Source organism: Westiellopsis prolifica IICB1 (assembly GCF_004323185.1).
Lineage (GTDB): Bacteria > Cyanobacteriota > Cyanobacteriia > Cyanobacteriales > Nostocaceae > Pelatocladus > Pelatocladus prolificus_A.
In genome coordinates, this window is sequence record NZ_NAPS01000001.1 from 269,878 (window position 1) to 327,548 (window position 57,671).

Annotated in this window: 48 protein-coding genes, 1 tRNA gene and 5 pseudogenes; 29 read left to right on the forward strand and 25 right to left on the reverse strand. The window is 39.5% G+C overall.

Annotation, left to right across the window (positions count from 1 at the left end; translation table 11 throughout):
* The first annotated feature begins 156 nt into the window (after positions 1 to 156).
* Positions 157 to 384, forward strand: a complete 228-nt coding sequence (locus B4U84_RS01170) for a hypothetical protein (protein ID WP_017312419.1) — start codon at positions 157 to 159, stop codon at positions 382 to 384.
* Positions 385 to 394: 10 nt separating this feature from the next.
* Here B4U84_RS01170 and B4U84_RS01175 read toward each other — a convergent pair whose 3' ends face one another.
* Positions 395 to 1,759, reverse strand: coding sequence for a GTP-binding protein (locus B4U84_RS01175; protein WP_131118645.1), 1,365 nt, complete (start codon positions 1,757 to 1,759; stop codon positions 395 to 397).
* Between the two features lie 410 nt (positions 1,760 to 2,169).
* Here B4U84_RS01175 and B4U84_RS01180 point away from each other — a divergent pair, with 410 nt between their 5' ends.
* Positions 2,170 to 2,946, forward strand: coding sequence for a PDC sensor domain-containing protein (locus B4U84_RS01180; RefSeq protein ID WP_242677511.1), 777 nt, complete (start codon positions 2,170 to 2,172; stop codon positions 2,944 to 2,946).
* A gap of 72 nt (positions 2,947 to 3,018) precedes the next feature.
* Positions 3,019 to 3,165, forward strand: a pseudogene (locus B4U84_RS01185) (IS630-like element ISAcma27 family transposase); the annotation flags it as partial.
* Between the two features lie 37 nt (positions 3,166 to 3,202).
* Here the strand turns inward: B4U84_RS01185 and B4U84_RS01190 are convergent.
* Positions 3,203 to 4,254, reverse strand: a protein-coding gene (locus tag B4U84_RS01190; protein ID WP_165490309.1) for an IS630 family transposase whose coding sequence is annotated in 2 segments (ribosomal slippage) — positions 3,203 to 3,859 and positions 3,862 to 4,254 — 1,050 coding nt in all. Because the reading frame shifts where the segments join, the coding sequence is not laid out codon by codon here.
* A 66-nt stretch (positions 4,255 to 4,320) separates the two neighbouring features.
* Here B4U84_RS01190 and B4U84_RS01195 point away from each other — a divergent pair.
* Positions 4,321 to 5,781, forward strand: a pseudogene (locus tag B4U84_RS01195) (sensor histidine kinase); the annotation flags it as partial.
* Between the two features lie 180 nt (positions 5,782 to 5,961).
* Here B4U84_RS01195 and B4U84_RS01200 read toward each other — a convergent pair.
* Together B4U84_RS01200 and B4U84_RS01205 are read right to left on the reverse strand one after the other, a co-directional pair.
* Positions 5,962 to 7,317: a DNA cytosine methyltransferase gene (locus B4U84_RS01200; protein WP_131115094.1), complete on the reverse strand. Its 1,356-nt coding sequence runs from the start codon at positions 7,315 to 7,317 to the stop codon at positions 5,962 to 5,964.
* A 225-nt stretch (positions 7,318 to 7,542) separates the two neighbouring features.
* Complete coding sequence (locus B4U84_RS01205) at positions 7,543 to 8,616, reverse strand: metal ABC transporter substrate-binding protein (RefSeq protein WP_131115096.1); 1,074 nt, start codon at positions 8,614 to 8,616, stop codon at positions 7,543 to 7,545.
* A 76-nt stretch (positions 8,617 to 8,692) separates the two neighbouring features.
* Here B4U84_RS01205 and B4U84_RS01210 point away from each other — a divergent pair, with 76 nt between their 5' ends.
* Both B4U84_RS01210 and B4U84_RS01215 read left to right on the forward strand, forming a co-directional pair.
* The gene (locus B4U84_RS01210; RefSeq protein WP_131115098.1) at positions 8,693 to 9,511 is read left to right on the forward strand and encodes a metal ABC transporter ATP-binding protein; all 819 of its coding nucleotides are present in this window, start codon (positions 8,693 to 8,695) and stop codon (positions 9,509 to 9,511) included.
* A 70-nt stretch (positions 9,512 to 9,581) separates the two neighbouring features.
* Positions 9,582 to 10,430, forward strand: coding sequence for a metal ABC transporter permease (locus B4U84_RS01215; protein ID WP_017312412.1), 849 nt, complete (start codon positions 9,582 to 9,584; stop codon positions 10,428 to 10,430).
* Between the two features lie 119 nt (positions 10,431 to 10,549).
* Here the strand turns inward: B4U84_RS01215 and rbp (B4U84_RS01220) are convergent, their stop codons facing one another.
* The 3 genes from rbp (B4U84_RS01220) to bchI form a co-directional block, all read right to left on the reverse strand.
* Positions 10,550 to 10,846 carry an RNA-binding regulator gene (gene rbp, locus B4U84_RS01220; protein ID WP_016859852.1) on the reverse strand — a complete coding sequence of 99 codons (297 nt, stop codon included), beginning with the start codon at positions 10,844 to 10,846 and terminating at the stop codon, positions 10,550 to 10,552.
* Between the two features lie 271 nt (positions 10,847 to 11,117).
* Positions 11,118 to 11,417, reverse strand: coding sequence for a hypothetical protein (locus B4U84_RS01225; protein ID WP_017312411.1), 300 nt, complete (start codon positions 11,415 to 11,417; stop codon positions 11,118 to 11,120).
* Between the two features lie 90 nt (positions 11,418 to 11,507).
* Positions 11,508 to 12,617 (reverse strand): magnesium chelatase ATPase subunit I, encoded by a 1,110-nt coding sequence (gene bchI, locus B4U84_RS01230; RefSeq protein WP_017312410.1) that lies wholly within the window; start codon positions 12,615 to 12,617, stop codon positions 11,508 to 11,510.
* A gap of 257 nt (positions 12,618 to 12,874) precedes the next feature.
* Between bchI and B4U84_RS01240 the strand changes: the two genes are divergently transcribed.
* Positions 12,875 to 13,339 carry a hypothetical protein gene (locus tag B4U84_RS01240; protein WP_131115102.1) on the forward strand — a complete coding sequence of 155 codons (465 nt, stop codon included), beginning with the start codon at positions 12,875 to 12,877 and terminating at the stop codon, positions 13,337 to 13,339.
* A gap of 51 nt (positions 13,340 to 13,390) precedes the next feature.
* Here B4U84_RS01240 and B4U84_RS01245 read toward each other — a convergent pair whose 3' ends face one another.
* Positions 13,391 to 13,789 (reverse strand): nuclear transport factor 2 family protein, encoded by a 399-nt coding sequence (locus B4U84_RS01245; RefSeq protein WP_131115104.1) that lies wholly within the window; start codon positions 13,787 to 13,789, stop codon positions 13,391 to 13,393.
* Between the two features lie 255 nt (positions 13,790 to 14,044).
* Here B4U84_RS01245 and B4U84_RS01250 point away from each other — a divergent pair, with 255 nt between their 5' ends.
* From B4U84_RS01250 to B4U84_RS01260, 3 genes are all read left to right on the forward strand, one after another.
* The gene (locus tag B4U84_RS01250; protein WP_131115106.1) at positions 14,045 to 14,359 is read left to right on the forward strand and encodes an antibiotic biosynthesis monooxygenase family protein; all 315 of its coding nucleotides are present in this window, start codon (positions 14,045 to 14,047) and stop codon (positions 14,357 to 14,359) included.
* Positions 14,360 to 14,865: 506 nt separating this feature from the next.
* Entirely contained in the window at positions 14,866 to 15,147 is a 282-nt protein-coding gene (locus B4U84_RS01255; RefSeq protein ID WP_044450292.1) for a hypothetical protein, read from the forward strand.
* Between the two features lie 38 nt (positions 15,148 to 15,185).
* A complete protein-coding gene (locus tag B4U84_RS01260; RefSeq protein ID WP_044450293.1) occupies positions 15,186 to 15,578 on the forward strand; it encodes a hypothetical protein in 393 nt (130 codons plus the stop codon).
* A gap of 120 nt (positions 15,579 to 15,698) precedes the next feature.
* Here the strand turns inward: B4U84_RS01260 and B4U84_RS01265 are convergent, their stop codons facing one another.
* On the reverse strand, positions 15,699 to 16,538 hold the full coding sequence (locus B4U84_RS01265) for a M48 family metallopeptidase (protein WP_207390887.1): 840 nt from the start codon (positions 16,536 to 16,538) through the stop codon (positions 15,699 to 15,701).
* Between the two features lie 100 nt (positions 16,539 to 16,638).
* Here B4U84_RS01265 and B4U84_RS32055 point away from each other — a divergent pair.
* Positions 16,639 to 16,899 (forward strand): annotated as a pseudogene (locus B4U84_RS32055) (IS982 family transposase); the annotation flags it as partial.
* A 312-nt stretch (positions 16,900 to 17,211) separates the two neighbouring features.
* Here B4U84_RS32055 and B4U84_RS01275 read toward each other — a convergent pair.
* Positions 17,212 to 17,475, reverse strand: coding sequence for a hypothetical protein (locus B4U84_RS01275; RefSeq protein ID WP_044450294.1), 264 nt, complete (start codon positions 17,473 to 17,475; stop codon positions 17,212 to 17,214).
* Between the two features lie 840 nt (positions 17,476 to 18,315).
* Here B4U84_RS01275 and apcA point away from each other — a divergent pair.
* On the forward strand, positions 18,316 to 18,801 hold the full coding sequence (gene apcA / locus B4U84_RS01280) for an allophycocyanin subunit alpha (protein ID WP_044450295.1): 486 nt from the start codon (positions 18,316 to 18,318) through the stop codon (positions 18,799 to 18,801).
* A gap of 157 nt (positions 18,802 to 18,958) precedes the next feature.
* A pseudogene (locus B4U84_RS01285) lies at positions 18,959 to 19,081 on the forward strand (IS630 family transposase); the annotation flags it as partial.
* 523 nt (positions 19,082 to 19,604) lie between these two features.
* Here the strand turns inward: B4U84_RS01285 and B4U84_RS01290 are convergent.
* Both B4U84_RS01290 and rbp (B4U84_RS01295) read right to left on the reverse strand, forming a co-directional pair.
* The gene (locus B4U84_RS01290; protein ID WP_044450297.1) at positions 19,605 to 19,910 is read right to left on the reverse strand and encodes a P-II family nitrogen regulator; all 306 of its coding nucleotides are present in this window, start codon (positions 19,908 to 19,910) and stop codon (positions 19,605 to 19,607) included.
* Positions 19,911 to 20,071: 161 nt separating this feature from the next.
* Positions 20,072 to 20,368 carry an RNA-binding regulator gene (rbp, locus tag B4U84_RS01295; protein ID WP_044450298.1) on the reverse strand — a complete coding sequence of 99 codons (297 nt, stop codon included), beginning with the start codon at positions 20,366 to 20,368 and terminating at the stop codon, positions 20,072 to 20,074.
* 761 nt (positions 20,369 to 21,129) lie between these two features.
* Between rbp (B4U84_RS01295) and B4U84_RS01300 the strand changes: the two genes are divergently transcribed.
* The gene (locus B4U84_RS01300) at positions 21,130 to 22,710 is read left to right on the forward strand and encodes a B12-binding domain-containing radical SAM protein (RefSeq protein WP_044450299.1); all 1,581 of its coding nucleotides are present in this window, start codon (positions 21,130 to 21,132) and stop codon (positions 22,708 to 22,710) included.
* A 186-nt stretch (positions 22,711 to 22,896) separates the two neighbouring features.
* Here the strand turns inward: B4U84_RS01300 and B4U84_RS01305 are convergent, their stop codons facing one another.
* On the reverse strand, positions 22,897 to 24,582 hold the full coding sequence (locus B4U84_RS01305) for an NAD(P)H-quinone oxidoreductase subunit 4 (protein ID WP_131118649.1): 1,686 nt from the start codon (positions 24,580 to 24,582) through the stop codon (positions 22,897 to 22,899).
* 303 nt (positions 24,583 to 24,885) lie between these two features.
* On the opposite strand from B4U84_RS01305, the gene mnmG reads away from it, so the two are divergent.
* Positions 24,886 to 26,823, forward strand: coding sequence for a tRNA uridine-5-carboxymethylaminomethyl(34) synthesis enzyme MnmG (mnmG, locus tag B4U84_RS01310; RefSeq protein ID WP_131115108.1), 1,938 nt, complete (start codon positions 24,886 to 24,888; stop codon positions 26,821 to 26,823).
* Between the two features lie 225 nt (positions 26,824 to 27,048).
* Positions 27,049 to 28,329, forward strand: a complete 1,281-nt coding sequence (locus tag B4U84_RS01315) for a hypothetical protein (RefSeq protein WP_131115110.1) — start codon at positions 27,049 to 27,051, stop codon at positions 28,327 to 28,329.
* Positions 28,330 to 28,448: 119 nt separating this feature from the next.
* Here the strand turns inward: B4U84_RS01315 and B4U84_RS01320 are convergent.
* From B4U84_RS01320 to B4U84_RS01350, 7 genes and pseudogenes are all read right to left on the reverse strand, one after another.
* Positions 28,449 to 28,658: pseudogene (locus B4U84_RS01320) on the reverse strand (cryptochrome/photolyase family protein); the annotation flags it as partial.
* A gap of 140 nt (positions 28,659 to 28,798) precedes the next feature.
* A complete protein-coding gene (locus B4U84_RS01325) occupies positions 28,799 to 29,143 on the reverse strand; it encodes a hypothetical protein (protein ID WP_131115113.1) in 345 nt (114 codons plus the stop codon).
* Positions 29,144 to 29,185: 42 nt separating this feature from the next.
* A complete protein-coding gene (locus tag B4U84_RS01330; RefSeq protein WP_131115115.1) occupies positions 29,186 to 29,572 on the reverse strand; it encodes a nuclear transport factor 2 family protein in 387 nt (128 codons plus the stop codon).
* Between the two features lie 149 nt (positions 29,573 to 29,721).
* Positions 29,722 to 31,614: a hybrid sensor histidine kinase/response regulator gene (locus B4U84_RS01335; RefSeq protein ID WP_131115117.1), complete on the reverse strand. Its 1,893-nt coding sequence runs from the start codon at positions 31,612 to 31,614 to the stop codon at positions 29,722 to 29,724.
* Positions 31,615 to 31,629: 15 nt separating this feature from the next.
* A complete protein-coding gene (locus B4U84_RS01340) occupies positions 31,630 to 32,076 on the reverse strand; it encodes a response regulator (protein WP_026082071.1) in 447 nt (148 codons plus the stop codon).
* 174 nt (positions 32,077 to 32,250) lie between these two features.
* On the reverse strand, positions 32,251 to 35,169 hold the full coding sequence (locus B4U84_RS01345; protein WP_131115119.1) for a PAS domain-containing protein: 2,919 nt from the start codon (positions 35,167 to 35,169) through the stop codon (positions 32,251 to 32,253).
* Between the two features lie 277 nt (positions 35,170 to 35,446).
* Positions 35,447 to 38,260 (reverse strand): hybrid sensor histidine kinase/response regulator, encoded by a 2,814-nt coding sequence (locus tag B4U84_RS01350; protein WP_017312395.1) that lies wholly within the window; start codon positions 38,258 to 38,260, stop codon positions 35,447 to 35,449.
* Between the two features lie 591 nt (positions 38,261 to 38,851).
* Here B4U84_RS01350 and B4U84_RS01355 point away from each other — a divergent pair.
* The 5 genes from B4U84_RS01355 to B4U84_RS01375 all read left to right on the forward strand — a co-directional run bounded on the left by B4U84_RS01355 (position 38,852) and on the right by B4U84_RS01375 (position 42,441).
* Positions 38,852 to 39,328, forward strand: coding sequence for a molybdenum cofactor biosynthesis protein MoaE (locus B4U84_RS01355; protein WP_131115121.1), 477 nt, complete (start codon positions 38,852 to 38,854; stop codon positions 39,326 to 39,328).
* A gap of 1,724 nt (positions 39,329 to 41,052) precedes the next feature.
* Entirely contained in the window at positions 41,053 to 41,289 is a 237-nt protein-coding gene (locus tag B4U84_RS01360) for a DNA-directed RNA polymerase subunit omega (protein WP_016861589.1), read from the forward strand.
* 39 nt (positions 41,290 to 41,328) lie between these two features.
* On the forward strand, positions 41,329 to 41,835 hold the full coding sequence (locus B4U84_RS01365) for a hypothetical protein (RefSeq protein ID WP_131115123.1): 507 nt from the start codon (positions 41,329 to 41,331) through the stop codon (positions 41,833 to 41,835).
* 83 nt (positions 41,836 to 41,918) lie between these two features.
* Positions 41,919 to 42,284: a DUF1818 family protein gene (locus B4U84_RS01370; protein WP_017312399.1), complete on the forward strand. Its 366-nt coding sequence runs from the start codon at positions 41,919 to 41,921 to the stop codon at positions 42,282 to 42,284.
* 83 nt (positions 42,285 to 42,367) lie between these two features.
* A tRNA-Pro gene (locus tag B4U84_RS01375) sits at positions 42,368 to 42,441 on the forward strand.
* A 79-nt stretch (positions 42,442 to 42,520) separates the two neighbouring features.
* Here B4U84_RS01375 and B4U84_RS01380 read toward each other — a convergent pair.
* The gene (locus B4U84_RS01380) at positions 42,521 to 42,727 is read right to left on the reverse strand and encodes a recombinase family protein (protein WP_131115125.1); all 207 of its coding nucleotides are present in this window, start codon (positions 42,725 to 42,727) and stop codon (positions 42,521 to 42,523) included.
* A 556-nt stretch (positions 42,728 to 43,283) separates the two neighbouring features.
* On the opposite strand from B4U84_RS01380, the gene B4U84_RS01390 reads away from it, so the two are divergent.
* From B4U84_RS01390 to B4U84_RS01405, 4 genes are all read left to right on the forward strand, one after another.
* Entirely contained in the window at positions 43,284 to 45,542 is a 2,259-nt protein-coding gene (locus tag B4U84_RS01390) for a heavy metal translocating P-type ATPase (RefSeq protein WP_131115129.1), read from the forward strand.
* Between the two features lie 145 nt (positions 45,543 to 45,687).
* Entirely contained in the window at positions 45,688 to 46,257 is a 570-nt protein-coding gene (locus tag B4U84_RS01395) for a cupredoxin domain-containing protein (protein ID WP_131115131.1), read from the forward strand.
* Between the two features lie 249 nt (positions 46,258 to 46,506).
* Positions 46,507 to 47,937: a radical SAM protein gene (locus B4U84_RS01400; protein ID WP_131115133.1), complete on the forward strand. Its 1,431-nt coding sequence runs from the start codon at positions 46,507 to 46,509 to the stop codon at positions 47,935 to 47,937.
* Positions 47,938 to 47,946: 9 nt separating this feature from the next.
* Positions 47,947 to 48,273: a hypothetical protein gene (locus B4U84_RS01405; RefSeq protein WP_131115135.1), complete on the forward strand. Its 327-nt coding sequence runs from the start codon at positions 47,947 to 47,949 to the stop codon at positions 48,271 to 48,273.
* Between the two features lie 273 nt (positions 48,274 to 48,546).
* Here B4U84_RS01405 and B4U84_RS01410 read toward each other — a convergent pair whose 3' ends face one another.
* Complete coding sequence (locus tag B4U84_RS01410) at positions 48,547 to 50,826, reverse strand: RelA/SpoT family protein (RefSeq protein WP_131118651.1); 2,280 nt, start codon at positions 50,824 to 50,826, stop codon at positions 48,547 to 48,549.
* Positions 50,827 to 51,144: 318 nt separating this feature from the next.
* Between B4U84_RS01410 and patD the strand changes: the two genes are divergently transcribed.
* A complete protein-coding gene (gene patD / locus B4U84_RS01415) occupies positions 51,145 to 51,486 on the forward strand; it encodes a heterocyst frequency control protein PatD (RefSeq protein WP_017312382.1) in 342 nt (113 codons plus the stop codon).
* A gap of 65 nt (positions 51,487 to 51,551) precedes the next feature.
* Here the strand turns inward: patD and B4U84_RS01420 are convergent, their stop codons facing one another.
* The gene (locus B4U84_RS01420) at positions 51,552 to 52,637 is read right to left on the reverse strand and encodes a DMT family transporter (RefSeq protein WP_017312381.1); all 1,086 of its coding nucleotides are present in this window, start codon (positions 52,635 to 52,637) and stop codon (positions 51,552 to 51,554) included.
* Between the two features lie 289 nt (positions 52,638 to 52,926).
* Between B4U84_RS01420 and B4U84_RS01425 the strand changes: the two genes are divergently transcribed.
* On the forward strand, positions 52,927 to 53,424 hold the full coding sequence (locus B4U84_RS01425) for a hypothetical protein (RefSeq protein WP_131115137.1): 498 nt from the start codon (positions 52,927 to 52,929) through the stop codon (positions 53,422 to 53,424).
* 362 nt (positions 53,425 to 53,786) lie between these two features.
* Positions 53,787 to 54,962 carry a glycosyltransferase gene (locus B4U84_RS01430; protein WP_131115139.1) on the forward strand — a complete coding sequence of 392 codons (1,176 nt, stop codon included), beginning with the start codon at positions 53,787 to 53,789 and terminating at the stop codon, positions 54,960 to 54,962.
* Between the two features lie 121 nt (positions 54,963 to 55,083).
* On the opposite strand, the gene B4U84_RS01435 is transcribed toward B4U84_RS01430, so the two are convergent.
* A complete protein-coding gene (locus tag B4U84_RS01435; protein WP_044450319.1) occupies positions 55,084 to 55,866 on the reverse strand; it encodes an HAD family hydrolase in 783 nt (260 codons plus the stop codon).
* Positions 55,867 to 56,305: 439 nt separating this feature from the next.
* Between B4U84_RS01435 and infC the strand changes: the two genes are divergently transcribed.
* Positions 56,306 to 56,773 (forward strand): translation initiation factor IF-3, encoded by a 468-nt coding sequence (infC, locus tag B4U84_RS01440; RefSeq protein ID WP_278248333.1) that lies wholly within the window; start codon positions 56,306 to 56,308, stop codon positions 56,771 to 56,773.
* Between the two features lie 146 nt (positions 56,774 to 56,919).
* Here infC and B4U84_RS31410 read toward each other — a convergent pair whose 3' ends face one another.
* Positions 56,920 to 57,651 (reverse strand): hypothetical protein, encoded by a 732-nt coding sequence (locus B4U84_RS31410; RefSeq protein WP_242677512.1) that lies wholly within the window; start codon positions 57,649 to 57,651, stop codon positions 56,920 to 56,922.
* Positions 57,652 to 57,671 lie beyond the last annotated feature (20 nt).

Consider the following 57,671-nt stretch of genomic DNA (forward strand, 5'->3'; position numbering starts at 1 on the left):
CCCGATCCCCAATCCCCGTTCCCCGTTCCCCGTTCTCTGACTTTATAAAGAAAAGCTAAAGTTCATGATTGAATCTATCTAAAGTAAGAAGTGGTTGCTTCATAAATTTTAGAAATTATATACAAAGCTTAAAAATCTTAGTTACTAAATTTCAAAATGTACTCTAAGGACAAAGAAGAGTTTTTTCATACAGAACTCGTTAAGTATGGTGTCGATTATCAAAGAGCCGCTAAAGTTGCCCAGATTTTAGCCTCTGGAACACCAGATGAACTTTTGAGTGAAAAAGAAATACAACTCGCCGAGGAGGTTTGTAAACAATGGTTAAGAGAACACCAACGTTACAAGCGTTTGATCTCAAATTTCAGAGGATCTAAGGGCTTTTAATGCTTGAATTTCACTTGCCTGTTATACCTAAATTCTGTTCCAATTCCTGTCGCAAACGATACAAAATTGTATTTGACTCCACCTCAGCTAAAATTTCTGTGATCACGGTGCTAGCGCCTAATTGTCCCCAGGTACAGCCTTGTTCGAGGTACACTTGGGCTGCTTTACCGACTGCGTAGGCTCCATAACCTGCGATTCCAGCTTGAGCGATCGCACTCCCGGCAAAGGCTGTAATATTACTAGGGTTGTCACCACTAGCAATTGCTGCCGTACTTTTATTTAACCCTAAAATAAAACTGCTACCTAATTCTCCTAATAACAAACCACCAGAACTGAATAAAATTGTTTTTAATAGTCTCCCGGCTTCATAGCCTGTCATCGGTAAACCATACAATCGTGCCAAAGAACGAATCAAGGCTAAGTCGGCGACAGTTCCACCTAAAATATCTAGAAAGGCGATAGGATTTAACCCGACAGCCACGGCTTTATATTTGGTAAATTGCCAAATTAAGTTTTCTGCTTCTTGTTGACGTACATCTACAGTTTTGGATGCGATCGCTTCTTCTGCATCCCGTGCTTGGATGAGTGCGTTTAAAGCAATGAGCGATCGCCCTTCCCGGTTAAGAATTTTCAGAAGAGTTTGTTTGAGTTCGTCTATTTGTGGGGGTGGTGTCTCCCATTCGTAAGTTACATTACCATCTGGCCATTCAACCCGTACTTCTAAGGGTGTTGGTTCCGCTGCAATCATGACAATTTCATCGGGTTGTAAAGGTTTGGTTTGGGTATTTCCTGCGCCCAATTGTTGCAAATTTTTGTAAATTGTTTCTCGGTCTGTATCTGGATATAAATCTATTTTATTGAACACGAGAATCAAGGGCTTTTGTGACTGTCGCAATTCGCACAAAGCTTGGTATTCAGTCCGGGTAATATCACCAGCAACCACAAACAAAATTAAATCTGCTTGACGTGCCACATCTTTTGCCATTTGCGATCGCGTTTCTCCCGCAATTTCATCTAGTCCTGGCGTATCAATTAATTCTATTTGGGCTTTATCACCAAGATTCCAACGTACAGAACGGGGATACTGAGTTACACCATGTAAAGGGCCAGTTTGGAGAATTTTCTGTCCTAACAAAGCATTTAACACCGCCGACTTACCACGACTTACCAAACCAAAAGCGGCAATTACAATCACATTATGGTCTAGTTTGTTGAGAGTAGCGGTTAAAACCTCTAATTCTGTTTTTACCAAACCAGCTAATTTTGGATTTGCTGATACTTGTCCGGGTTTGCGGAAATTGCTATACCAAGACAGCGCTTGTCTGAGACTCGCACGAGCGCGGTTGAGATGAGTTTCTTGTGTATTTTTTGGCACTTGCTGGGGTTGGATATCGGGGACAAAGGGAACAAAGAGGACAAGGGAAGGGAGACAAGTGCAGGTTTTTAATAAAGCAATGAGTGATGAGTGTAAAACTAATGGAGTAATCATCATTTCATAAATTCCTACACCCTTACACCCTTATATAGCAATCCTATATGATTTGTGAAAATCGCAAAGTCCAGATCCCCAACTTGTTTAAGAAGTCGGGGATCTTGTCTGGAGCGAATGATTTAGGAATGCTCTGAAATCATTGCTTATTTTAAAAAAACTTTCACGAATTGCCAATAAACAAAAAATCATCAAATCAATAAGTTTAGATTTGTCTCAAGATTAATTTGAATCACGAATATGGGAACAATAACTTCAGTCGAATGTTTGGGTGATGTTACTCAATTCATATAAATATGAAATTTTCTGATTCCAAGGGTTTTGTAAAAGTTCCTTTACAGCTATTATTAATAGTTCCCTTCGTAGTTCAAATTTCTACCTCTGTTGGTTTAGTCGGATATTTATCCTTTAAAAATGGGCAAAAAGCAGTCAACGAACTTGCTGATCAGGTAATGAACAAAACCAACAGCTTAGTAAATCAGCATCTGAATAGCTATTTAGCAATTCCTCATCAGATTAATCAAATGAATGTGGATGCTGTAGAGACGGGATTACTGGATTTACGAGATTTTGAACGTGTGGGAAAATATTTTTGGAAACAGATGCAGGTCTATAAAAATTTAGGCTACAACAGCTACAGTCTAGCCACAGGTCAAGGAGCTGGATCTGCTAATTATCCGGGGAGTAAATATACCGCAATAGAATTATATCCTACTGCTATCAACGGAATAGCTAAGGTTTATTCCTACGCTACAGATGCTCAAGGAAACCGGACAAAGCTAATAAATACATATGATTACAATACTTTTGCAGAACCTTGGGGTATTAAGACGGGAAAAGCTGGTAAACCGATTTGGACTGGTGTCAATGCTTGGGATGGCGATGTTAGTTACATAGCTGCTACTGCTGGCTATCCTATTTATGATAAAAATGGTAAATTATTTGCTGTTTTTGGGGTAGATTTATTGCTATCGAATATTAGTGATTTTCTCCGCCAAATTCATGTTAGTCAAAATGGCAGTGTTTTTATTATTGAGCGTAATGGGTTATTAGTTGCTAATTCTAGTAAGTAGGTGGGCATGAAAAAACCAAACTATGTTAAGGTATGTAAATACGGAAAATGCATCTACCGAGGTGACTAAGTTATGGGCGCTCGTTTAAGAGTATTTTTAACTCGTGAGCAAGATAACACCTTGTTAAAACTGAGAACTGCGGATGTACCGCAGAAAGTTAAAGACCGAGCAGAGGTAATCAGACTAAACGCTCACGGCTGGTATGTAGAAAAAATAAGTAGGTGGGCGTGAAAATTTATAAGTATGTAACGAAAAATTAACCATTCCTATTGGAAAATTTAATACGTGTGGTACTGTAGTTGCCCTTTTCCCCCCTTGCTTCGACTCCATTGATGACAGCATAGGCAAGGTCTAATTCATCATCAAACATTTGTCCTGATATTTCGTCTTTTTTGAGGTGTTGCCACTCTAATTCAATTGGATTCATCTCGGAACAATACTTGGGTAAAAAGAAGATATACAAACCAAGGTTTTCCCACTTTGACCATAACTGCTGGACTTTCTGGGATCTATGTATAGGACTGTTATCTTGCACTATGACTCGGATACGCCCACTTTTTGATGCTTCTTGGGCTTCTTGCTCCATCATTTGGATGTAAACTTTGCTATCAACGCCTCCAATAATCAGRCCGTAAACAAAACTGATTAAGGGTTGAAAGAACCCGATAATGCTTAACCTTCGACCACGACGCTTACTTTGCTCTAAGCGTTTTTGCTTACCTCGAAAGTAATATGTATAACTAGGTTCGCTCCACGTACAAAATCCAGATTCATCAAGGTATTTCAGGTCTATTTCTCCCGTAGCAGCAGCCAGTTCTAACATCTCTAAGTCTGCTTGTTTACAAACTCGCGCTATTGGGTCTTGTTTTCCTTTGTGACTTTTCCTAGTTCGTTTCCAGTTGACCCCCTTTTTTTGAGTACCCGTCTTAATCTGTCAGGACTCAGTTTGATTTTGCGATCGCTTGACAATTTTTCAGCAAGTTGACGACTGTTATATGTACGTGGTTCTTTTTTAAGGCACTCTTCCAAAAAGATTATGTCTTCTTCGGACCACTTCAGTTTTCCCCCTCGACCTGCTAATTCCCAAAGCCCTTCCAGACCTAGTTTTTGCCATTTATGCAAAACTTCTCTCACGGTCTGTGAAGTCCAGTTAAAGTGAGCAGCTATTTTTTCTACATACCAGCCGTGAGCGTTTAGTCTGATTACCTCTGCTCGGTCTTTAACTTTCTGCGGTACATCCGCAGTTCTCAGTTTTAACAAGGTGTTATCTTGCTCACGAGTTAAAAATACTCTTAAACGAGCGCCCATAACTTAGTCACCTCGGTAGATGCATTTTCCGTATTTACATACCTTAACATAGTTTGGTTTTTTCATGCCCACCTACTTACTCAAAAACCCTATGCGATAATTAATGGTAAAACTAAACGATTGGCTGCATCTGATAGTAGTGATCCTCTGATTCAAGCTACTGCTAAGTATTTACAGCCAAAGCTGGGATACTTGCAACAAATTAAAGAAAAGCAGCAGTTAATGTTTGATTTCAAAGGCGATCGCCAATATGTTAAAGTTACTCCCTGGCGCGATCAGTTTGGTTTAGACTGGCTTGTGGTCGTCACTGTCCCCGAAGCTGATTTTATGGGGCAAATCAACGCCAACACTCGCACTACAATAGCTCTGTGCTTACTGACTTTGATAGCAGCTTCGGTAATTGGGATTTATACATCTCGTTGGATTACCCGACCCATTTTACAGCTGAGTCAGGCAAGTCAGGCAATTGCTGATCAAAAATTAGATCGCCCGGTTGAAGTCAAAGGAATTTATGAGTTGGAGATTCTGGCGCAATCTTTCAATCATATGGCTAGACAGTTACAAGAATCTTTTACAGCTTTAGAAAAAACAAACACTGAACTAGAACAACGAGTAGAAACACGCACGACTGAGTTGCAAAAAACCATTGCGGAACTGCATTATACACAAGCACAGATGGTGCAGAGTGAAAAAATGTCAGCCCTTGGTGAAATGGTGGCAGGAGTCGCCCACGAAATCAACAATCCAGTTAACTTTATTCACGGTAATCTCACTTATGTTGAGGATTACACTCAGGATTTATTGCGTTTGGTGCAACTTTATCAAAAATATTTACCTGAACCACCTCTCGAAATTCAAGAAGAACTTGTTGAAATTGATTTTGATTTCTTGGATAAGGATTTAATCAAGGTAATCGAATCAATGCAAATAGGAACAAACCGCATTCGTGAAATTGTGCTGTCATTGCGAAATTTTTCGCGCTTAGATGAAGCAGAGGTGAAAAAAGTTGATATTCATGAAGGTATCGATAGCACATTGGTAATTTTGAATCACCGTCTCAAGGCTAAATCAGATCGTCCTGAAATCCAAGTTATTAAAGAGTATGGAAATTTACCTTTAGTAGAGTGTTATGCAGGTCAGTTAAATCAAGTGTTTATGAATATTCTCAGTAATGCAATTGATGCATTGGAAGAACGCGATCGTACACTAGAGGAAATTAAAGCTCAACCAAGCACAATTTATATATCGACGTCTGCTGAAAATCAGACTGTAACTATTAGTATTAAAGATAACGGGATGGGTATTAATGAAACAGTACGTTCCAAGTTATTTAATCCATTTTTTACTACTAAACCTGTAGGTAAAGGAACAGGTTTAGGTTTAGCCATTAGCTACCAAGTTATTACCGAAAAACATGGTGGTAAGCTTTTGTGTAATTCTCAACCAGGACAGGGAGCAGAATTTTTGATTGAACTTCCCACACTGCAACTATCTGCTCATTCACCAAATTGCACAAGTTTAGTTTAAGTAAGTCGGCACAAATATAGAGACTGTTATTTGTCATTTGTCATTTGTCATTTGTAATATAGTTATATTTATGAGCGCCGATTTACTTAAATATATAATTCAATTTGCTTAGTAATTTTTGTATTTTTGTCAATCTGCTTGCGAAACTTGCTCTGCGGGTAGTAGTTTATAGTGCTTTTCTTATATTACTCTAACTTCACCTTCTTCTAGTGTCAGTTCATATATTGCTATTAAATCATTGTTCATTTTTTCTTTATTAATTTGTCTAATTCTGGGTTCTATTACACATGGATCAACATTATAATGTTTGGATGCTTCAGACATATCATACATTAGCAATTGAATATTCCCCAATTCATGTTTAATCAGAGGTTTAGTTAAATGTACATTAAGCAATTTGATAATTTCTGATGCTACTGCTTTAGCCAATAACGGAGGGACCGAATTTCCTATTTGTCTAAATCCATGCCATTTAGTAACATGAAATCTAAACCAATCAGGATAAGAATGTAAACGTGCTGCTTCACGTACAGTAATACATCTTGGCGTAAATGGGTGAATTGGTCTAGGAGAAGTAAAAGCTCCTCTATTACTAGGAGTTCCGGCTCTAAGTGTATTAGATATACCTTCAGGATCAAGTTTATGAAAGCGACTTATGGGTTCTATTTTACCATGTTGAGTAGACTCAAATCTTTTAATAGATTCTGAATTGTGTTTTGTTCTTAAACTAGAGGTAAGAATTCTAGAGTCATATTTACGTTCGTATGAATAGTTATTATCTGGAGAGTAAAGGCTGCGAAGTTGTCTACCATAATCACTAGGCTTACCAAAATCCGCAACTATCCAATCTCTTGTGTATAATTCTTGATATTTTTCCACTTCTGGTAGGTCTTTTAGTGCATCCCAAACTGTAGGAACTTGTGGAAGTTGATTCTCAAAACTTGATTTATTTTGTCTTCTATGTTTAGTAATTGGAAGTGGGTACTTTGGCAAATTTAAATCATCACGACAACCTAATAAAAATAATCTTTCTCTGTTTTGAGGTACTCCATAGTTAGCAGCATTCAATACTTGATATTTTTGATTGATTTTGTAATTTTTTATCTCAAATTCTCTGATGATTTTGAAGATAAAATCTTTGTGTTTTCCTATAGTCATTCCTTTAACATTTTCCAAAACAAAATATTTGGGCTGTAGCTCCAAAACTAATCTAATGAAATGAAATACCAGAGAATTGCGAGGATCGTCAATAAAACGTTTGCCTATCAATGAAAATCCTTGACATGGTGGTCCCCCAAAAATAACATCAATTTCTCTATTGCCAATGGGTGAATTTTTTCTAATTTCTTCTCCTGTAATATCGACTACATTTTTACAAAAAATACTCCAAAAAGGAAAATTAAATTCGTGCGTAGCACAATGAATTGGATCAATTTCCACAGACGCAAGCACATCAAAACCTGCTTGTTCAAATCCTAATGACATTCCACCAACACCAGCAAATAAATCGATAGCAATAGGTCTACAATTTATCATTTTGCTTCATGATTTAGTTAATTATTTTTCAATCATTAAATTATACTAGATGAATTATAAACTACTGATTGTTCATATGAATTAAACATGAAAAAATCGATTATTGAATTTTTAGAAATCTATTTTTCTGTGTAAGTTGAGTAAGGTAAAATTATTGAATTAAGTTCGTAGTAAGGACTTTAGTCCTCAAGAAAGGACTAAAGTCCTTACTACGAACCTTTGGTCTTACTTATCAGCGGAAAATGGCGTATACTTGCCTCCCAATGCTTCTACAATAGTCCGTGTATTTGCTGCCATCATTTTGCTATAGGTATCACCCTCACTTCCAGCTGCACCTATAGAATCAGAATACAGTTGACGCGGCGCTAATTTGACTCCTGCTTCTTGTGCTACTGTTTGTATTAAATTTGGGTTAATTGTCGTTTCCGCAAAAATTGCCGATACACCAATTTTTTTGATTGATTCTACTAGTTGTTTAACAGTTTGGGCGCTTGGCTGTTCTTCGGTGCTAATACCGATCAGTGTACCGACAATCGGTATTTGATAAGCACGCCCGTAATACTGAAAAGCATCGTGAGTGGTTACAAGTTTGCGTTTATTTGGGGGGATAGTTTGAATTTGTTGGGTAATCCAGCGATCTAACTGTTGTAATTCTGTAGTTAGTTGCTGTGCATTCTCGGTAAATTCAGCTTTGTCTGCGGGTGATAACTCAATTAAGCTATCTCGAATTATATTCACCATTGCGATCGCATTTTTTACATTACCCCAAACATGCGGATCTGGTACTACTTCACCCTTACCTTTATCTAACTGTAAGGGTTTCGCGACTTCTCCCACCGCTAACTTCCGCGCTTTTGTTCCAGCAGCATTCATTAACTTAATCAATCCAGGTTCTAAATTATACCCGTTATACAAAATCAAGTCTGCTTCTTCTAAAAATTTACTATCTTGTGGTCTAGGTTCGTATACATGCGGATCTGTACCCGGTTGAAGAATTCCCGTTAATTGAATTTCATCTCCTCCAACCTCCTCAGCCAAATCAGCAATAATTGTGCTAGTTGCGACAACTTGCGGTTTGTCATCCGTCTGTGAGTTGGAATTTGATGGCGCACAGGCGAATAAAGCAAGCGGTAAAAGTATTGCTAAACAAGCATTTTGGTAGATACGTCTCCAGGGTGAAAAAGCAGAGACTAGGAAAACCAAAGGATAAAAATAGCTTCCGTATCTCCCGTGTATCCCATATCCTCCTTCTACTTCTAATCCTCTGTCCGAAGTATTAAGTTTACTTATATTAAACATTATTCCTAGCTATAGATGTTTTCATTTTCTTCTCATTTTTATAGTAAGCTGAAGCAAGAACTATAAAAACACAATTATGGAAATGCTATTTTTGCACCCAAGCCAATCCCAAAGGAAAACGGTGGAAATGTCTAGCGCAGAGATACAAACTATTGAAAATAATCCTAGTGATGCCATTACTATTGCTGATTTAAGCGTGTATTATCGAGCAGTGGAAGCTCTCACAGATATAAATTGCACTATCAAACCGGGACAACTCACAGGTATTTTTGGCCCCAATGGTGCTGGTAAAAGTACGCTGATGAAGGCGATGTTGGGGTTGGTTCCTAGTAACGGCAAAATACTGTATAAAGGTAAACCTTTAATGCAGCAACTAGATCAAGTAGCCTACGTACCCCAGCGTAGTCAAATTGATTGGACTTATCCCGCTACTGTTTGGGATGTGGTGATGATGGGAAGGGTGAAAAAAACAGGCTGGTTACGTGGTTTTAGTACGGTAAGTCGTCAAGTAGCAAAAGCTGCGTTAGAGCGAGTTGGTATGAGTGAATACCGTTATCGACCCATCGGACAGCTTTCTGGTGGACAACAACAACGAGTATTTTTAGCACGGGCCTTAACACAGGAAGCAGAAATTTTTTGTTTTGACGAACCTTTTGTAGGGATAGATCAAAAAACTCAGTCAGTAATTTTTGAAGTCTTCAGCGAACTTACCAAAGCTGGAAAAATAGTTGTTGTTGTCAATCATGATTTGGGTGAGTCAATCTCTCATTTTGATGAATTGATTTTATTAAACCGTGAATTAATTGCTACAGGTTCTCGACAACAGGTATTAACAGAAGAAAACTTATCCCGCGCCTACAGTGGTAATGTAATCTTTTGGAAAGAGGCAGCATAATTAATCATTGGTCACTAGTCATTGGTCATTGGGATGACAAAGGACAAATGACAAAAAACAAAGGACAAGTATGTTAGAAGCGTTGATTGAGCCTTTACAATATGGCTTTATGCAGCGATCGCTTGTAATAGCCATTTTGGTAGGGATGTTGTGTGCGGTTGTCGGTAGCTACTTGATGGTGCAACGATTAGCTTTGCTGGGTGATGCAATTAGTCACTCGGTTTTACCAGGACTGGCGATCGCTTTTTTGTTGGGCGCTAACATTTTTATTGGAGCGTTCATTGCTGGTGTTGTGAGTACAATGTGCATCGCTTTGATCAGGACGCGATCGCCAATCAAAGAAGACGCTGCAATGGGGATAGTATTTTCGGCTTTTTTTGCGCTTGGTGTGACGTTAATTACTGTGATTCAAAAAGAAAATAAAATTGACCTCAATCATTTTCTTTTTGGTAATATTCTGGGCGTGACTACGCAGGATGTCAGAGATACTGCGCTCATAGCCGCTATAGTGTTTATAGTCGTTTTTTTACTGTACAAAGAACTGTTATTTTATACTTTTGATCCTTTAGGCGCACAAGCAGCAGGTTTACCAGTCAATCGTCTCAACTTTGGACTGATGCTGTTGATTGCGTTAACAATAGTCGCTAGTATGAAAGCCGTTGGTGTCATCTTAGTTTTATCATTATTAATTACACCAGGCGCTACTGCCTATTTATTAGTTCAACGTCTCCACGAAGTCATGATTTTAGGGGCAGTAATTGGGGTAATTTCTAGTATTAGTGGTATGTATTTAAGTTACTTTTATAACTTGCCTTCTGGCCCTGCGATTGTTTTAGTAGTGTCAGGATTATTTGTATTGGCGTTGCTATTGAGTCCTAATCATGGTGTTTTTAGTCAGAGACAGAAGCTGAAAAATTAAGAATGAGAATTGAGAAAGCAAAAAAATCCCACACTTTTAAGTGTGGGATTGAAAAACTTTTCTAGTACATTTGCACGGGATAACTTCAGATTAATCCCAAATGTTGTATAGATTTAGGATTAGTAGCGGTTACGGAAGTTGTTTCCTCTGTTACCACCATAGGAACCCCTGTTTTCTTTGGGTTTGGCTTTATTCACTTTGAGGTCGCGTCCCATCCACTCAGCACCATCAAGAGCTTCAATGGCGGCGGATTCTTCAGCTTCTGTACCCATTTCTACGAAACCAAAGCCACGCAAGCGGCCTGTGTCACGGTCGGTTGGTAGCTGAACTCGCTTAACAGTACCATATTCTGCAAAGACAGCGTTGAGACTATCTTCAGTAACATCGTAGGAAAGATTGCCTACATAAATTGACATAAATTTTCTCCAAAACCAGACATAAATGTGTAGAGATGAGCGATTTCGGAGAAAAGTCTGTCAATACCAAAAGGAAAAAACCCATCAATACTAAGAACAAACACGGTCGCCGAATGAACTCTCACCCTACCAGCATGACATAGCAACCTAAATATCGGCAGCGAAGTTTGAAAAACTGTTATAAAAAGTTATGTTAGCAATTGATAACTAAGCATAAGTTTAATTTTTATTTTTTAACTAAATTAAATTTAAGATAACATAATATTATAATTCATAACATGTTAATTAAGTCAGCAAAACCATAAAAACTAACTACTAGTAATAGTAATGCTGTCAATTGGGTAACTCGCGTTTGAGGAGAGGGAGCGATCGCTTCTCGGACTAAAATAGAAATTGATGCACCAACCACAAAACTTAAACCCAATACCATATAAGGTACTTCTCTTGGTACAACACTAGAAATAGCCAACATCGTAATTGCTAACATCAACATTAACAATTCCACAAACCGCGGTGGATTGTATTGGCTAGATAAAATTAAAGTGTTTAACCAAAAGCGCCAGCTTCTCATCACAAATCAACCATCATTGACATTTTTGCTGTTTGTTGTTGGTTGGTCTTTATTTGTGACAACCAACAACAAACAACCAGTAACAATAAACTAACGAACACCTGTTTTCAATTGACTAGTGCCATTTGTTTGTGCGATGTCTTCTGATAGTTCTACACCAAAGACACGTGCAAAGGCTTTTTCCACCTTGTAACCAGAATCAATTGACTCTAGAGGATCTTTTCTAAGTCTGTGACGTAAACACAGGACAATCACACGACGGATATCATCAACAGTCACTTCGGTACGCCCTTCAAAAGCTGTTAAAGCTTTGGCGGCGCGGTTGGTAACAATATCACCTCGTAAACCATCGACATCAAGCTCAGAACATACTTCGGAAATTTTCACCCGCAGATCATAGTCAAGATTAACTGAGGGTAAAAGCTCTTGGGCATTAATAATGCGTTGTTGCAGTTCCTGTTGCTGAGATTGATACTTTTCCACAAAAACAGGAGGATTTTGGTCAAATTCTGACCTTTGCTCCACAATTTGCACCCGCAAAGCTGGCTCTTTGACAGTGTGAATTTCAGCGTGCATTCCGAAGCGGTCGAGTAACTGGGGACGTAGTTCACCTTCTTCTGGATTCCCAGAACCAACCAGAACAAAACGGGCTGGGTGACGGATAGAAATACCTTCCCGTTCTACTGTATTCCAACCACTCGCAGCAGAGTCCAGCAGTACATCTACCAGGTGATCATCCAGCAAGTTTACCTCATCCACATAGAGAATACCCCGGTTGGCTTTTGCCAAAAGTCCTGGTTCAAAGGCTTTTACACCTTCTGAGAGGGCTTTCTCAATATCGATAGTGCCGCAAACACGATCTTCCGTAGCGCCCAGTGGTAAATCAACCATTTGGACTTTTTTATGATCAACGGGAATCTCACCGCCAGTTTCCAGTTTTTGGCGGATTTCATCGCTCATCAAATCAGGATCGCTGGGGTGACTATTGAAGGGATCATTCGCAACTACGGGAATTTCTGGCAGTAAGTCAGCCAGCGCCCGAATAGTTGTGGATTTGCCTGTACCGCGATCGCCCATAATCATCACACCACCAATTTTCGGGTCAATCACGTTCAATATCAGAGCCAGTTTCATTTCTTCCTGGCCTACAATTGCCGTAAACGGAAATACCACACGACGCGCAACAGCTGTTGGACTCACTAAACTACCTTTATCAATATTTTATATTTATTACCGCTTTTTATTGTGCCATAGATGGAGAGTCGGGAGACAAGGGAAGGGAGACAAGGGAGACAAGGGAGACAAGGGAAGGGAGAATTATTTAACAAGTCTCTTTCCGATCCCCAATCCCCAATCCCCGATCCCCAATCCCCGATCCCCGATCCCCGATCCCCAACAATCAACAACTTAGTTTGATGTTAGGATCTTTTTGTTACTGCTGTGAATCCTCGCTGTTGATGAATAAATTACTGGATGAAGCGCTGTCTATTGATATTGCTGCTCGCATCAAAAGTAAAGCTAAGAAACCGTTTGATAATGCTTACAAAGCTGCCTTAGCGACTGAAGGATCTGTTTATGTGCAAGGATTTTTAGCTACCAAGGGTAAACCTTACCAACCTATGGAATATGCTTGGATTGAGTTGAGCGATCGCATTATTGATCCCACCTTACCCCATCTCCATAAAAATGTAGAAGAACTTTGGTATTTTCCGGCACAGTCATTAACACTAAAAAAACTCAAAGCAATTCTTGAAGAATCTCAAGAAGATTATCCAGAAGACGACCCATTACCAGTGTATGGCGATGCACCATATGAGTATTACGGCGATGTGATGTTGGGTGGCAAAAATTACTTACAAGCTTTTCAAGCCGCAGAAGCGAAATGTAGAGAAGTAAATAAGTCAATTGTTGAGAATAACTAGCTAACCGATAACTGTACAGACGCGATGTTCCTCGCGTCTCTAACTGATAATTTAATTTGACTTACCATCACTACCAAAATACTCCCGGTAGCTACAAATTTTGTCGCCACGTATATCAAAGGAAACGGCTACCCGATTTTTGTATGGTTCTCCCAATAACATCCCCTCATCTCGAAATTCAAACACAACCGTTGTTTCACTGCTAGTAACGCGGTCTAATGAAGTTAGTTTGAGTCCAGGATGAAAAGCCTGTGTGACGTATTGAAAAAACTCTTGCGCTCGTTCTTTACCCACATTCAACCCGTGAAATTTTCCCATTGGGAACCAAAAAGTAAAGTCTTCAGTGAGCATATCTAAAAACTGGTTCCAATCACCAGTTTCTAAACCATGTTGAAAGTATACAAATGCTTGACGACCAACTTTTAGAGTATTTTCTGACTCTTGTGTCATAATCATCACCAATCAAATTTAATTATTTGCGATCGCCAAGCAAAAAGAAAATATTAATCACCTGATTAATTTCTACCACAAAAACCCTGCGTTTCTTTGCGTTTCATCTGCGCCCCTCTGCGTTGAACGTAAAGCTACTCTAATTGAGGTTTATGTTATGACTCAATGATACAAGTGTAATTTAAAACATACCCAGCCTCTTTATATGAGATTGTTAGTTACAGAGCGATCGCTGTTGAGTTAGTATTTGACAACATGATATTAGAAGTTGCAATTGTTGATATTAAACCTGGTTTGGCTACTGAATTTGAAACTACTTTCAAAATAGCTTCAACCATAATTGCTTCTATGTCAGGATATATTTCTCATGAACTGCAACGTTGCATAGAAAGTCCCAACCGCTATATTCTACTGGTACGCTGGCAAAAATTGGAAGATCACACCGTTGGCTTTCGACAATCACCAGAGTACCAACAGTGGCGTTCTTTACTGCATCACTTTTATCAGCCGTTTCCCACAGTCGAACATTATGAAGTTGTTTTGCACAACTTCAGTACTACACCACACTAATTTTGATAAGTAAGTCGGCGGGAAAAATTCAATGTATATGAAGAAATATAAATTAGCTGTAGGGTGCGTTGTCGCACAGCGCAACGCACCTTGAATTCTTGACCGTGCGTTATGCCGTAGGCTAACGCACCCTACATTTAAACTTCTTAACATAGCTAAGTAAGTCGGTAGGAATAAACCTAACCATGTTACGAAAAGTAAACAGCACTAAAATCCTTACTAATAGCCAATGACAAGTGACTAATTAATGACGACCCCAACGAGTAGAGACGAGCCATGGCACGTCTCTACATTTGTGCCGACTTACTTATAAATATTAGCGCCAACTTACTTAGGTTCGTAGTGAGGACTAAAGTCCTCACTACGAACTCCTTTAGTCTGTCGAAATCTTTGTGGCGGAGATCATCAAAATCAGAGAATAACCAAATATTTTTCTGGAATTTATAAAAAGTACTGTGTAGTAACTTTTTGTTCACTCCCACTAAATTTGAGGAAGAAAAACTTAAATGTCGAGTAAACGTTTTTTACGTAAGCTTTTGGTAGTTATACGTAAGTTTTTAGTAGTTAAAGAGAAACCAGAAAAATCTTCAAAACCAAAAAATAATAAATCAGGCAACCCACCTCCAGTAGGACAAAAAGATAAAGTTCAAATCATAAAACTATTATTCACTGTATTACCATTTATTTCATTAATACTAGGCTTTATTTTAATTATAAATTTTGATCAATCCAAAACTCAGAGAAAATGTGTATTTCTGTGTCCTAATAACACTAATCAAACTCCGTAGTTCATTGTTTATATTTCATAATTAAAAGGAAAAACATAATGTACGGTTTTCAACTATACTTTGTAACATTTATATTAGCTATCCTCGTTGTTGTCGATGGAATATTATCAGCTACAGGATTAGTTAATATATTGCAAGCAAATAATTTATTTACATATATTTTAGCTGTAGGAATGGGAATATTTATAACTGGCATGTCATTAATGCATAAAATGTTAGATTATAAACCAATTGGTTTAAAAATGTTAATTTATTTAGGAATAATGTTAGATGCATTGACAACAATTATAGCAACACATAATTTAGTAGGTAGTTCAACAAATTCTGAATTAAGTAATTTAATAAGTGGTGTAGTTGGAATCACAGGCGGGATAGTTCTTACCTCAACTACTATATATACAGGTGATTTTATTGATGACTATTGGAACTAAAATTGAATTAGAAAAGGTGCGGTTTCATCTGTTGTACTGACGTATGCTTCATGTACATGAAATGAACTCGGCACCCTTCATACCATGAGATTTTATCAAGCGATCGCAACCCTTCACAACCTAACGATTATCAGCTATTTTCCTTTCTAAAACAGAAATGCGTTCCCGTGGGTTTGGGTGAGTACTTAAAAACGCTGGTGCAGAAGAACGATTCACCAATTTCTTTAAGAAAGCAGGCATAGCATTCGGATCATAACCAGCCCGTTGCAAATACTGTAATCCCTTAGCATCAGCATTAAACTCAGCCTCACGACTATTAGGCAAGTCTACAGCCAGCTGATAAGCCGCAGCAGTCAATTTACTTCCATTTAAACCAGCAAGTGAAGCTGCACCTTGAGCTAGTTGTGTTTGCCTGAGTTTGTTAATCAAGTCATCATTACAAATGTGAGCAATTTCGTGTGCTATCACCGACGCCAATTGGTCTTCATTATCCGCAGCATTAATCAAGCCACTATGGACATAAACATAGCCGCCTGTGGTAGCAAAAGCATTAATACTTGGATCTTGAACTACATAAAATTTAAAAGGAGTTTGAGAACAGTTACTGGAACGCACTAATTTTTGACCAATTCTGGTAATATTTGCATTCGTACCAACTCTGTAATTACTGCGTACCTGCTGATGTATATTGCTGCCTAATTTAACCTTGTCCTTAGTTGATAAATTAGAAAGTTGAAAATATTGAATTCCTGGAACAATTAAATCTTGAAATGGAAGCGCTTCCGCAGGTTTAGGAGCAGATAAACCTACACTCGCAGCAGTTCCCAATCCCAAGATTAAAGAAAGGCCTTTATTTAACTTCTTAGGCAAACGAGAAAGATCTTCCTTCCTTTGTGTTCTTTGCGTACTTCGTGGTAGCCTGTGGCAAGCCGCTTGCGCGTCTACTTTAAAAAAAATCATTTCTCCAACTCAAATGAATAAAATGACTGCTATGTCATTCTTCTACTATTTATATAATAACTAATTAAAATCGTTGAAAATCCTCTACCTTGGGGTTGAAATTTTTGTATGTGCTATTATTGATGACTTATTAAAAGCGATCGCTCATAAAGAAGATATTCGTCGATAAATGAGTGATGCAAAAATTATTACAGCAGCTTTGACAGCAGCGATATTCTTTAGTGGTAATCATACCAAGGCTTGTGAATATATAACAGACCATAAGCTAGTGACAAAGATGCTATAAAATTCACACTTTAACCGACGATTACATAATATTTCAACGTTAATAAATGATTTATTTCATCAAATAGGAGCGATCGCATTCAATAGTAATTTTATATTTAATAATCCGCAAATTGGATTACTACTGGCTAGTGTTAAAGCATCCAGTAACGTAAAGTGACATAAAATTGTCTCCAAAATCAAATTGTGCAGAGATTTAAATTTTGGAGACAAGTCTGTCAATCACAAAAAGCAAAAACCTGTTAATACTAAAAAAAATTGTGTCTGATTTTATTATCATCTTCAACCTTAACACGAAATTCAGTCTCTCTACAGAATATTTTTCTAAAGGCTTATTTGCAGTGTTAAGCAATCTTTCGCCCATTTTATCTGAATCTCGGCTGAATGCCTATCTTAATTCAACGTCTTGCTCAAAAACTAAAATAAAATCATTTACGGTTTTTTTGTATTGAAAACCATAATCCAATAAAGCTTGCTTTAAAGTTTGCAAGTCAGATTGTTGTAATTGAATTTTATTGGTTGCTATCTCAATAGCTTTTTGATTGACAGTAAAACTGAAACAATCTTTAAATTGCTTATAATCCCAGTTTAATTTTCTAGCTGCATTTAACTCTATGGCAGCTAATGTATCATCAAATTTGCTTGCATTCATAAATTATTCTCTCCAATCATCTTACCTATATTTTAACAGTCATAATATCCAACAAACCAAATATAAATATTAATTAAGAGTCAATAAACAAGAAAAATATTTTATATTTTTCCAAAGATAAATCTTTCGGTAAATGTTGAACAAAGAGTCATATAGTAGTAATTTATAGTTAATAAATCGATGCAGTTGCTTTAACAGGGGTGGGAGTAACTTAGAACTGCTGGGCTGGGTGTTGTTTTTTAGTCTCATGCAATGCAATTATATATACAACCAAAACAATATTAATATAAAATATTTAGGGAAATATAACTGCTATAATAACAATAAAATAACTGCGATAACGCTACACATTAGTAAGGCAGCTAATATGGCTGCTAATGAAGTCTTGAGATTATATGCAAATAGAGAAATAAATTTTAGTTAGGCAGATTTGCTCAGAATCAGCCTAACTAAAATAAATCGAAGGAATGATGTAAAAAATCTGTAGCATAACTAACCAATGAATTCTTTTTTATACTCGTTAGTCTCAAAGAATTACAGAAACTTAAAGTTTAATTAGTACATTTAAGTAGGTTGGCACAAATGTACCAGACGTGCCATGGCACGTCTGGTACTCGTTAGGATCGTCATTGTGTTTTACTCTTACGGGTAGGCGCGTAAGCGACTTCTGCAAGTAGCCGCTTGCGCGTCTATGTCATTAGTAAGCGTTTGGGCGATTTTATATTTCTTAACATAGTTATGTTTATTTCCGCTTACTTACTTATTTCATTCCACTAGTTAAGCAACCCCTGTAATTCCGATAGAACAAACATAATTTCATTTTTTTGAAGGAGTCTGTTAATGAGTCTGATCATAAAGTCGATTCTGAATGCGGACAGCGAAGCTCGCTATCTCAGCCCTGGTGAGCTAGAGCCAATTAAAAGCTTTGTCAAAAGTAGTGAGCGTCGTCTGCGCCTTGTTCAAGTTTTAAACGAAAACCGAGAGCGCATTGTTAAGCAATCTGGAAACCAGCTGTTTCAAAAACGCCCAGATGTTGTTTCCCCTGGTGGTAATGCTTATGGACAAGAAATGACTGCAACTTGTCTACGAGACATAGATTACTATTTACGTTTGATCACTTACAGTATAGTAGTTGGTGATTCCACTCCAATTCAAGAAATTGGGGTCATTGGTGCTCGCGAAATGTACAAGTCTCTTGGCACTCCGATTGAAGCCGTTGCTGAAAGTATTCGTGCGATGAAGAATATCAGCGTCTCAATGATGTCAGGAGAAGACGCTAGTGAAATTGGTACTTACTTCGACTACTTAATAGCTGGACTCCTGTAGAGCATTGTAGCTACTTTACTGACTACTAATATTGGAGAGTAATAATGTCGAAGAAAAAAAATGGCAATAGAGAAGTCAAAAAACCAAAAAAAGATCCTCATAAAAAAAAGGAGAAAAAAGACCCGAACAGACATGACACTATAGGTCAATAACTGGGAGAATATTAGAGCGAAAAAAGTACGTTTACCTCTAGGCAAAGTATAGCCTGGAGGACAAACAGAATCCTGAAAAACGTAAGGCGTTTAAAGAAAAGTTATCAGAATATTTAAGAATAACTAAAAACTGCTAGCTAAAAACAGCACAGTTTGACACTCCCTTGCCTAAAGGCGAAGGGATTCTTGGTACTCTTCGAGAAGGCTTCGCCTACAACGAGTCCACTTAGATTAGATCCCTTGCGGTATCGTTCCCCAGAGGTGGTTCTCTCCCCAAGCTTTAACTTTCGGTCTGCCCGACCGTAGTTGAATATTCCAAAATTTGTTTGATTTAAATTCTGTTCGCGTTAGCGTCTCGTTAGAGAATCGTCTAGTCCCCATGAAGATTTTACCTATTCCTGGGAAGGAACTAGAACTATGGAATAGAACGCCATATCTTCAATTGTCAAGGTGCAGATTGCCGTTAGGCAGCTAGGTTTTTATACAGGTTGATTACCGTTCCTGTTAAGCTTAACTGTACTACAAATTGACTCAGGCGTAAAACGCCTTGCGGCAGCTTTCAACACGCAGCCTGAAGTACGAAATACGGCGCTGTGCGCCTGTTCGGGGCGGGTTTTCAGCTAGCCTTTCTTATAAAAAATAAATTATTAATCAATAGAAAGCTTCTATGTTGTGTCGAAAAGCGATTAAGGCGTGCTTCCCCTGTTCCTGTTTTAGCGCACAAAGGATCGCATCAGATGCTTCTAATGATACTATTGTTTTAATTTCGATATTAGTGTTGTAGCCTGCTAAGTCTGCCAAGCGTCTTCCGTGACCGCCTTCACCCTGCACTTGGCTAATGGTGTAGCCGCTTACATTATGGCTTTTTAGGAGCTTAACAATACGGTCTTTAAGCACCGTTTCACCAATGATGGTGATTAAAACAGCAGGTTCTAGGGGAGTGAGTGAGTCTGACATAGAGAACTCCAGAGATTAGGTTTTGGTTCAGAAAGCTTAAATTTTCGTTGCCCAGTCCAGATTCTGTATTAAAAAGGCTCAAGCATTTGTGCTTAAGCCAGTAGTGAATAGAATTAATGTGCTATATTAATCAGCTATGTTTACAGCTAAATCAATAAAGCTTAGTAGCGGTTACGTCCGCCGTAGCTTCGCTGACCACCAAATGAACCTCTATCTTCTTTAGGTTTAGCCTTATTCACTTTAAGGTCACGTCCCATCCACTCAGCACCATCAAGTGCTTCAATTGCAGCTGTTTCTTCTGCATCTGTACCCATTTCCACAAAGCCAAAACCGCGTACACGACCTGTTTCACGGTCAGTAGGTAGCTGAACCCGCTTTACAGAACCATATTCTGCAAAAACTGCATTCAAACTATCCTCTGTAACATCATAGGAAAGATTGCCTACATAAACTGACATAAATTGTCTCCGAAATCATAAGGGTGTGGAGATTTAAGTTTCGGAGAAAAGTCTGTAAATACCAAAAGGAAAAAGCCCGTCAATACTAAAAACAAACGCGGTCGCCGAATTAACTTCTCGCTTATTTAAGATAACATAGCAAGCCAATTATTACGGGATAGTTGCAACAACTGTTATATAAAGTTATGTAAACTATTTATAGCTAAGTATGAATGATAACGAAAATCCAAAGTGCGATTCGTTGATGACCACCCACATTCCGCGCTTCGTTTTGTAATATAATTGTATTGCACGATTTGGGCTAATAATGTAGTTAAATAGCGATCGCCAAAAATCTAAAAAAACAGTACTAATACTTAATGCTAATAAGCGTTTCTGTAAAATTTATTGAAGTATTTATGTATGACATTTTGAAGTGCGGAATGTGGGTTCTTTTAATTAAATCAGAAATAAAATTTTAGGCTGTAGTCTTATTACTTTAGATAGAGAGAATTAAAGTTTTCTTAGTTTTAATATTTAAATGTGTTTGCTAATGCGGTTAATGAAGATATGACAAATCTTCAGAGAGATGTGTTGCAATTATAACAGCCCAACTATAAAAAATTAATGATTTTTGTGTCTGTATCATTGCTATATATCCAACTTGTAGTGCAGATATTAATGGGCGTTAATTTTTTTTGAGCAGCATTTGAATTCCCGAACTGAGCGCGTTGGCTATTGATGGGTGTTCGAGATACCAGAAATTTTGCAACAAGGATTTTATGAAAGCATTATTGCTCTACCCTCAGTTTCCGCAGTCTTTTTGGTCTTATGATCGCTTCATGGAAATCGCCGGACTCAAAGCCGTCTTGCCGCCACTAGGAATTATTACAGTTGCAGCACTGCTACCCAAGGACTGGCAAATTAAATTTTGTGATCGCAACGTCAATCTGGAAACAGAAGCTGATTGGGAGTGGTGTGACCTTGTAATCCTTTCCGCAATGCTAGTGCAGAAACCAGATTTTCATGCCCTAATTAAAAAAGCGGTGCGCTTAGGCAAAAAAGTGGCAGTCGGCGGCCCTTACCCAACATCAATCCCACAAGATGTCTTGAACTCTGGAGCGCATTATTTAATTTTGGATGAGGGGGAGTTGACAGTTCCTCAGTTTCTGGAAGCCCTCAACCAAGGTAAGGAACAAGGAATCTTTCGCTCCCTAGAAAAACCTGATGTTACCCAAAGCCCGATGCCCCGTTTTGACTTGCTGCAACGGGATGCTTACTTGATGATGGCTATTCAGTTTTCTCGCGGTTGCCCCTTCAACTGCGAGTTTTGCGATATTATTACACTCTACGGCCGCAAACCACGTACAAAAGAGCCTCAGCAAACTATAGCTGAGTTACAAACTCTTTATGATTTAGGCTGGCGAGGGTCACTGTTCATAGTTGACGACAACTTTATTGGCAATCAGCGTAATGTCAAACGCCTCCTAAGAGAGTTAATTCCTTGGATGAAGCAGCACGACTATCCTTTCAGCTTCATCACTGAAGCTTCTGTGAATTTGGCCGAAGATAAAGAACTGTTGCAATTAATGAATGAAGCAGGTTTTTATGCAGTTTTTCTCGGCATAGAAACTCCTGATCAAGACAGCCTACAAGTAACACAAAAACTGCAAAATACTCGTAATCCTCTCGTGGAAGCCTGTCGCAAGATTAATGAAGCAGGAATGCTCATCTATGCAGGGTTTATCCTTGGTTTTGATGGAGAACGTCCAGGAGCAGGAGAACGAATCCAAGCTTTTGTAGCACAAACCAGTATTCCTCAACCGATGTTGGGCATCCTTCAAGCTTTGCCTAATACTGCTTTATGGAGCCGTCTGCAAAAAGAGCAGCGTTTATTAGAAAGTAAGGGTATTGGTGGCACTGAAGTGGGAGACCAGAATACCTTAATGAATTTCATCCCCACCCGCTCCATTCATGAAATCGCTAGAGAGTATGTAGAAGGTTTGTGGATGTTATATGAACCGAGTAACTATCTCAAGCGCTGTTTTCAGCAATGTCTGAGTATTGGTTCGCTAGAGCAGCGAAAGCAAACCATGCAATTTTCTCCAGGTAAGGGCTTGCGGCTCGTTGCTCAATTAATCTGGCATCAGGGCTTACGGCGACCTGAAATTCGCTGGCAGTTTTGGCGACAACTATGGGCAATTCTGTTGACAAAACCTCAAGTTCTCAATATGTATTTAGGGCTATGTGCTGCGGGGGAACATTTTTGGGAGTACCGCGCTTTAGCTAGAGAACGGATTACTCAACAATTAGGCTATGACTCACTAACAGAGCCTGTGCTGTTGACAGAAGAAGCTCTTTGAGCTTCCTAAGTTGTTTTCTCGCAGGATATATACTTCTTGATTTTGATGAATTGTTTTTAATCCCCAATCCCCGTTCCCTATTCCCGTTCAAAAAAATAATGGAAGAGGTAATCAAACCCCTTCCATATTTTGGAATATTTTCCCTGTTCTCGGTAAATATTAACTATTAAGGCGATCGCAAGGTTATTATTTATCAATTCCTGAAACCAACGCTATATTAGATTGTGTGGATTTAGGAAATAACAAGTCCTTGGCAAATATTTGAGGATTGGTTTGAGAGATTTGGACGTAAGATTGGCGTACCTGGGCATTGACTGCGACAGTCTTTACATCATACATTTCAGTAGCCAGTTTTGGATAAACACCAATACCGATGGTTAGCAGCAAAAAGCAAACAGCGATAAATATTTCCCGTGGTTTAGCATCGCTAAATTTTGCTTCAGTAGGTAGGACGCAGTTGGTTCCAAAACAAACTGCTTCATCATTGTCTTGGTTTTGCAAGCTTGCATCCGTAATTTCACAGGTAGGAGCGGCATCAGAACCGTAGAATACTTCTCGTAGCATTGAGAGGAGGTATATTGGTGTGAGGATGATTCCGACTGCTGCTAAGAAAACCATGACGGTACAGAAAGTCGAACTGTAAATGTCGCTAGTGGTTACGCCAACAAAAACTGCAAGTTCACCAACAAAACCACTCATCCCAGGAAGAGCTAAAGAAGCCATTGCAGCAGCTGTAAACAACGCAAATACTTTTGGCATCGCTCGACCAATACCACCCATATCTGACATAATTAATGTGTGAGTGCGATCGTAGGTTACGCCTGCAAGGAAGAATAAGGCTGCTGCAATCAAACCGTGGGAAATCATCTGTAGCATTGCCCCACTAATTCCCAAATCTGTAAAGGATGCAATACCCAGCAGTACAAAACCCATGTGAGACACCGATGAATACGCAAGGCGACGCTTCATATTGGGCTGGGCGAAGGAATTTAACGCACCATAGATAATATTGACAACACCCAGACAAGCTAGGATCGGCGCAAAATAAACGTGAGCATCAGATAACAGTTCTAAATTGAGGCGAATCAAACCATATCCCCCCATTTTCAGGAGTACACCTGCCAAAATCATCGACACAGGTGCAGAAGCCTCACCATGAGCATCAGGTAGCCAGGTATGCATGGGGAAAACAGCTAGCTTGACGCCAAAAGCAATCAATAATCCTGCATAAAGTAACAGTTCAAGTCCCAATGGGTAATCCTTCATACCCAATTCGACCATATCAAAGGTCATGTTATCGCCGTAGAGAGCCATTGCCAGCCCTGCAACTAGAATAAAAATCGAAGCTGCTGCGGTATACAACAAGAACTTTGTAGCTGCGTAGCGACGCTTTTGTCCACCCCAAATAGAAACAAGCAGGTAAACGGGAACCAGTTCTAGTTCCCACATAATAAACAACAGCAGCATGTCCTGGGCAACAAACACGCCTATCTGTGCAGAATACAGCACCAACATCAGGAAATAGAAAAGGCGAGGTTTGCGATCGACCTGCCAGGCTGCAAAAATTGCGAGCGTTGTTACAAATCCTGCTAAAAGCACTAGTGGAACAGACAACCCATCCACTGAAACTGCCCAGTTTAAACCCAATTGGGGTATCCAGGTGTACTTCTCCACAAGTTGAAGGGATGCGGTGGTGGGATCATAATTTTGCCAAAAGCCACAGCACATCAAGAAAAAGTCCACGATACCCACACCCAAGGTATACCATCGCAGACGTTTACCGTCTTTGTCAGGTACGAAAGGAATCGCTAGGGAAGCCACTAGTGGAAATAGGATAATCGTAGTGAGCCAGGGAAATTGATCGCCTATCATGTTTATGAGCAAAAATACTTATGAAGGGATATTACTATCTTATTAAACTTTGTAAATTTTTCTTATAAGTATTTACCGCAGATAAGTATTGACAAAACTCTAGTTTGGTAAAACACAATAAGAAATCTCTATGATGAAGCTTAAAAGATTTTACAATTGAGTTTTCTTGCGAACATCCCAAATATTCAAAAAACCCGCCTGCGATTGAAATCGCAGTCTTATAGTAAAAGTCTGCTTCAGCAGACTACTTGATTTTATGAAGTTAAAATTGATCAGAATCTCAAAGCCTAGTGTTTTCTAATTATGACCATGCACAATTCTATAGATTTCCAAGACGCTTTTGATGTTATCGTCGTCGGTGCTGGTCACTCTGGTTGTGAAGCAGCACTTGCAACTGCACGCCTTGGTTGCCGTACCATGCTGTTGACACTCAACTTAGATAAAATTGCTTGGCAACCTTGTAACCCAGCAGTGGGTGGCCCTGCCAAATCTCAGTTGACCCATGAGGTAGATGCACTCGGCGGAGAAATAGGCAAGATAGCAGACCGTACCTATTTGCAAAAGCGGATTCTCAATTCTTCGCGGGGGCCTGCGGTGTGGGCATTACGCGCCCAAACTGATAAGCGGGAATACGCGGCGGTGATGAAGGGAATTGTTGAGAATCAAGAAAATTTAACTGTTCGTGAGGGGATGGTTACAGATTTAGTACTGGGTGCTAATGATGAAGTTATTGGTGTTCAGACTTATTTTGGTGTGGGGTTCGAGTGCAAAGCAGTCATTCTCACAACTGGTACATTCTTGGGCGGCAAAATTTGGGTTGGTAACAAGTCGATGTCAGCCGGAAGGGCTGGGGAATTTGCTGCTGTTGAGTTAACGGAAACTCTACAACGTTTGGGCTTTGAGACTGGTCGGTTGAAGACGGGTACTCCTGCACGAGTTGATAAACGGTCTGTAGACTATGGCAAATTGGAACCCCAACCAGGAGATACAGATGTCCGTTGGTTTAGCTTTGACCCCCAGGTGTGGATAGAAAGGGAACAAATGCCTTGTCATATGACACGGACAACAGCCGAAACCCATCGTCTAATTCGGGAAAATCTCCACTTGTCGCCAGTGTATGGCGGTTGGGTAGAAGCAAAAGGGCCGCGTTACTGTCCTAGTATTGAAGATAAGATTGTGCGCTTTGCTGATAAGGAAAGCCACCAAATATTTATTGAACCTGAAGGTAGAGATATACCAGAACTTTATATTCAAGGGTTTTCGACAGGATTACCAGAAAACTTGCAATTGCAAATGTTGCGGAGTCTGCCTGGTTTAGAAAACTGTATCATGTTACGTCCAGCTTATGCTGTTGAGTATGATTATTTGCCTGCAACTCAGTGTTTTCCCACACTGATGACCAAGAAAATAGCAGGACTGTTTTGTGCAGGACAAATTAACGGTACAACTGGCTACGAGGAAGCCGCAGCCCAAGGTATTGTGGCGGGAATTAATGCGGCGCGATTTGTGCGTCAAGAAGCGATGATAGTGTTTCCGCGTGAAGAAAGTTACATCGGTACATTGATTGATGACTTGTGTACAAAAGACTTGCGGGAGCCTTACCGGGTGTTAACTAGTCGGTCAGAGTATCGTTTAATTTTACGTTCTGATAATGCTGACCAACGCCTGACACCATTGGGAAGAGAAATTGGTCTAATTGACGATCGCCGTTGGGAATTATTTACCCGCAAGCAAGCAAATATCACCGCCGAAAAAGAACGTTTGCACAGCATCCGGGTAAAAGAACATGATGAAATAGGCAAAGCGATCGCCCAAGCAACTGGACAAGCAATCAAAGGTTCGATAACCCTTGCTGACTTATTACGGCGTCCAGGCTTTCATTATTTAGACCTCAACACCTACGGACTGGCAAATCCCAATCTTAATCGTGCTGAAACCGAAGGTGCAGAAATTGATATCAAGTACTCTGGTTATCTGGCTAGGCAGCAAAATCAAATTGAGCAGATTGCTCGTCAAGCCAATCGTCACTTACCAGCTAACTTAGATTACGGAGCAATTGATACCCTTTCTAAAGAAGCACGGGAAAAGCTCACCAAGGTAAAACCGTTGACAATTGGTCAAGCCGCACGTATCGGTGGTGTGAATCCAGCAGATATTAATGCTTTGTTAATTTATTTAGAATTGCGTAAAACAAAGACATATACTGACTTTTCAGCTTTAGCTTCTCAAAAAACTTTATGAAGCGGGAGTATAGTAGTAGGGTAGATCAGGGTATAGTTTAGTATGATTGACAACACTAGTATATACTGAACACAATCATACACTATCCTGACTACAAGTCGAATTTAATACTCAATTCCTGATCAACTCGTCTCACTAAGACGGGTAATTGGTGTTTGCTCCCAGATCAGCACATAGGGCTAGGAAGTAATTGGTTCCCCGACGAAGCTAAAACTGAAAATCGTTATGTCTCAACAAGCCAGCACAAATCTTATTATTCCAGAACCATCAGATGAATTAATCGCCAGTGAACCTTGGACGATAGAAACCTACGCCGATGGGTTTATGGATGATCTATTTGCCGAGATAGACTCGATTTTGGATGGTAGCCCCAATCTACCTTCGGACACGGTGCAGCAAACACACACGCATCTCCAAACAGTAAAGATACCGCCAATGGTCTTGCCAAATAAACCATGGCGAAGCCTACAAACAGTGTCGCACTACAAAAACAATCCCAATGCAGTAGTAGTAAATACTGCTCCTGTCAGCAAAGTTGTCAAGAGAGTACGCCCAAAATCACGACACTCATTAAGTAAAATACTGAAGGTGGGAACAAGCTTAGGATTAGCGATCGCCACCATTGTCTGGTTAATAAACTCTGGTTTATTCAACCACACCAAATTAACCTCTTTTCAGCAAGCTTTAGAAGCACCCCAACCAAAATTACCCACAAAAGCAGAAATAGAAGCAGATTTTGTGAATTATATGTTGGGTTCGCTTGCAGCCATAGACAGACAAGAAGCCAAAACTGATATTAAGCCTGTCAATGTTGCACTCACACCCGCAGTCACAACAAACCGCACAGCCTTGGCTTATGTCAGGAATGATCAATCTCCTGCTGCTAACCTACCACCAGTTTTGACCGCTAACAACACATCTCCAACTTCGAGTCGTTCCCCAAACGTTGTTGAACGCATCTATATCCCTGTTTATCAAGCGCCATTACCAATGCGCTACGTACCTCCAAAAGTTTCTGGTAGTACTAGCACAACTTTGCCACCAATTCCATCTGCTATTCATCAAAAGACAACAAATACACCTAAAAAACCTACATCTGTCGTCAAACCTTCTCCGAAAACTGATATAAAACCAACTAAACCTGCGAACGTCTTAGCAGTAGTGCAACCAACCCTGAAACCCATAGACGTAAAAACTGCACCAATTACAGTCACACAAGCAACCAAACCAACCACCAATCAACAGCCAACACCAGTACCAGTAAAAACAGAACTGACAGCTGTTGCATCTGCTCCTCCTCCTACCCATATCCTTGAGGGATTGCTAGAGTCAGAGAATAAATCCAAATCTGCTGCTTTATTTCAAGTTAATGGTGTGACTCAGCGCATTGATATCGGTGAAAGCATTGGTTCTAGTGGTTGGACACTAGTAGATGTTGCGAACAAAGAAGCAATCATTCGTCGCAATGGCGAAGTGCGATCAATTTTTACTGGACAAAGATTTTAAATTGGTTAGTAGTTGGTGGTTAGTAGGGAAAAACAACTTCTAATTTATTTATTCACTAACTATATTTCGCCTTTTGTGCAGGCCAGACTTTAGGGTACATCATTTCCAATTTTTCGGGTTTAAGTTTTATGCCAATCTTGCACTTGTTGCCGAATATCTGATAATTCTTCCTCAGACATCTTATCCAAATTCTTCAATATAAAACTCATCCGCCCCTGATTTTGTAACTTCTCTCGGTGCTTCTCAAGAAAATTCCAATAAAAGAAATTGAACGGACAAGCATTTTTCCCAGTGCGTTCTTTGGGATTGTAAACACAGCTTTTACAATATATCCAAATTCCTGTAGTCATTTTTATGTTTTCAAAAATTTTAAATAAACGCGTCGGCTCAAATTGGAGTTTCATAACTAAAGTCTGCTTAAGCAGACTGTTTGAATGAATTTGAGTCGTATAAATTGATTATTCTATTTTTAACGGGACTCTAATTGAGTAACTCGCTGTTCCAACTTTTGGACTTGCCGTTTGACTTCAACTACTAATGTAGCCAGTCTATCAAACATAGGATCTTTTTGTTGGGAGAGATTACGCCGAGAAGGTGGTGATAGAGTGATGGTTGTTCTTCGTGATGAAGAAGGACGGTTTAATAGCTGAGATTGAAGTTGATTTACTTGTGACTCCAAGCGATTAAAATCTGCTTCTAGATTATTCAGACGAGATTCTATTTGTTGCGATGCAGCAGGATGAGAAAACAAACCACCCCAGAACAGAATAAATACCAATGTTCCCAGGCACATCAATACCCAGATTCTTTTCATTACTTTGTGATAGTGATAGTGATACCACTAAGTTAACGCACCTCATCGCATAATTGGGCTGGCGTGATGGTGTATTAAGTACCATTTTCCACCAAGAAATTCAAATATATTCGTAGCAAGCGATCGCGCTTCAATTTTCCTACCGTTAATCACTTGCATGACATTTTCTACTAACACAATATAAGCAAGATGATCGCGGATTTCAACAGTCATTATTTCGGTATTTATTTCAATATAAAGCGTATTTTTAAAAATCTTCTCCCAAGAGGTAGAAATTGCTTTCCAACCCCGGAGTATATTCCAACCCGGATGAACACAAAGACTACCCGTCCCTTGAGACCAAACTGCACTCATAGCCTCAATATCTTTTTTTTCAAACGCACGATAAAATGCGTCATTTACAGCTAAAATTTCAGAGTTATTAGTCATTAGTCATTAGTCATTAGTCATTAGTTATTCACTCCCCACACTCCCTTTTCCCCGATCCCCAATCCCCGATCCCCGTACTCTATGAGAAGCCGCTGACGCGTCTACAAAGTAGCGTCTCCTCTGGAGAATCCCCGATCCCCTTCCCCCAACTATTTTCCACTTTTGACTACGCCAATGGTTTGCAATAATTGCTTGGCGGTGTAGGGTTTGGATAAAAATGCTTTGACACCTATGTCTGTGGCGGCGTTCACCTTTTCGGTGGATGCTAGTCCACTGACGGCGATAATTTTGACTTGGGGATTTATTTTTTTCAAGGTGCGAATGGTTGTCAGTCCATCCATAGAGGGCATGAGCATATCTGTTAATACTACAGATATTTTGTCGCGATATTCTGCATAAAGAGCGATCGCTTCAATGCCATCGCAGGCTGTGATTGCTTTATAATTATGAGTCTCCAAGGATGTTTTGGTGATGTCGCGAATTGAATCTTCATCGTCAACGACCAAAATTAATTCACCATTACCACTGGGTAACTCTTTTTCTGGTTCTTCTGTAGTTTCGGGTATCTGTTGTGCTGGTAAAAACACTTTAAATTGACTACCCTTGCCAATTTCACTGTAGACATTGATAAAACCGCCATGACTTTTGACAATTCCCAGCACTGTAGAAAGACCAAGACCAGTTCCTTTACCAAATTCTTTTGTTGTATAAAATGGTTCAAATATTCGATCCAATATTTCAGGAGTAATACCGACTCCCGTATCACAAACGGTAATAGCTACATAAGCACCAATTCGCGCGTCAAAATGCATTCTGGCATAATTTTCGTCTACTAAAAAATTTTCGCCAGAGATACCTAAACTACCACCCATAGGCATAGCATCACGGGCATTGACACACAAATTCATCAGTACTTGATGGAGTTGCGTAGGATCACCATATATAGTCCAGAGGTTTGCTGGGATGGAGGTAGAAACTTCTATAGATTTCGGGAATGTTTCTTTCATCACTTGCTGAATTTCTCTGACTATGTGCTTGAATTGCAGCAAGGTGCGATCGCCTTCCATCCCACGAGTAAAAGATAATACTTGCTTGACTAAATTTGCTCCTCGTTTGGCATTAGTAATTAAAATGGGTAAAAGTCTTTTACTGCGCTCATCATTCAGTTGTGATTCTAATAGTTGTGCTGTCATTAATATTGGTGCTAGGACATTATTAAGGTCATGGGCAATACCGCTAGCCAGAGTACCTATACTTTCTAATCTTTGGGCGCGTAAAAATTGAGATTCTAATAGTTTTTTTTGGGTAATATCAGTATTTACAACTAAAAAACATTGAGTTCTATGGTCAAAATCTTTGACGAGTGTCCAACGGCTTTCAACTGTTATTTCTTGACCTGTCTTTGTGATTTGCTGTAATTCTCCTTCCCAGGCAAAATTTTTCATCAAAATGGGGAAGGCTGTTTGTAATTTTGATAAGTCTTTTTCTTGCCAAAGTTCCAAGGCTTTTTTCCCAATAGCCTCTTCTTTTTTCCATTGATAAAGAAGTTCGGCGGCTTTATTCCAAAATAATATTTTGTGATCTAAATCCTGTACAAAAATAGCATCAGTAGCCACATCTAACAGGGCGGCTTGTTCCCGGATTTTTTTCTCATTTTGTTTACGTTCTAAAGCATAGCGAATAGAACGCTCAAGTAAAGGGGCTGCTAATTGGCTTTTTTCTAGATAATCTGCGGCTCCAGCTTTCATGGCCTCAATATCTATTTCTCTGTCTCCTTGACCTGTGAGAAAAATAATTGGGGCTGCACAGCCATTATTAATAGCTTCACGTAATAGTTCTAATCCGTTACCTTCGCCTAAACGATAATCTACAAGATAAACATCATATTGCCCCGTGAGCATCCCATCCTTGCCAGCTTGATAGCTATTTACCCATTCCAAAGCACAAGAAGCTACTTGAAATTCTCTAAACCAATCACGAGTTAATATATAGTCATCTTCATCATCATCAATCAGCAGAACTTTGATCAGGTTGTTTTTCATTGCTCCCTCCCACGCTCATAGCGGTAGTTCTACAATTTCAAACCAATATTTTCCTATAGCCTTCATTACCTCCACTAAGGCTGCGAATGTCACGGGTTTAATAATAAATGAATTCGCTCCCAAATTATAGGTACGATAAATATCTTCCTCAGCTTTTGAGGTAGTTAGTACTACAACGGGAATTGACCTTAGCTCTGGATCATTTTTAATTTCTCTAAGTGCCTCACGACCATCTTTTTTAGGCATATTTAAATCTAACAGAATCAGACCGGGATGAGGTGAAATATTAGGATCAGCATACCGACCTTGTCGATACAGATAATCCATTAACTCCTCTCCATCGCGAACGATGCGTAGATCAATAGCCAAGCGGCTTTCTGCCAATGCTTCACGAACTAACATGTAGTCGTCCTCATCATCATCAGCCATTAAGATCGTGACGGTTGTTTGCCGACCCTTCACTCTGCATTTTCTCCTTTGTGATGTTGATTAGGATTAATTCATTATTAAATTGAAACAAATCAATTGCTAGAAATTGAATGTCAATCGCCCCACCCAAAAAGAGATGGGGATTTAAGCACGTTTAATAAAAAACTTTTATATGGAGATATAATAAACCGATGAGGAACAGAAAAATTAGGAATGGGGATGAATTGGCAAAGTGACAATAAATTTTGCTCCTTGCCCTGGCTCACTTTTAGCGGTAATGCTTCCGTGATGACGCTCGACTATTTTTCGGCAGATTGCTAACCCTATACCAGTGCCATCATACTCACTACGACCATGTAGGCGCTGAAAGACATTGAAAATACGGTCTAAGTATTTCTCATTAAACCCTATACCGTTATCTTCGACAATAATTTCGCATTTTTCGGTATTACTATGTTCTGATGGTTCTGATAAGACTTGGCTATAAATTTTTACAATTGGCGTTATTTCTGGGCGGTGAAACTTCAGAGCGTTAACAATTAAATTTTGTAACAATTGTCGTATTTGCAACGGGTCGGCGTTGATAGTGGATAATTTACCTATTTCTATCTTTGCTCCGGTTTGCTGAACACTAATTTCTAAATCAGACAAGACTTCTTGTGTTAACAGCAAAAGATCCACTGAGACAAAAGGCTGCGCCCTAGTGGTGACTCGTGAAAGGCTTAATAGATCTTCTATTAAAATCTGCATCCGGCGAGCTGCATTTTGTATCCGCTCAAGATAGTCATGTCCTTGTTCCGAGAGGACATCACCACAGCTAGCTTTGAGGCGATCGCCAAAGGTTTTGATTTTTCGTAGTGGTTCTTGTAAATCATGAGAAGCCACAAAGGCGAATTCTTGTAGCTCGTTGTTAGAACGGCTAAGTTCTTCCCGTTGACGCCTTTCTTGTTCTAAGAGTTTAGCTTGACCAAGAGCAATACCCATTTGGTCTGCTAGTTGTCGCAATAGTTCTGTTTCCCATTCATTCCAATCACGGGGATGGGCGCACTGATGAGCAATCAATAGCCCCCATAGTTTATTATGTTGGAGAATGGGGACAACAAGGTTAGCTTTGATTGCATATCTTTGCAACATTTCTAGGTAGCAAGGCTCAAGATTACCTTCTTCGACATTGGTAATGATCCCAACTCGCCCAGTTTTGTATTTATCAATGTATGCTTCGTGAAAGCAAGGGTCAATGATGTTTTCTCCGATAATTACAGGGAAACCAGGAACGACTGCTTCTTTAACTACACTTCCATTACCTTCAGACAGCAACTTAAAAATGACAACTCGGTCGGCGTTTAGGAGTTTTTGTACCTCTGTAACACTAGTTTGAAGAATTTCATCGATTTGTAATGACTGGCGAATTCTGAGAGTGATATCAGCAAACAAACGCGATCGCATGTTTTGACGCTGTAATTCTTCTTGTACGCGTTTGCGACCGCTAATATCCATCATGGCTCCGATCATGCGTACAGGATTACCCGTGCGATCGCGGACAATGTAACTGCGGTCAAAGATGTATGCATAAGAACCATCACTACGGCAAAAGCGGTATTCATTAGCCCAAACTTGTTGTTGACTTTCTATGACAGCATGAATATCAGTAAAGATTCTCTGTCTATCATCTGGGTGTATGCATTCATACCACCAATTAGCGTTATTGCCGATTTGCTCTGGTAAATAACCAAACAGTGTTTGGACATTGTTATTCCACCAGACGTAGTCTTTGAGTATATCCCAGTCCCAAACTACATCTGTGGTCGCACGAGCTAGGAATTGAAAGCGTTCCTCACTCTGACGCAAATTTTCTTCTGCTAGCTTACGTTCGGTAATATCGCTATGGGAACCTGCCATCCGTACAACGTCACCTTGATCATTCCACAGCGCTTGACCGCGATCCAAAATCCATTTGTAAGTGCCGTCTTTACAAAGAATACGATATTCACTGATGTAAAAAGGAGTTTTTTGCTCAAAGTGATCTTGGACAAGTTGTCTCACCCAGCCTATATCATTAGGGTGTACTCGATTTGACCATTCATCCAAATGGTTGGAAATTTCCTGTTCTTCGTAACCAAGCATTTCTTTCCAGCGTGTGGAATAGAAAACCTCGTTGGTTTTGACATTCCAATCCCAAATACCATCATTATTACCCCGTAAAGCTAAATGCCAACGTTGTTCACTTTCTTTCAGTGCGTCTTCAACCCTTTGGCGTTCGATCGCCGTAGCTAAAACGTTAGCAGTTGCTTGCAAAAAGTAAATGTCATCATTGCTGAAAATGCGATGTTTAGTTGTGTGTGCGCCCAAAACACCAAAAGGACGATCTTTACCATGAATAATCACCGAAAAACCGCTAATTACTTGATGGTCTATTAGCAGTTGTGGTCCTGTGAAACGGGTTTCTGTGCGGAGGTCTTCTACAATAACTGGGTCGTTAGAAACTAGAGTGTAACCCGCTTGAGAATTTATACCTGCACTAACAATTGCCTGTTCTACCAGACCTGGTTGCCAACCTACTCCCGCCCGTAGCAGCAAGTTATTTCCATCTGGTAGCAGTTCCAAGACTTTACAATACTCTACCTCTAGACATTCGGCAACAAAGGTAACGGCTTGCTGCATCAGCAAGATTAAATCTACACCAGCTAGTGCTTGTTGACTGAGTTCTGCTACTAGAATCTGCTGTTTAGTTTGTTGCTGTAGTGTTTGCATTGCACTACTAGCTTCTAAAAGACGCTGTACTCGTTGATGCAAAATTGGCCATTTAATGGGTTTGGTAATCAAATCTGCTGCACCTACCGCAAAAGCCTTTTCGATAGATTCTTGGTCAGCAAGACCTGTAACCATTAATATGGGTGTGCGATCGCCACCAGGAAGTGCTTTTAATTGGGCGCAGCAGCTAAACCCATCCATACCTGACATCAAAGCATCTAGCAGCACTAATTTTGGTTGCTGTTGAGTATAAACAGCTAAGGCTTCCTCACCACTACTCGCTTCTATCACCTCATAGTCTGCTGTTGCTAGCAATTGATGTAATTGCCTGCGTATCAAATCGTCATCATCGACAACCAAAATTATATTTGTCATTTGTCAATAGTCATTTGTCAATAGTCATTTGTCATTGGTCATTGGTCATTAGTTTATAGTTAGAGATTGGTTAATTTGTGAGTTGATATTTAAATTTTGTCAATATTATCTATATAAATATTAACTATTAAGTAAGTAGCCCTGACCAATTATTCCTTGATGTTACACTTCTACACCCTACACCCCATTTTCAAGCTAGGTGGAATAAACATAACTATCTTAAGAAACATCAAATCGCTGCAACTCTTACAAATGACCAATAACCACTGACAAATGACTATTGACAAATGACCATATGTAATGTTTTTAATAATTCCTGTGCAGTATAAGGTTTGGGCAAGAAAACTGTATGCGTTGTCTTGTGATTGAGTAAAACTTGTTCACCTGTAGCTAATCCACTGACAGCAATAATACGTAAAAGCGGATTCATTTTCAGCAATGTGTTAATAGTGGTTGTGCCATCCATATTTGGCATCATCATATCTATAATTGCTGCACTGATTTTGTCTTTGTATTGGGCATAAAGTGCCACAGCTTCAATACCATCACTTGCAGTGATAACTTTGTAGTTGTGATTTTCTAAAGAAGTTGCTGTAATTTCTCTGACAGCCACTTCGTCATCTACAACCAAGATCCATTGTCCCTCGCCTCTTGGCATTTGCAAATCATCTGACGGTAGTTCTATGTGTGTTTGAATTGCTGGTAAATACACTTTAAATTTTGTACCTTTACCAATAGTACTAGAAACACTGATAAAACCACCATGACCTTTGACAATACCCATGACTGTGGATAGACCTAGTCCTGTACCTTTCCCAAATTCTTTAGTTGTAAAAAATGGCTCAAAAATTCTGTCTAATAGTTCATTAGAAATACCGACTCCTGTATCAGTAACTTTGATCACGATATAGGAACCTATTTGTGCATCAAGATGCATTCTGGCATAATTTTCATCAATAACAATATTATCAGCAGAAATGGTTAAAGTTCCACTTGTGGACATTGCATCACGAGCATTAAGACACAAGTTCATTAGTACTTGATGCAGTTGGGTACTATCTCCACAAACATTCCACAAATCTGGTTGAATTTCGGTGTTGACAGTAATTGATTTCGGAAATGTTTGTTCAACAATTTGTTTCATTTCCAAAATCAGGTGTTTGACTTGTAAAACAGTGCGATCGCCTTCTATTCCTCTGGCAAATGACAGTACTTGTTTGACTAGACTTGCACCACGTTTGGCATTATTTTCTACTATTGATAAGATTTGGCGATCGCGTCGGTCTTCACATTTCATTTGCAGCAATTGTACCGACATCAAAATTGGCGATAGGACATTATTTAAATCGTGAGCTATACCACTAGCAAGAGTACCAATACTCTCCATGCGTTGAGCGCGTAAAAATTGTTTTTCTAATTGTTTCTTTTGAGTAATATCTGTGTCAACAACAAGGATCGATTTTGGTTGATTATGCTCATCTTTTACCAGCGTCCAACGACTTTCAACAATGATTTGTTTACCAGATTTACTAATTTTTTGTAATTCACCCTGCCAAAAACCAGATTCTAGAACTGTGTTATGAATTTCTCGTAGTAATAATGGTTCGTTAAATAAAAGTTCATCAGCATACTTACCTATAGCCTCTTGCGATCGCCAGCCGTAAAGATTTTCTGCACTTCTATTCCACAGTAAAATCTGATGAGATAAATCTTTGAGCATTATGGCATCAGTGGCGATATCCAGTAATGCAGCTTGTTCGCGCAGTTGTTGTTCTGCTTGTTTGCGAGCAGTGATATCCTCAAAAATATATAAACGTCCAAAATATCGATCATTGGCATCACGAACTTGAGTTGAGAACCGTCGCACGATCCGCCCATCTGTAAACAAAATTTCGTCTTCAACAACACATTGGTTGTCTTCGCTTTGCAAAGGTTTACACGACTCGGCAAAAGCAGGAATGTCTAATATTAATTGTAAGCAATCGGGAATGATATCTTGATTTTTTAATTGACCACGTTCCATGAATGTTTTGAGGTGTTGAATACCCCAAATTTCACAAAAGCGATCGTTAAAATATAAAATATTGTCTGTACGATTATCTACAACATAAAATGCTAGTGGTGAAACGCTTGTCATAGAACGTAATAAGGCTTCTTGGCAACGGAGATGTTCTTCGGCTAGTTTCCGCTCAGTAATGTCTTCTACTACGTAAGCAAATTGTGAAGTACAACCACAACATGCGCCAATTGATGAAACTGTACTTCTCAGCCATTTTTTACCTTGAGGGTGGTCGTGAACATATTCAAAGCTGACAGGTAATTTAGTATATTCAGCTTCACGGTAATAATTAATCCACTCATTCACATATTCTTGCGGAACACCTAACTCAGTAGCAAAACGCTTTTGCATCGCCTCTGGAGTTCTTCCAAAAAATTTGGCACTAGTGGCGTTATCAGAAATATGTACAATGTCATTACCTTGAAGTTCCACAATTCCCATCATCATGGGCGCACTGTCAAAGAAACTACGGATGGTACATTCACTTTGTTGTAGTGCTATTTGCGAGTCTTTGTATTCAGTTTTTATACTGCTTAATTCGGAGAGATTTCGCCGTAATTCTAATTGTCTAATGACCAAGCGACCAATAGCTTGTAATGCTTCTATTTGGTTTAAGTTAATTTCTTTTGGAACGTGATCTGCTATACACAGTGCGCCTATTGGCATTCCTTCTGGTGTTATCAAAGGTACACCACTATAAAATCTTATATACGGGTAAGACGTGACTACAGGATTATTCGCAAAACGTTCATCAGCCAAGGTGTCAGGAATAATCAAAACATCGCCTAAGTTCATACAAATGGAACCAAAGCCGATATCTCTGGGCATTTCCGTTACATCTATTCCCACCTTAGCCTTGAACCACTGACGCTTGGCATCAATCAAATTAATTAGAGCGATCGGTGTTTGACAAACTTGAGCCGCTAAAAACGCTAAATCGTCAAACACTTGTTCTGGTAGAGTGTCTAAAATTTGATACTCATGAAGAGCTTCAAGCCTCTTCACTTCATTATTAGGCACTAAAGTTATCATGAGACGTTTTCCCACTATTGCTGATTTACGGCTTGCCTTTGTGTAACTTGCTCTTGTTAAGATGACTAAAGTAGGGCGGTAAGAAATTAAAGGGGGAGATCAGTCATGAGTGTCTTTTGCAAGCCCAACGGAAATTCGCTTGCTGATTTACCAAGTGATTAATTTAGCTGGTATTGAGGTCAAGTACTATCCAGTCATCTAAAATCAAGGATAATTAGCCAACTTTGTCACTTAACCTATAGTAATATGCCTTAGGGAAGATGACAAAATAAGATAAAAAATTGAGTAAAATTACTTAAAATATTGCAAAATTGTGCATTGTGTCAGCATTTTTTGATAGATGATTTTTGTTCCAAGCTGACATAAGATCGCAAAAATGGCGCTTTAGATGAAAATTAAGCTTGTATCAATAAATTTTCAGGGATCGGGGATGAATCAGTTATCAGTTATCAGTTATCAGTTATCAGTTATCAAATTAAACTGTTCACTGTTCACTGTTCACTGTTCACTGATTAGTTGTCCCCCCTGTCCTCCTTGTCCTCCTTGTCCCCCTTCCCTTGTCCCCGCTCCCCAATCCCCGATCCCACTGCTATGACAACAACATTTACCTTTCCTATCAAACCTAAATCTGAAGATAGCTTTGCCATTACCTTTGCACCATTGCTAGTTGAAGAAATCTACCAATTAGCTGGATCGCCAGCAAATGGAGCAGTAGTGGTAATGAGTGGTACTGTTCGCAATCAAACTGATGGTAAACCTGTGATTGCCCTGGAATACCAAGCTTATGAACCAATGGCTTTGCGAGTTTTCTATCAAATTGCTGCCGAGATTCGGCAAAAATGGACTGATGTAAATTGTGTAGTCATTCACCATCGCATTGGACATCTGCGAATTGGCGAAATTAGTGTTTTAGTGGCAGTGGGCTGTCCTCATCGGTCGGAAGCCTTTGAAGCTTGTCGCGATGTTATCGACACTCTCAAACACAATGCCCCTATTTGGAAAAAAGAGCATTGGCAAGATGGTTCTAGTAGTTGGGTAAGTATTGGTGCTTGCGAACAAAACTGTTAAGGCAAAACATAACGCGCATTTGCGGTAATTCATGAATTACCGCTACGCAAGAATAAGGTTTTCGGCCACATCTTGCGTAAGTCCTGAGTCAGATAAATCTGACTAGGACGATGTTTGAGTCCGTTTTAACGGACTTATGCTATTAGCCTCAGAATTAATTCTGAGGCGGGATTGAAAGGGCTAGAATTTTGGTTTTTTGTTTTCAGATAAAATTCTTATAATTTTCTTATTATTATTTACTAAGTTTATCAAATACATAATTATTTTCAGTCAAGGTTGTTCCCCCCTGTGGCAACAGGGAGGATATTTTTTTTATAGTAATTAACTTAGACTATAAAATCCTTAGAATTTCCTTACTCTCATTTCGTAAGCTAATTGAGATTAGGTCTGATGTTACTTGTTGCTTGACCTGTCACATCTTCAACATTGCAAACTTGTTCCCTCCTGTACTGTTATGGGAGGGAATTTATTCTTTCTAGCATGAAATAGCTTCCTTCTGTGTTCGGTTTTCCTTTGAAGTTTTTACTGTTACTGAATTTCTTTAGCTGTGAGTTGAATTTCTTGGGTAATAATCTTTTCCTCATTGAGGGGTTAGAGGTATGAGGGGGTTGCCACTGCAATCATTAATGGCATTAAATATATACAATCATTATTATTGATAACTCCTATCTAGGAGTCATTAAAGCGATCGCGTATACGGAACTCACTACGATCGCTTTTTTTTTGCAATCTTTGTCAAAATTAATAAAAAACCTCATGATCTAAATTGTGATCTGAAAGTCGGGAACTATACGAGAAGGGCTGCGCCCTACGGTGCAGGGTAATCCAAAATCTAAAATGGTAGCACTCATCTATCGATTGTTAATCACAATATTAATTAATCGCGTAGCTACTGATACAAAATTATTTTCAAAAAATGTACATAATCGCGTTAATAAAAAATAATGTCGTGATTACAAAACCACGACATATGAGGAATAATGCCTTCTAATCTAAGTTAAGGGATGTTTTCGATAAACAAGTTTATCTATCCATGAAATATTATCTAAACTTTGAAAAAATTAGACATCTACCAATTGGTTAGTAAAATATTAAAAAATCGTGTATCAACGTACACAAACTAATTAAAATTGAATCAAATCGTAAAACTTCTAATAAATCAATGTTTATGAACAGAGATTGCGGAAAACAAATGTTCTATTTAATCCCGTCACAAATAATTGCTTAATGCATGAAAAATACCGCCGCGATCGCAAAATCACGACGGTAGAAACAACAATGCCTTTGTTAGGGTCATAGACCTCAAGTATTATCATTGTTTTCAAAATAGAATGTATCTATCTGTTGGCTAATAAGATTATTAAATAATAATGTAGTGAGAAATACTAAATGGTTTTAAAATGCAGAAAAAAGCTTTATTTTAGCTTGTAAACTGATGATTTTTAAAAATTTCATAAACAAAATGTATCCCGATTTTTCAAAAATACCTAACACGAGCAGTTGCAGCTACACAAACCAAGGCTGCTTAACCTCCAGGAACGCAGACTTAGTTTATAAGTCATTGACTATTTAGACATCTCCGACAAAGAATGTAGAGACGTAGCATTGCTACGTCTCTATTTTTCACCATATGTCTATATGATCAATCTAAAATCCAAAATTGTTTGACCTTTAACATTATGACAATACTGCTAAACTAAAAAAGACCCAAAGAACCAGTAAATATGCTAAAGCGTTCTAAGTTCGAGACAACCCCAACCCAAATTATGCATCGTGCGGAAGATTTGATTAGCGCAGCTTCAAATCGTTACCGCATTACGGTTCAGGTGGCAAATCGCGCCAAACGTCGGCGTTATGAAGACTTCGAGAGTAACGATGATATGATGATGAAGCCAGTGTTAAGGGCAATTATTGAAATGTCAGACGAACTGACTCAACCAGAAATCATCGGAGAAGTATAGGTAAATTATTTTCAAGAAGGTGTTAAGGTGTGGTGTACTATGCTTAAGCATTGGCAAGCATTATTTACTCCCCACTATTTTAGAGGTGTGGGGTTAATTTTAGTGTTAGGTATGTTTTGGTTGAGCTTAGATCAAAATCAATCTATCTATGCTAATTTACTCTCCACTTCGCCTGCTTATGCTCAAAATATTAGGTCAGGTGATATTTGGCAGCGAGTGTATGAACAAGTACCTGATTTACCAAAAGAAAACCAGTACATCAGCACAGAAACAGGGAAGGTTGCAGAAAACAGTACCCTAGTGACTCGTCTGATTCAGTATCATGTCTATCTTAAAGGGCGTGCGCCAAATTATCGCCTAGACTGGAAATTAACTTTGGCTGATTACTTAAATGCCAACGAACTCATGTACGATTCATCCTATCCAGGTCATGATACTTTACGGAAGAATCCTTTGGAAGGCGATCGCGCTGCTATTCGTCGCCTCACCCGCAACCAACGAAACGCCTTAGTGCAAGCATTAGTCAATGCTTACAGTGGAAATTAAGTTAGTGTTTAAGGGAAAGGGCTAATTGCTTACCAGCCTATGCGACACTATAAGTATTCAAGCGAACATGATAGAACTCATGTATGGAACGTGTCATCAAAAGTGGATCTGGTTGGCGTATCGGTTGGAATCCATCAGCGCCAGAGTTTAAGGGTTTAGTGGGTACGGATGATTGGGCGATAGAATTAACGGAAGCAGAGTTAAATGATTTTTGTCGGCTACTGTTGCAGTTAGCAGATACAATGCAGCAGCTGACATCAGAATTAATGGATGAAGAAAAAATTGCCTGCGAAGCCGAAAGTGATTTGTTGTGGATGGAAGTAGAAGGTTATCCCCACGCTTACAGTTTGCGCTTTATTCTCAATACAAATCGTTGTGCAGAGGGGAAATGGAATGCTGCGGCTGTTCCGGGTTTATTGCAAGCTGCGGGAATGGTGAAAGTTTTTTGAGTAGACTAGTTGATTATTTCAGCGCTTATTGTTAATATTATTGGGTTGAATAAAACAATTCAATTTTGATGAATTGTTGTGTCCGGGGCGTAGCGCAGCTTGGTAGCGCGCCACTTTGGGGTAGTGGAGGTCGTGGGTTCAAATCCCGCCGCTCCGATTAACTAACGAATAACCTGTACCTACTTAATATAAGTGTTGACTGTGTGTAGACTAGAAAGTCATTTAGCCATAAAAGTTTACACTACGGTATCACCTGGTAAGCTATGTAAAATTTTCCTTATTGTGCTGTGTGTCCACGGTTTACCACTCCTAGTGATCATCCCCTCATTATCCAAATATTCAGCGATCGCCTGGTAGCTCTTGCCAGCTAATCTTAAATCTTTCATAGCACTTAAAACCACTTGCTCTTCAGGTTTCTCTTTAAGTTTTTTGTCCAGCAACATATAGCCGTCCGTAGGGTACTTTACCGAGGTGCTTACCTTTTTCTTTAGCGTTCTGTAGAGCCACTTTTGTATGCTCACTGATAACTTCAGCCTCCCACTGAGATCACTTCCTAAGATATTAATCACAAGTCGTCCAGATGATGTTCTGGTGTCTAGTTGGTCACAAACACAAATTTTTAGAACTTACGCACTATACAAATTGTCTATTATGTGCATAAAGATATTTGGTTGTCTGGGAGTATTATCGATTTTAAGCGAGTAATGATGGCTTTACGAGTGCGATCGCTACGGACTTGTGTTGTGAACCAACAGACTTGTGTTGTGAACCAACGGACTTGTGTTGTGAACCAACGGACTTGTTTTTGAACCAACAGACTTGTGTTGTGAACCAACGGACTTGTTTTTGAACCAATTATTGTCCACATAATAGCCAATTTGTATAGTGCGTAAGTCCTAATTTTTTCTCACTACCCCTTGACTCTCCAGCGAGATGGAGATTTCAAAATGTGATTAGTTGATTAAAAAGCAGTTCAGGACATTGCTAGGAGGTTTGACAATGGAAAACACAAATCTGAAACTGCGGGGTATGAGTTGTGCCTCTTGCGCTAAAACAATTGAAGATGCTATTCGCTCCGTCAGGGGTGTGAATGAGTGTAGCGTCAACTTTGGGGCAGAGCAAGCCACTGTCACCTATGACAAGAGAAAAACTGACCCAGAAGCAATTTGCGATGCGGTAGATGCGGTGGGATACTCTGCAATACCCGTACAAGACGATGATTTATTTACCACAGATGATGCAGAACAGCAGGTACGCCAAGCAGAAAATCGAGCGTTAGTTATAAAAGTTTGGGTTAGCAGCATTATCAGCGCCATTCTAGTCATTGGTTCGCTACCAATGATGACAGGGTTGTCCATTCCCTTTATTCCCATGTGGATGCACAATCCTTGGTTACAGTTGGTACTGTCAACTCCAGTGCTGTTTTGGTGTGGTGCATCTTTCTTTATCAATGCTTGGAAAGCTTTGAAACGTCACACGGCAACAATGGATACTTTAGTAGCAATTGGTACAGGCGCCGCTTATCTGTATTCTCTCTTCCCCACCTTCTTGCCTGGGTTCTTCACTAAGCAAGGATTGCCGCCTGATGTTTACTATGAAGCAGCTGTAGTTATTATCACTTTAATTTTGCTGGGACGACTGCTGGAAAATCGTGCTAAAGGACAAACTTCCCAAGCAATTCGTAAACTTGTAGGCTTGCAAGCTAAAACTGCTCGTGTGATTCGCGATCGCCAAGAGGTAGACATCCCACTCGCTGAAGTAATTGAAGGCGATATTGTTTTAGTGCGTCCGGGTGAAAAGATTCCGGTGGATGGGGAAATTATTGATGGCTCCTCGACTATTGATGAGGCCATGGTAACAGGTGAAAGTGTACCTGTGAAAAAGCAACAGGGTGATGAAGTGATTGGAGCCACCATCAACAAAACTGGTAGCTTCAAATTTCGAGCAACACGAGTGGGTAAAGATACATTCTTGGCGCAGATTGTCAAGCTAGTGCAGCAAGCGCAAGGTTCAAAAGCACCGATTCAGCGATTAGCTGACCAAGTTACTGGATGGTTTGTACCTGCTGTAATTGCGATCGCGATCGCCACTTTCATCATTTGGTATAACATTATGGGCAATGTGACGATGGCACTAATTACCACTGTAGGTGTATTAATCATTGCTTGTCCGTGTGCGCTTGGCTTGGCAACGCCGACTTCAATCATGGTGGGAACAGGCAAGGGTGCAGAAAATGGTATTCTCATTAAAGGGGCAGAAAGTCTGGAACTCGCGCACAAGCTTAAGACTGTTGTTCTCGACAAAACGGGTACAATTACGCAAGGTAAGCCGACTGTCACCGATTTTGTAACCGTTAATGGTACCGCCAATGGCAATGAGCTAAATCTTCTGCGCCTTGCAGCATCTGTCGAACGCAATTCAGAACATCCTTTGGCTGAAGCAGTTGTCAATTATGCTCAATCTCAAGGTGTAGAGTTAACTGATACACAGGATTTTGAAGCGATGGCCGGTAGTGGTGTGCAAGGGTACGTGTCAAATCAATGGGTACAAATTGGCACCCACCGTTGGATGAATGAGTTAGGTATTGATACAGGTGCATTGCAGGAACATTGGGATCGCTTGGAGTATCTTGGTAAGACGGTGATATGGATTGCAGTAAATAGCAAAATCCAAGGAATTATGGGCATTGCTGATGCGGTGAAACCATCTTCCGTGAACGCGATTCGAGTATTGCAAAAAATGGGATTGGAAGTAGTGATGTTGACTGGAGACAATCGCCGCACTGCCGAAGTTATTGCGCGTGAAGTGGGCATCAAGCGAGTTTTTGCTGAAGTGCGCCCGGATCAGAAAGCCGAGACTGTTGAGCAGCTTCAGTTGGAAGGCAAAATTGTAGCAATGGTTGGAGATGGCATTAATGATGCACCGGCCCTGGCTCAAGCTGATGTCGGGATGGCAATTGGTACAGGAACAGATGTGGCGATCGCGGCTAGTGACATCACCCTCATCTCCGGGGATTTACACGGGATTGTCACCGCCATTCAACTCTCTCGTGCTACGATTCGCAACATTCGTCAGAATCTCTTTTTTGCCTTTATTTATAACATCGCTGGTATTCCAATTGCAGCAGGAATTCTTTTCCCCTTCTTCGGTTGGCTGCTCAGTCCGATTATTGCAGGTGCAGCAATGGCGTTTAGCTCCGTGTCGGTAGTCACGAATGCACTACGTTTGCGTAATTTTCGAACCAAAACAATTGGTTGAATAAATCACAGAGATTAGTAACAATGCTTAAAAAAGTAACATTTTTTGCAACCTTAGCAGGATTTGGATTTTTACTTGGAGCTATTTGGGGCGCATTAGCATAACTTGCAGTGTAGTTACCTGAGCCAACGGAGACGTTTAAATAATGAACAAAATAGCAATCATTAGCAGTGTTGCGAGTTTGGGATTGGTGTTTGGAATTACTTCTCACAAAGCAGTTGCACAGATGTCCCACGAACAGATGCAACCATCTCAAACACAGCAAACAAGTCAGTTCCGTCGCATGGAACAACCCATATGGGCAAAAGCAGCCGTTACTGCTGGTGGATTAGGATTGATAGGACTGGAGTTATGGTGGTTTCTGCTGAGTAAGCCAAAATCGCAAAAAGCACAATCAAAGCAGGGTATTCAGGAGATAACAATTACCGTTGATGGTGGTTATGAACCAAGCCAAGTTGTAGTTAATACAGGTCAAAGAGTCCGGCTCAACTTCTACCGCCTAGACCCCAGTAGTTGCCTTGAAGAAATCCGATTTCCTGATTTCCACATTGCCCAAGAGTTACCCCTAAACCAGGTTACTACGATTGAGTTCACTCCCAACCAACCAGGAACTTACACTTTTACCTGCGGGATGAATATGTTTCGCGGTGTGATTGAAGTAGAGCCATCCAATGCTCTTGGTACACAGCAGTTTTCTACACAGATTTCAGCATGACTAAGCGGGAGCATCTGCGCCCAGCGTGAGCTTGATAACTAGCCAGCAACGCCTTTGTTTACAAACCTTCCCCAACGCTGGGCAAACTTTCTTGTACAAATTTCTAATACAAATGAGAGAGATACAGAGTAAACTATACGGTTTTTTTTGTTGTACATCTTACTAAATAAGTAGGAGTTAAAACCATTCGCTACTACGAAGAACTTACTATTCTTTATTGGTGTAAGATTAAAAACAAACTTCTGCACCATGCCTACTCGCAATTACCTATTTTATGCTTTAACAAATAGCGTTTGTTCAAAGTGTCTCGTTAAGGTAGAAGCAAAAATCATTTTCCAAGACGATCGCGTTTACTTAATTAAACATTGTCCCACCCACGGACGAGAAGAAGTTTTAATTGCTGATGATGTTGAATATTACAAAAAGTCCCTGGAATTTATCAAGCCAGGAGATATGCCACTCAAGTTTAATACACCAATCAAATATGGTTGTCCTTATGATTGTGGGCTATGTCCAGATCATGAACAGCATAGTTGTTTAACTTTAATAGAAGTCACAGATAAATGCAATCTTTCTTGCCCAATTTGCTATGCTGATTCCGGTGCGGAAGAATTTTCTGAGATTTCTCATCAACCTAGACGTCATCGCAGTTTAGCAGAAATTGAAACCATGATTGATGCGGTGGTGGCGAATGAGGGAGAACCGCAAATTGTGCAGTTGAGTGGTGGAGAACCGACGCTTCATCCAGAGTTTTTTGAAATTATGGAGCTTGCGAAAAGCAGGCCGATTAAACATTTAATGATTAATACCAATGGTGTGCGAATTGCTAAAGATAAAACTTTTTGCCGTCGCCTGAGTCAATACATGCCTGGTATAGAAGTATATCTGCAATTTGATAGCTTTGAGGCAGAAGCCCTAAAAGATTTGCGGGGTGTAGATTTGCGTAGTGTCAGAGAAATGGCGATCGCTCACCTCAACCAATATAATATTTCTACTACTCTCGTTGTCACCCTGAAAAAAGGGTTGAATGACCACGAAATCGGCAAAATAATTGAGTATGCTTTGCAACAGCCTTGTGTACGTGGAGTGACGTTTCAACCAATGCAAGCGGCTGGACGCTTGCAAGGCTTTGATCCCAAGCGAGACAGGTACACGCTCACCGAAGTCCGCAAGTCAATTTTACAACAAAGTCCTTATTTTAAACCAGAAGATATTTTACCTGTTCCTTGTCATCCCGATTGTTTGGCAATGGCTTATGCACTCAAAGTTAATAGTAAAGTCATACCCCTAACTGGGTTAATTAATCCTGAAAAGTTTGTGGAAATTATGCCCAATAGCGTACTTTATGAACAAAACCCAGAACTCAAACGCCACATTTTTGAGTTATTTTCCACTAGTCATTCACCCAGTTCTGCGGCTACATCATTAAAACAGCTTTTGTGTTGTTTGCCAATGCTGCCTGTTCCAGAAGGAATTACCTACGCCAATATTTTTCGGGTGATGATTGTTCAGTTTCTTGATCCCTATAATTTTGATGTGCGTTCTGTGAAGCGATCATGTATTCATATTGTACATCCAGATGGAAAAATCATTCCTTTTGATACTTTTAATATGTTTTATCGTGAAGGTAGTGCAGGGTATGATTTGGTTAATAATAAAAGATTTAATTTTGACAATTAAGGAAACTGCATGTCGAGAAGAAACGAATTTTCTTATGTAGTCGGCGGAATTTTTCTAGTCCTGGGAATGCATATCATCGCAATTTTGATTTTGGGCATTCTTGCTTATATAGAGTTAATGCTCGCTTCTCAATATAATATCAGATTTTTTCAGCCAATTTTTGGAATCTATTTTTTGGGGATTGGTATAACTCAACTTGTATATATAATTCCTGTGATTTCTCGATTGAAAAGGCAAGAAAAATTTGCCTTGATGAAAGGGGTTATTATTGGTGCGATTCTCACAGCTTTACTTAATAGTGCTTGTTGGATTTGGTTTCAAAGTTTAACTTTATAAGTTGATAATTTAATGGGAATTTTTGAAATAACCAGATCTTCGATATATTATAGGATGCAGCACACAAATTATACCATTTCACAAAAATTTTGATACAAATACGGGTGTGTAGAGACGTAGCATTGCTACGTCTCTACATTTGGTGGAATGACGAAAAATTGTTTGACATTTCAACCACACAGCGGCAAAAAATGCAGAAATAAAAAATAGTTAATTTGATAAATCTGTTAACTGTTCACTGATAACTGTAAACGCACCCTGGTAAATGATTAGTTATTCGTCAATTTGACCAATGCGACGAATATTAAGAATATCACTCATTTTTTTTATTTGAGTAAATATCTGTTCTAATTGAGGCCGATCGCAAATTTCGATCCCCAAATCAATCAACGCTGGTTGACCAAATGCTGTTTTCACATTTGCATGGCGGACGTTGATTCCTTGGTCGCTTAGGCGTGACAAAATATCTTTTAAGACTCCGACTCGGTCTAGAGCTTCTATTTGCAAGTTCACCGCGTAAGTCTGGGGACGGCCAGTGTGTTCTAATGCTTGGTTCCAACTTACTGGTACTAAGCGATCGCACTCTGCTTTTTCTAAATTATGACAGCCTTGGCGGTGGATAGAAATTCCTCTACCCCGTGTCACTACACCGATAATTGCTTCGCCGGGAATGGGTGTACAACACCCAGCTAAGTGATATAATAATCCCTCAACGCCGACAATCGGGGAATCAGTAGCGCGGGAAGTTGTGTTCGGAGTCGCTTCTCTTAATAACGCGGCTGCTTTGGCTGTGGTGGGTAGATTTGTGGTATGATCTGGCTCGCTAGCAACCGGCTGTTGTGCTTTAATAATTTCTCGCCAACGGTTAAGTACTAAGTTGAGTGTGATTTCCCCATAACCCAAACCTGCGAGTAAATCTTCTGTGGAGTGGTAATTACATTTTTCTGCTACCGCTTGCATCGGTTCAGACTTCAGCACATTTTCAAAACCTGTTCTCCCAAGTTCTTTTTCTAACAATTCTCGACCGCGAGCAACATTTTCTTCCCGGCGCGATCGCTTGTACCATTGTTTAATCCGGTTTTTGGCTGCACTCGTCCGAACAAAGTTCAACCAATCTAAACTAGGATGACCATTTTTTTGAGTGATAATTTCGACAATATCGCCATTTTGCAAGCGTGTCGAAAGTGGTACCATTCTACCATTGACTCGCACTCCTGTACAGCGATTTCCGACTTCTGTGTGGATGCGATAGGCAAAATCTACTGTTGTAGAACCTGGTTTTAAAGCTATTAAATCTCCCTTGGGAGTAAATACATAAATATCTTCTTCAAATAGATTATCTTTGATGCTTTCTAAATATTCTTGAGCATCTTTTAAATCACTTTGCCATTCTAATAACTGCCGTAACCAAGTAAATTTTTCATCGGATGCAGTTAGACTAGCACTAGAACCACCAGTTTCTTTATATTTCCAGTGAGCAGCAATACCATACTCTGCTACACGGTGCATTTCTAATGTGCGAATTTGCACTTCTAAGGGTCGCCCCCAAGGGCCTATAACGCCAGTATGCAATGATTGATAACGGTTGGGCTTGGGCAATCCAATATAATCTTTAAATCTACCAGGAATTGGACGAAAAACATCATGAACTACTGCTAAAGCACGATAGCATTCATCATTTGTCTGGACAATAATTCGCAGTGCTGCTAAATCGTAAATTTCGTTAAATTCTTTATTTTGCCGTTGCATCTTTTGATAGATACTATAAAGATGCTTGGGACGTCCACTAATATCAAGACAGCGAATTCCTGCTTCTGCAAGTCGAGTTCTCAATGTTTCGGCTATATTTGTTAATCTCTCTTCTCTATCCGTGCGTTTTTCCGAAACCAACTGTTGAATCTGTCGAAAAGCTTCCGGTTCCAAATACTTAAATGTTAAATCTTCTAATTCCCATTTAAAACGCCAAATCCCCAAGCGATTTGCTAAGGGAGCAAAAATTTCTCGCGTTTCTGTAGCGGTGCGACGGCGCTTTTCTTCTGGCATGTATTCTAATGTTCGCATGTTGTGTAAGCGATCTGCCAATTTCACCACAATCACGCGGATATCTTGCGCCATTGCCAAAAACATCCGCCGAAAGTTTTCAGCTTGACTTTCAGTTTTGCTTTTGAAATTGATTTTAGATAACTTTGTGACGCCTTCAACTAAGCATCTAACTTCTGAGCCAAAACGCTGTTCTATATCTTCAATTGTAACATCTGTATCTTCCACTACATCATGGAGAAATCCAGCTGCTATCATAGCTGCACTACCACCTAAATCACGCAGCATTCCAGCTACAGCAATTGGATGACAGATATATGGTTCTCCTGATTTGCGGTACTGACCGTGATGCAGCTGATAAGCAAACTCAAAGGCTCGACAAATCAGACTTGTATCATAATATTTTCGGTCTTCTTCCGTTGGGGTACTGTCTGTCGGCGGTGTACGCAAACAAGTTTCTAGCCATTCTGGAAGAGTTATATCAATAGGGTGGTTGACAATTGTGCTGCTCATCATAAAATATAGCGGGGCTGGAGATAATTCGGTGGTTTATAAGGAAGGAGTGAACACAGTTGACGATAATGTCATCGAAAAACTATATTGCTATTGACACGGCAAACTAAAAAGCGATCGCAGGATCATTGCTCAAACAAACAGCTTGTTGCAGATCATCCTGTGCTAGGTGTCAAGCATAATAGTCATCAAAGTCCAATGATGCCAAATCAGACTCCAAATTTAATATTTTGGAGTTCATAACCTTAACAAAAGGTTAGAGAAGAATATTGTATAGGAAAAATTACTTGACATTAATAGTATCTCAATTAGCACTGAATGTCCGTCAATCAAGAGAGATATCACACCTTCGTAGTACTATTAGAGCAACTCCGCTCACAAACAGTAACTCACCAAATAGATGCACAGCAACTGCGACAGCATCTTTTGTCTTTACAACAACTTTTTCAGCAGAATATTTTACCTTTAGCAGAGGAAAAAACACGAGAACTATCCTATAGGACAGAGATCAGTAAGCAACTGCGACTATTGGAAATTGACATCATGTTTTTTCAAGGTGCGCGACAAGCTGCTACTGCTGTTGATCGACTCAAAACGATTAGCGATCGCCTCACAATTATCATCGAATACTGTCAAGCTATTCTGCAATCAGCAGACTAATCAATTGTCAGTCATCAGTTACCAGTGAACAAACAAATTTGCTCACAAGCAAATAGTAGCTGTCTCTACGGTAGAATTTCCGGTTCAGATTCTCTGACAGGAATGCTGACGGAACTAAGCTTCTTCCCAGATGCTTCTACAACCTGCTGCTGTGTGGTAGTTGCGGGTTCTGACACAGTGAGATCATCGTTCCTAGCAGCTAAAACATCGCGTTGATTAATCAGGTAAATACTAACTAAAGTCAAACCCACTCCTACCCACTGTAAGGGACTAAGGACTTCTTGCAGTAATAAATTACCGAATAATAGAGCAAATACAGGTGTGAGAAAAGTCAGGGAACTGAGACTAGTAAGATTACCGCTAGAAGCAAAATAGAAAAACAATGCGTAGGCGATCGCACTACCAAATACCGTAGCATACCCTAAAGCTACCAAATCTGATGGTACAAGATTGTGCCATTGTTGGGATTCTGCAACCGATGAAATCCCCCATAAGGGTAAACCACCTATAATCATATGCCATCCTGTAGCAGTGACGGGATCAGCATGACGGCTGACAAAGCGGATCATCACCGTACCCACCGCCATACTCAACGCTGCTAACAGCATTAACCATTCACCACTAGCAAACAGAGAATTGAAAAGTGGGAGAGTCGGAGAAAGGAAAATTTCGGGAGTTTTGTGAGACAAAAGACTTAAAATCAGTTCATCAGGTAAGCCAATTAGACTGATCCCCGTCACACCTAATAAAAGTCCTAACCATCCCCACAAACCAATTCTTTCCTGAAATAACCATGAAGACATCAAAGCAACTGCTAATGGTTGCGAGTCGATCATCACTGATCCCAACCCAGCACCAGTTCTAACTAATCCCTCAGCCAAAAAGCCTTGAAATAAAGTCCCATCTACCAAAGCGAATAAAGCAATCCACAGCCAAGCAGTCCAGGTTTTGGGTTGGGGTCTGGCCATAAAAGCGCCTGCAATTAAAATCAGTACCCCTGCTGGGACTATCCGCACCCCCGCCATAAACAGTGGTGTTGTGTGGGAAATTACTCCTTTCATCGCCACCATCGCCGTTCCCCATAAAAAGAAGGGTGCGATTAATACTAGGGGAGTTAAGGAAAGCCGAGATGCACTGAATTTCAGCTGCATGAGATTGCTGACGCCTTTGTTTTACAACTGCATAAATTGCTTTACCTAATTTTACCTAATTATGTCTTTTTGTGAAGGAAAGAATACCTAGTTTGTAAGCTGATGTGCGCTTAGATTAAATATTCTTGGGTTCGGACTGTCCAGGGTCAACAGTCCAAAGTCCAAGCTAGTCTTTGACTCTGGACTGTTGACTTTTGACAATCTGATCGCAAAATATACAATTTAAATGCATAACAGCTTAACATAAGTCTTATGCTTATACTTCAAGAATTACTTAAGTGCAAAAAGAATGAATACTTCTACTAAAAAGATTTCGCCTGCACTCTTTTCTTTAACATTAATTTGCTTTTTTTTACCTTTTATTACTATTTCTTGTCGTCAAGAACCACTAGTCACTTTAAATGGAGTTGAAGTAGCAACTGGCAAAGAAATTCAATCGCCAAGCATTTTTGGAGAACCCGCAAGAAAAGAAAAAATTCCTGGTGAACCTTTAGCTGCACTGGCTTTTCTTTCTGGGGCTATTGGTTTAGGTACCAGCTTTTTGAAAGCTAAAAAAAGTGCTGTTATCCCAGCAGGATGTGGAGCCGCAGGATTTATTTTATTACTAATCGTTAAATCTAAAATTGATAATGAAATTATCAAACAGGGACAAGGTTTAATTCTTGTTAATTACGGCTTTGGATTTTGGTTAGCCTTTTTTCTTTTCATTTGTGCCACCTTGATCAATATTTACATCGTTGTTCAAGAGCAAGATGAAAATAAGCTGGATTCCACAGATGTTAATTGATTTATTAGGAATCGGTGTATGAGTTGGGAAAATTGAAAGGCAATAAACCTAATTTATCCAAAAAGTCGCGGTTATTTTTAGCTATTAACTTCAGAATGATTTTAGAGAAAGCTGTTACGAACGCAGTTTCCACAGCTTTCTCTGAAAAATTACTTATTTTTGTCGAAAAAATATAAATTTAAAATTAATTATATGCTCAAATAAATATTCAATTCCGTAAAGTCAACATTTGGTTTTAGTTAACGCATTTGTTAGCATTTTAATGTACAGTAGTTATGTATATCCGAATTAAGTTCTCGTCGAATTTACTTTATTTTATCCTGATATTTTCCAAAATTTAATCATCACGATTTTGACTACAAATGCTAAATTCACAAATAAAAGAAAACTTAGATTTTCCGCAACAAATAAATACACCAATTAATCATGTATTCGTCTTTTTGGAAATTTTTTCCTGTGAAGGTGGAATTCAATCTTATGTGAAAGATATTTTTCAAGCCTATTTGGAATTAGCTAAACCAATACATACAGATATATTTATATTACGTGATGCCTCTAATTGCATCAATCCTTTTATATCTGAACGCTGCCAATTTCATTATTTTAAAACTTCGTCACCCCGGTTTGGACGAGTGAAAATGGCGATCGCATTATTCACTCATCTGATCCATCAACGACCCCAGCGTGTTTTTTGTGGTCATATCAAGCTAGCGCCTTTGGTGGGGATGTTATGCCAATTTTTGGGAATTCCTTATACTGTCATCACCTATGGTAAAGAAGTTTGGGAACCATTACCAAAGTCCATGCAATCCAGTCTGCAAAAAGCAGCCCAAATTTGGACAATTAGCCGCTACACTCGTGAAGTTGCCTGTATAGTCAATTATCTTAATCCTGATCGCGTCAAAATTTTACCTTGTGCTGTGGATGGCGATCGCCTGACTCCTGGAGACAAACCAGTTAATTTAATCGAGCGCTATGGTTTACAAAAAGCTAAAGTATTAATGACTGTAGCGCGGTTGTGGTCTGGTGATATTTACAAAGGCGTGGATATTACAATTCAAGCTTTACCACAAATAGCTCAAGTTTTCCCAGAAGTGAAATATTTAGTTATAGGTCGTGGTGATGATCAACCCCGTCTCGCCAAGCTAGCACAAGATTTGGGAGTTAGCGATCGCGTTGTATTTGCTGGGTTTGTACCCACGGAAGAACTAGTAGAACACTACCGTCTAGCTGATGCTTACATTATGCCTTCTCAAGAAGGGTTTGGGATTGTCTATTTAGAAGCAATGGCTTGTGGTGTCCCCGTACTATCTGGTGATGCCGATGGTTCCGCCGAGCCACTACAAGATGGTAAACTCGGATGGCGAGTTCCACACCGCGATCCTGATGCTGTAGCTACAGCTTGTATTGAAATCCTCAAAGGTGAAGATCAACGATGTGATGGTGAGTGGTTGCGAGAAATGGCGATCGCAAATTTTGGTATGGAAGCCTTTCACAAACGATTACAACAGGAATTATCTTATACCAATTCTATATGAAGACGCATACAAAGACCCCACCCCGGCTTCGCCACCCCTCCCCGTAAGCGGGGAGGGGTAAAATTCGGGAGCAGCTTCACGAAGAATTGGTATTAATTTGTTTGTAGTTAACTACAAACAACTAAACCCATTCCGAAAAATCTTGCCCAAACTGAGACAATGATAATAACTGAATGCGTGGATCATTTTGGGCTGTAGTTTTTTCTAAAGCAGTATTGTAACCCCAATCTGCGAGGAAGAGTTTTACATCTTTCAGGTCTATTTGCTGGTCTACTAGCTGTAATGTTTTTAATCGATCTTCCACAAACCAGACTGTTTCTTGTGGTGTTTTGTGTAATTGAATCAATTCTCGTAAAATTTCATATTTGGGACGTTTCACTTCTTTACCGAAAATCTCTTCTGAACCTAAATTTACTCCTTCTTGGTGTAATAATTGCTGGACAAAACGTCCTTCTTTTGTAGAGATAATATATAGTTTGCTTGTGCTAGCAATTGTCCATTTGAGTTTATCAATTATACCTGGATAAAATCGATGCAAGCTCAACCAACTTTCTAAATCATTAGCAATCCATTCATCGCGCAATTTATCTAATTTGGTGCTAACTTCTTTCGCATTTAGATTGTCTTGAAGCAAAATTTTCTGGTGAATATGATGCCAATTTTGGAGGATTTCTACTTCTGCAATTCCTTCTAACAAAGCTTTGACTAAAACAGGCATTTCCCAACCTGTTTCAATTACGGGTCTAAGTCGATAAAATTGAGAAGCCAAACCAGCTGGTGGTGTTTCGTTTGCAGGGAACCAAACTTGGCAATAAGTACGCCATGCTACCTCAAAATATTCAATAAGTCCGTCGCAAATTACACCATCAAAGTCTAATGCGAGAATTGAGGGAATATTTGCCATTGTTTTTGTAGATGAAAGCTGCTTTCGTCGGCTTAACGTAATTTATCATGGTGCTGAACCATGTACAGTGTCAAGTTTATTGTGACGGACTGTTTTTCACTGTTCAGGATTTTACTTTTTCCTTTTCCCGTCATCCTCTAACAGGATTTTGGATTACCCTGCGCTTCGACACGAAGTGTAGCCGCCCATAGACGCCTTGCGACTTCCCGTGAGGGTAGAGCGTCTATGGAAAATGGGATTGACTCTCAGGATTTATCTGCTTTCTTGTATCCTGCTCGGAATTATTGGTCAATTAAAAATTGATAGAGTACTAGCGATCGCAATTTTTGATGATAAAATAGCTTGCTCATACTTAACGTTGTGTTACCTTAGTATTACTGGCAAAACTAAACTCTTGAAAAACTGAGAGGAAATTATTATCGTAGTCCAAAAGCAACTCATTAACTCCCAAATCAAGTCACCTCAAGTCTTATTGATTGACCATGAAAATAACAATCGTGGTCTGATAGACACCCGTGAAGCTCTAGAAATAGCCCAGAGCGTAGATCTTGACCTGGTTGTAGTCTCCCAAGATAAAGATACTCCAGTGGCGAAGATTCTCAACTATGGTAAGCTTCAGTATCAAAAGAAAAAACGTCAAACGCAAAGTGCTAGACCCACGGTCAAGGAAGTACGATTCCGTCCAAATGTGGGTGCAGCTGATTACAATTTACGTATTAGCCAAGCAACTCAGTGGTTAAGTAAAGGCGATTCAGTAAAGTTTGCTATTCGTTTACGAGGTCGAGAACATCAATATCGTGATCAAGCTGGAAAATTGCTAGACCGGATTGTCGATGATCTCATTTCAGTGGGTAAAGTTCAGTCGCTTGATAAGCGCTCACTGATTCTTCAAGTCATTCCTGCTTAAATTAATTTTTTACCAATCTCCTAAAAAATTCCTCAATGAAGAAATTGAACTAGATGAGGGTTTAATACATTGAACGGGTAAGAACCCACTTCACCAATCAAAAATTGTTCTGGTGGAATGCGGTTCTAGCCCGTTATTTAGTGCGGTTAAGAGAGTTGTAAATTCAATCCAGAGTTCTCAGTTTCTGGGTTTGAAATATTCCATAGAGCAAACATATACTGTGTTCGCTGTTCAGTTAATAGCATACACCAAGCCATTATTAACTCAGAACCACTAGCAAATACTGTACCAACCATATCTGTGGGTATAGCATTACCAACAAGAGAAACGAAAGCACCAACAAATAACCAAGACCATTGCAATCTCCGCCAAATACCAATACCAATAATCATCACAAACAGGTTAACTAAAATAGTGATCATTGGTGGTTTGTTAGGTGTGGCGATAACATAACGCAACATACCAGCAAAGGTTTCAGGAACTAATTGTATACCTATAAATTGAGTAGTGATATCGTATATTCCTAATGCGATCGCTAATATCCAACCAAAAATTCGTATAAACTGACTACCAGCCCAATTTACTCCAGCACGATGAGCAAGTTCAACCACGACAACAATGAATAAGGGAACAACTATATAATGGGAGAGGAAACGCAGCATATTTAATGATTTGAGTAATTCACCCTCACCAATTAAGCTTCCCGTCAGCAGAACCAAATTGTCATAGGTGCTAAATAATAACAGCATAGGTAGGACAATCATTGCTATACTATTTGAGTTCCGCCAGGTATGAATTGACTGATTTAGCAATAGCAATTGGGCAATAATGTAGCCAAGATGACAAAGTGGATAAATCACTAGTAAAATATTCATCATTATTTTTTATCTCCAAATAT

Coding starts and splice junctions, on each gene's coding strand:
- B4U84_RS01170 (WP_017312419.1), top strand. CDS start 157: ATGTACTCTAAGGACAAAGAAGAGTTTTTTCATACAGAACTCGTTAAG.
- B4U84_RS01180 (WP_242677511.1), top strand. CDS start 2,170: ATGAAATTTTCTGATTCCAAGGGTTTTGTAAAAGTTCCTTTACAGCTA.
- B4U84_RS01200 (WP_131115094.1), bottom strand. CDS start 7,317: ATGATAAATTGTAGACCTATTGCTATCGATTTATTTGCTGGTGTTGGT.
- B4U84_RS01205 (WP_131115096.1), bottom strand. CDS start 8,616: ATGTTTAATATAAGTAAACTTAATACTTCGGACAGAGGATTAGAAGTA.
- B4U84_RS01210 (WP_131115098.1), top strand. CDS start 8,693: ATGGAAATGCTATTTTTGCACCCAAGCCAATCCCAAAGGAAAACGGTG.
- B4U84_RS01215 (WP_017312412.1), top strand. CDS start 9,582: ATGTTAGAAGCGTTGATTGAGCCTTTACAATATGGCTTTATGCAGCGA.
- rbp (WP_016859852.1), bottom strand. CDS start 10,846: ATGTCAATTTATGTAGGCAATCTTTCCTACGATGTTACTGAAGATAGT.
- B4U84_RS01225 (WP_017312411.1), bottom strand. CDS start 11,417: ATGAGAAGCTGGCGCTTTTGGTTAAACACTTTAATTTTATCTAGCCAA.
- B4U84_RS01240 (WP_131115102.1), top strand. CDS start 12,875: ATGAATAAATTACTGGATGAAGCGCTGTCTATTGATATTGCTGCTCGC.
- B4U84_RS01245 (WP_131115104.1), bottom strand. CDS start 13,789: ATGACACAAGAGTCAGAAAATACTCTAAAAGTTGGTCGTCAAGCATTT.
- B4U84_RS01250 (WP_131115106.1), top strand. CDS start 14,045: ATGATATTAGAAGTTGCAATTGTTGATATTAAACCTGGTTTGGCTACT.
- B4U84_RS01255 (WP_044450292.1), top strand. CDS start 14,866: ATGTCGAGTAAACGTTTTTTACGTAAGCTTTTGGTAGTTATACGTAAG.
- B4U84_RS01260 (WP_044450293.1), top strand. CDS start 15,186: ATGTACGGTTTTCAACTATACTTTGTAACATTTATATTAGCTATCCTC.
- B4U84_RS01265 (WP_207390887.1), bottom strand. CDS start 16,538: ATGATTTTTTTTAAAGTAGACGCGCAAGCGGCTTGCCACAGGCTACCA.
- B4U84_RS01275 (WP_044450294.1), bottom strand. CDS start 17,475: ATGAATGCAAGCAAATTTGATGATACATTAGCTGCCATAGAGTTAAAT.
- apcA (WP_044450295.1), top strand. CDS start 18,316: ATGAGTCTGATCATAAAGTCGATTCTGAATGCGGACAGCGAAGCTCGC.
- B4U84_RS01290 (WP_044450297.1), bottom strand. CDS start 19,910: ATGTCAGACTCACTCACTCCCCTAGAACCTGCTGTTTTAATCACCATC.
- rbp (WP_044450298.1), bottom strand. CDS start 20,368: ATGTCAGTTTATGTAGGCAATCTTTCCTATGATGTTACAGAGGATAGT.
- B4U84_RS01300 (WP_044450299.1), top strand. CDS start 21,130: ATGAAAGCATTATTGCTCTACCCTCAGTTTCCGCAGTCTTTTTGGTCT.
- B4U84_RS01305 (WP_131118649.1), bottom strand. CDS start 24,582: ATGATAGGCGATCAATTTCCCTGGCTCACTACGATTATCCTATTTCCA.
- mnmG (WP_131115108.1), top strand. CDS start 24,886: ATGACCATGCACAATTCTATAGATTTCCAAGACGCTTTTGATGTTATC.
- B4U84_RS01315 (WP_131115110.1), top strand. CDS start 27,049: ATGTCTCAACAAGCCAGCACAAATCTTATTATTCCAGAACCATCAGAT.
- B4U84_RS01325 (WP_131115113.1), bottom strand. CDS start 29,143: ATGAAAAGAATCTGGGTATTGATGTGCCTGGGAACATTGGTATTTATT.
- B4U84_RS01330 (WP_131115115.1), bottom strand. CDS start 29,572: ATGACTAATAACTCTGAAATTTTAGCTGTAAATGACGCATTTTATCGT.
- B4U84_RS01335 (WP_131115117.1), bottom strand. CDS start 31,614: ATGAAAAACAACCTGATCAAAGTTCTGCTGATTGATGATGATGAAGAT.
- B4U84_RS01345 (WP_131115119.1), bottom strand. CDS start 35,169: ATGACAAATATAATTTTGGTTGTCGATGATGACGATTTGATACGCAGG.
- B4U84_RS01350 (WP_017312395.1), bottom strand. CDS start 38,260: ATGATAACTTTAGTGCCTAATAATGAAGTGAAGAGGCTTGAAGCTCTT.
- B4U84_RS01355 (WP_131115121.1), top strand. CDS start 38,852: ATGACAACAACATTTACCTTTCCTATCAAACCTAAATCTGAAGATAGC.
- B4U84_RS01360 (WP_016861589.1), top strand. CDS start 41,053: ATGCTAAAGCGTTCTAAGTTCGAGACAACCCCAACCCAAATTATGCAT.
- B4U84_RS01365 (WP_131115123.1), top strand. CDS start 41,329: ATGCTTAAGCATTGGCAAGCATTATTTACTCCCCACTATTTTAGAGGT.
- B4U84_RS01370 (WP_017312399.1), top strand. CDS start 41,919: ATGGAACGTGTCATCAAAAGTGGATCTGGTTGGCGTATCGGTTGGAAT.
- B4U84_RS01380 (WP_131115125.1), bottom strand. CDS start 42,727: ATGTTGCTGGACAAAAAACTTAAAGAGAAACCTGAAGAGCAAGTGGTT.
- B4U84_RS01390 (WP_131115129.1), top strand. CDS start 43,284: ATGGAAAACACAAATCTGAAACTGCGGGGTATGAGTTGTGCCTCTTGC.
- B4U84_RS01395 (WP_131115131.1), top strand. CDS start 45,688: ATGAACAAAATAGCAATCATTAGCAGTGTTGCGAGTTTGGGATTGGTG.
- B4U84_RS01400 (WP_131115133.1), top strand. CDS start 46,507: ATGCCTACTCGCAATTACCTATTTTATGCTTTAACAAATAGCGTTTGT.
- B4U84_RS01405 (WP_131115135.1), top strand. CDS start 47,947: ATGTCGAGAAGAAACGAATTTTCTTATGTAGTCGGCGGAATTTTTCTA.
- B4U84_RS01410 (WP_131118651.1), bottom strand. CDS start 50,826: ATGAGCAGCACAATTGTCAACCACCCTATTGATATAACTCTTCCAGAA.
- patD (WP_017312382.1), top strand. CDS start 51,145: ATGTCCGTCAATCAAGAGAGATATCACACCTTCGTAGTACTATTAGAG.
- B4U84_RS01420 (WP_017312381.1), bottom strand. CDS start 52,637: ATGCAGCTGAAATTCAGTGCATCTCGGCTTTCCTTAACTCCCCTAGTA.
- B4U84_RS01425 (WP_131115137.1), top strand. CDS start 52,927: ATGAATACTTCTACTAAAAAGATTTCGCCTGCACTCTTTTCTTTAACA.
- B4U84_RS01430 (WP_131115139.1), top strand. CDS start 53,787: ATGCTAAATTCACAAATAAAAGAAAACTTAGATTTTCCGCAACAAATA.
- B4U84_RS01435 (WP_044450319.1), bottom strand. CDS start 55,866: ATGGCAAATATTCCCTCAATTCTCGCATTAGACTTTGATGGTGTAATT.
- B4U84_RS31410 (WP_242677512.1), bottom strand. CDS start 57,651: ATGATGAATATTTTACTAGTGATTTATCCACTTTGTCATCTTGGCTAC.